Source organism: Paenibacillus sp. J2R1T-4 (assembly GCF_059692235.1).
On record NZ_JCAUBA010000005.1, the window covers coordinates 57,672 to 115,342 of the forward strand.

Annotated in this window: 41 protein-coding genes and 1 pseudogene (1 of these 42 only partly in view); 9 read left to right on the forward strand and 33 right to left on the reverse strand. The window is 46.7% G+C overall.

What is annotated here, in order from left to right:
- Positions 1-172: 172 nt before the first annotated feature.
- On the forward strand, positions 173-1,363 hold the full coding sequence (locus AC58QD_RS10850) for an ROK family protein (RefSeq protein ID WP_497332970.1): 1,191 nt from the start codon (positions 173-175) through the stop codon (positions 1,361-1,363).
- A gap of 217 nt (positions 1,364-1,580) precedes the next feature.
- Here AC58QD_RS10850 and AC58QD_RS10855 read toward each other — a convergent pair whose 3' ends face one another.
- A complete protein-coding gene (locus AC58QD_RS10855; protein ID WP_497332971.1) occupies positions 1,581-2,402 on the reverse strand; it encodes a phytanoyl-CoA dioxygenase family protein in 822 nt (273 codons plus the stop codon).
- A gap of 13 nt (positions 2,403-2,415) precedes the next feature.
- The gene (locus tag AC58QD_RS10860; protein ID WP_497332973.1) at positions 2,416-3,333 is read right to left on the reverse strand and encodes a phytanoyl-CoA dioxygenase family protein; all 918 of its coding nucleotides are present in this window, start codon (positions 3,331-3,333) and stop codon (positions 2,416-2,418) included.
- Positions 3,334-3,488: 155 nt separating this feature from the next.
- On the opposite strand from AC58QD_RS10860, the gene AC58QD_RS10865 reads away from it, so the two are divergent.
- Complete coding sequence (locus AC58QD_RS10865; protein WP_497332975.1) at positions 3,489-4,346, forward strand: helix-turn-helix domain-containing protein; 858 nt, start codon at positions 3,489-3,491, stop codon at positions 4,344-4,346.
- Between the two features lie 136 nt (positions 4,347-4,482).
- Here AC58QD_RS10865 and AC58QD_RS10870 read toward each other — a convergent pair whose 3' ends face one another.
- The 4 genes from AC58QD_RS10870 to AC58QD_RS10885 form a co-directional block, all read right to left on the reverse strand.
- Positions 4,483-5,277, reverse strand: coding sequence for a glycerophosphodiester phosphodiesterase family protein (locus tag AC58QD_RS10870; RefSeq protein ID WP_497332977.1), 795 nt, complete (start codon positions 5,275-5,277; stop codon positions 4,483-4,485).
- Between the two features lie 31 nt (positions 5,278-5,308).
- Positions 5,309-6,070 carry a DeoR/GlpR family DNA-binding transcription regulator gene (locus AC58QD_RS10875; RefSeq protein ID WP_497332979.1) on the reverse strand — a complete coding sequence of 254 codons (762 nt, stop codon included), beginning with the start codon at positions 6,068-6,070 and terminating at the stop codon, positions 5,309-5,311.
- 299 nt (positions 6,071-6,369) lie between these two features.
- The gene (locus tag AC58QD_RS10880; protein WP_497332981.1) at positions 6,370-6,837 is read right to left on the reverse strand and encodes a RidA family protein; all 468 of its coding nucleotides are present in this window, start codon (positions 6,835-6,837) and stop codon (positions 6,370-6,372) included.
- Between the two features lie 100 nt (positions 6,838-6,937).
- Positions 6,938-8,008 carry a LacI family DNA-binding transcriptional regulator gene (locus AC58QD_RS10885; protein ID WP_497332983.1) on the reverse strand — a complete coding sequence of 357 codons (1,071 nt, stop codon included), beginning with the start codon at positions 8,006-8,008 and terminating at the stop codon, positions 6,938-6,940.
- A gap of 132 nt (positions 8,009-8,140) precedes the next feature.
- Here AC58QD_RS10885 and AC58QD_RS10890 point away from each other — a divergent pair, with 132 nt between their 5' ends.
- From AC58QD_RS10890 to AC58QD_RS10900, 3 genes are all read left to right on the forward strand, one after another.
- A complete protein-coding gene (locus tag AC58QD_RS10890; protein ID WP_497332985.1) occupies positions 8,141-9,700 on the forward strand; it encodes an FAD-dependent oxidoreductase in 1,560 nt (519 codons plus the stop codon).
- A gap of 205 nt (positions 9,701-9,905) precedes the next feature.
- Entirely contained in the window at positions 9,906-10,676 is a 771-nt protein-coding gene (locus tag AC58QD_RS10895; RefSeq protein ID WP_497332987.1) for an IclR family transcriptional regulator, read from the forward strand.
- A gap of 575 nt (positions 10,677-11,251) precedes the next feature.
- Positions 11,252-11,683 carry a DUF6326 family protein gene (locus AC58QD_RS10900; protein ID WP_171688075.1) on the forward strand — a complete coding sequence of 144 codons (432 nt, stop codon included), beginning with the start codon at positions 11,252-11,254 and terminating at the stop codon, positions 11,681-11,683.
- A 456-nt stretch (positions 11,684-12,139) separates the two neighbouring features.
- On the opposite strand, the pseudogene tnpC reads toward AC58QD_RS10900, so the two are convergent.
- The 11 genes and pseudogenes from tnpC to AC58QD_RS10955 form a co-directional block, all read right to left on the reverse strand.
- Positions 12,140-12,778 (reverse strand): annotated as a pseudogene (gene tnpC, locus AC58QD_RS10905) (IS66 family transposase); the annotation flags it as partial.
- A gap of 121 nt (positions 12,779-12,899) precedes the next feature.
- Positions 12,900-13,367, reverse strand: a complete 468-nt coding sequence (locus tag AC58QD_RS10910; protein WP_497332989.1) for a transposase domain-containing protein — start codon at positions 13,365-13,367, stop codon at positions 12,900-12,902.
- Between the two features lie 64 nt (positions 13,368-13,431).
- The gene (locus tag AC58QD_RS10915; RefSeq protein WP_497332991.1) at positions 13,432-14,721 is read right to left on the reverse strand and encodes an extracellular solute-binding protein; all 1,290 of its coding nucleotides are present in this window, start codon (positions 14,719-14,721) and stop codon (positions 13,432-13,434) included.
- Between the two features lie 148 nt (positions 14,722-14,869).
- Positions 14,870-15,853: a carbohydrate ABC transporter permease gene (locus tag AC58QD_RS10920; RefSeq protein WP_497332993.1), complete on the reverse strand. Its 984-nt coding sequence runs from the start codon at positions 15,851-15,853 to the stop codon at positions 14,870-14,872.
- Positions 15,850-16,749: a carbohydrate ABC transporter permease gene (locus tag AC58QD_RS10925; protein ID WP_497332995.1), complete on the reverse strand. Its 900-nt coding sequence runs from the start codon at positions 16,747-16,749 to the stop codon at positions 15,850-15,852. Before AC58QD_RS10925 ends, AC58QD_RS10920 begins: the two co-directional genes overlap by 4 nt.
- Entirely contained in the window at positions 16,746-18,977 is a 2,232-nt protein-coding gene (locus tag AC58QD_RS10930; RefSeq protein WP_497332997.1) for a DUF5696 domain-containing protein, read from the reverse strand. The genes AC58QD_RS10925 and AC58QD_RS10930 overlap by 4 nt, the downstream gene beginning before the upstream one ends.
- Positions 18,970-21,027 carry a YIP1 family protein gene (locus AC58QD_RS10935; RefSeq protein WP_497332999.1) on the reverse strand — a complete coding sequence of 686 codons (2,058 nt, stop codon included), beginning with the start codon at positions 21,025-21,027 and terminating at the stop codon, positions 18,970-18,972. The genes AC58QD_RS10930 and AC58QD_RS10935 overlap by 8 nt, the downstream gene beginning before the upstream one ends.
- A 24-nt stretch (positions 21,028-21,051) precedes the next feature.
- A complete protein-coding gene (locus tag AC58QD_RS10940) occupies positions 21,052-21,909 on the reverse strand; it encodes a carbohydrate ABC transporter permease (RefSeq protein WP_497333001.1) in 858 nt (285 codons plus the stop codon).
- Positions 21,910-21,912: 3 nt separating this feature from the next.
- A complete protein-coding gene (locus AC58QD_RS10945; RefSeq protein WP_497333003.1) occupies positions 21,913-22,890 on the reverse strand; it encodes a carbohydrate ABC transporter permease in 978 nt (325 codons plus the stop codon).
- Positions 22,891-22,893: 3 nt separating this feature from the next.
- Positions 22,894-25,899 carry an extracellular solute-binding protein gene (locus AC58QD_RS10950; protein ID WP_497333005.1) on the reverse strand — a complete coding sequence of 1,002 codons (3,006 nt, stop codon included), beginning with the start codon at positions 25,897-25,899 and terminating at the stop codon, positions 22,894-22,896.
- Entirely contained in the window at positions 25,896-27,029 is a 1,134-nt protein-coding gene (locus tag AC58QD_RS10955) for an ABC transporter ATP-binding protein (RefSeq protein WP_497333007.1), read from the reverse strand. Before AC58QD_RS10955 ends, AC58QD_RS10950 begins: the two co-directional genes overlap by 4 nt.
- Before the next feature lie 422 nt (positions 27,030-27,451).
- Here AC58QD_RS10955 and AC58QD_RS10960 point away from each other — a divergent pair, with 422 nt between their 5' ends.
- Positions 27,452-28,825, forward strand: coding sequence for an ABC transporter substrate-binding protein (locus AC58QD_RS10960; protein WP_497333009.1), 1,374 nt, complete (start codon positions 27,452-27,454; stop codon positions 28,823-28,825).
- Positions 28,826-28,942: 117 nt separating this feature from the next.
- Positions 28,943-29,317 (forward strand): RidA family protein, encoded by a 375-nt coding sequence (locus AC58QD_RS10965; protein WP_497333011.1) that lies wholly within the window; start codon positions 28,943-28,945, stop codon positions 29,315-29,317.
- Positions 29,318-29,575: 258 nt separating this feature from the next.
- Here AC58QD_RS10965 and AC58QD_RS10970 read toward each other — a convergent pair whose 3' ends face one another.
- The 11 genes from AC58QD_RS10970 to AC58QD_RS11020 all read right to left on the reverse strand — a co-directional run bounded on the left by AC58QD_RS10970 (position 29,576) and on the right by AC58QD_RS11020 (position 44,615).
- Positions 29,576-30,367: a creatininase family protein gene (locus tag AC58QD_RS10970; protein WP_497333013.1), complete on the reverse strand. Its 792-nt coding sequence runs from the start codon at positions 30,365-30,367 to the stop codon at positions 29,576-29,578.
- Positions 30,368-30,420: 53 nt separating this feature from the next.
- Positions 30,421-31,023: a carbohydrate-binding family 9-like protein gene (locus AC58QD_RS10975; protein ID WP_497333015.1), complete on the reverse strand. Its 603-nt coding sequence runs from the start codon at positions 31,021-31,023 to the stop codon at positions 30,421-30,423.
- Positions 31,024-31,059: 36 nt separating this feature from the next.
- The gene (locus AC58QD_RS10980; protein ID WP_497333017.1) at positions 31,060-32,160 is read right to left on the reverse strand and encodes a M14 family metallopeptidase; all 1,101 of its coding nucleotides are present in this window, start codon (positions 32,158-32,160) and stop codon (positions 31,060-31,062) included.
- Positions 32,161-32,207: 47 nt separating this feature from the next.
- The gene (locus tag AC58QD_RS10985) at positions 32,208-32,957 is read right to left on the reverse strand and encodes an SDR family NAD(P)-dependent oxidoreductase (protein WP_497333019.1); all 750 of its coding nucleotides are present in this window, start codon (positions 32,955-32,957) and stop codon (positions 32,208-32,210) included.
- A gap of 55 nt (positions 32,958-33,012) precedes the next feature.
- Positions 33,013-35,316: an FAD-dependent oxidoreductase gene (locus AC58QD_RS10990; RefSeq protein ID WP_497333021.1), complete on the reverse strand. Its 2,304-nt coding sequence runs from the start codon at positions 35,314-35,316 to the stop codon at positions 33,013-33,015.
- Positions 35,317-35,329: 13 nt separating this feature from the next.
- Entirely contained in the window at positions 35,330-36,055 is a 726-nt protein-coding gene (locus tag AC58QD_RS10995; RefSeq protein ID WP_497333023.1) for a glycerophosphodiester phosphodiesterase, read from the reverse strand.
- A 22-nt stretch (positions 36,056-36,077) separates the two neighbouring features.
- Entirely contained in the window at positions 36,078-38,327 is a 2,250-nt protein-coding gene (locus AC58QD_RS11000) for a hypothetical protein (protein WP_497333025.1), read from the reverse strand.
- 21 nt (positions 38,328-38,348) lie between these two features.
- Positions 38,349-39,452, reverse strand: a complete 1,104-nt coding sequence (locus AC58QD_RS11005; protein WP_497333027.1) for a hypothetical protein — start codon at positions 39,450-39,452, stop codon at positions 38,349-38,351.
- 122 nt (positions 39,453-39,574) lie between these two features.
- On the reverse strand, positions 39,575-40,621 hold the full coding sequence (locus AC58QD_RS11010) for an efflux RND transporter periplasmic adaptor subunit (protein WP_497333029.1): 1,047 nt from the start codon (positions 40,619-40,621) through the stop codon (positions 39,575-39,577).
- A gap of 4 nt (positions 40,622-40,625) precedes the next feature.
- Positions 40,626-43,544: an ABC transporter permease gene (locus AC58QD_RS11015; RefSeq protein WP_497333030.1), complete on the reverse strand. Its 2,919-nt coding sequence runs from the start codon at positions 43,542-43,544 to the stop codon at positions 40,626-40,628.
- A gap of 39 nt (positions 43,545-43,583) precedes the next feature.
- Positions 43,584-44,615: an efflux RND transporter periplasmic adaptor subunit gene (locus tag AC58QD_RS11020; protein ID WP_497333032.1), complete on the reverse strand. Its 1,032-nt coding sequence runs from the start codon at positions 44,613-44,615 to the stop codon at positions 43,584-43,586.
- Positions 44,616-45,150: 535 nt separating this feature from the next.
- On the opposite strand from AC58QD_RS11020, the gene AC58QD_RS11025 reads away from it, so the two are divergent.
- Together AC58QD_RS11025 and AC58QD_RS11030 are read left to right on the forward strand one after the other, a co-directional pair.
- A complete protein-coding gene (locus tag AC58QD_RS11025) occupies positions 45,151-47,256 on the forward strand; it encodes a hypothetical protein (RefSeq protein WP_497333034.1) in 2,106 nt (701 codons plus the stop codon).
- Between the two features lie 13 nt (positions 47,257-47,269).
- Entirely contained in the window at positions 47,270-49,090 is a 1,821-nt protein-coding gene (locus tag AC58QD_RS11030) for an FIMAH domain-containing protein (protein WP_497333036.1), read from the forward strand.
- Between the two features lie 111 nt (positions 49,091-49,201).
- On the opposite strand, the gene AC58QD_RS11035 is transcribed toward AC58QD_RS11030, so the two are convergent.
- From AC58QD_RS11035 to nagA, 5 genes are all read right to left on the reverse strand, one after another.
- Positions 49,202-51,913 carry a cadherin-like beta sandwich domain-containing protein gene (locus AC58QD_RS11035; RefSeq protein ID WP_497333038.1) on the reverse strand — a complete coding sequence of 904 codons (2,712 nt, stop codon included), beginning with the start codon at positions 51,911-51,913 and terminating at the stop codon, positions 49,202-49,204.
- A gap of 409 nt (positions 51,914-52,322) precedes the next feature.
- On the reverse strand, positions 52,323-53,381 hold the full coding sequence (locus AC58QD_RS11040) for an FAD-dependent oxidoreductase (protein WP_497333040.1): 1,059 nt from the start codon (positions 53,379-53,381) through the stop codon (positions 52,323-52,325).
- Positions 53,374-55,284, reverse strand: coding sequence for an FAD-dependent oxidoreductase (locus AC58QD_RS11045; RefSeq protein ID WP_497333042.1), 1,911 nt, complete (start codon positions 55,282-55,284; stop codon positions 53,374-53,376). The genes AC58QD_RS11040 and AC58QD_RS11045 overlap by 8 nt, the downstream gene beginning before the upstream one ends.
- Positions 55,285-56,165: 881 nt before the next feature.
- Complete coding sequence (locus tag AC58QD_RS11050; RefSeq protein ID WP_497333044.1) at positions 56,166-56,942, reverse strand: SDR family oxidoreductase; 777 nt, start codon at positions 56,940-56,942, stop codon at positions 56,166-56,168.
- A gap of 26 nt (positions 56,943-56,968) precedes the next feature.
- Positions 56,969-57,671, reverse strand: partial view of an N-acetylglucosamine-6-phosphate deacetylase gene (gene nagA, locus AC58QD_RS11055; RefSeq protein ID WP_497333046.1) — the 3' portion only. The gene runs 464 nt beyond the window's last position; only the last 703 of its 1,167 coding nucleotides appear in the window; its start codon lies off the right edge, out of view; its stop codon occupies positions 56,969-56,971.

Consider the following 57,671-nt stretch of genomic DNA (forward strand, 5'->3'; position numbering starts at 1 on the left):
CCCCTTGCAGATTAGAATACTTTGTTGTATTAATGAATTAAGTGTAATGGAAATATTCCCGGAATTCAATAGTCTTTTCTCATCACGTTATATAAGTAACGCTTGAAATCGTTGAACTAAATTGATTTAATAAATAATAAACTTCCTTCTCTATTAAGGAGCTTCTCTTTCCATGAAAACATACTCAGGCAACCATTCCTTTCTGAAAGAATTGAATATCATTACCACTTTACGGCTCATTCAAGAAAAAAACTTGATCTCAAGAGCCGCTCTTGCCGATACTCTCGGGCTTAACCGAAGTACCATTACCGCGATCATTAACGAACTGCTCCAGCAGCAGCTTGTAAAAGAAGTCGGGATCGGCGCTTCCAAAGGAGGCCGGCCCCCGACATTGCTTCAATTCAATTCAGACGCTGCCTACACAGCTTGTGTAGATTGGTCTTATGATTGTGTAAAGTTGTTTATTACGAATTTGGGCGGTGGCATTTACTTTAATCGCCAATTGGATACGAAGGACTATCCGAATCCCAATGATCAAATCAGACAGGTCGTCGAGATTATTCATGAAGGTTATCTTCAGCTTCCCGACAAACCTCTTGGTTTGCTCGGAATCGGAATTGTCGTGCCAGGAATTGTGGAGCAGGGCGTTGTTAATTCCTACTCACTGGGCTGGAGCTCTGTTCCTCTCGTCAGTTATTTCTCTGAGAAGTTCAGCTGTCCCATCGTGGTGAATAATGATGCTAACGCAGGGCTAATTGCTGAAGCATATTTTGGCATTGCTAAAGGGGAACACAATGTTTCCTATATCCGTATCGGCAGCAGCTTGAGCGCAGCACTCATTATTAATGGACAAATCGTTCAAGGAAGCGAAGGTTTTGCTGGGCGAATTGGCCACAGTACGATTGACTGGAACGGAAGAAAATGTGTGTGCGGTAATCGCGGCTGCTGGGAGGCATACTGTTCGGAGCGCGCACTCCTTCAACGCTATATTGAAATCTCTGACAGAAAACGTGATGCTGCGAGCATCAGTCTCGATTCGATTCGTGAAGCAGCACACCGATCTGATCCTTCTGCTGTCAGAGCGATTCATGAGCTGTCGGAGTATTTGGGACTCGGTGCGGCCAACATGGTCAACCTTTTGAACCCTGGACTGATCGTGGTCGGCAGCTCGCTTGGCAGTATCGATACCCTAATCCAGCCTGTCTTCGATTCTACTCTCAAGCAGAAGGTGCTTCCCTATTTGAAAAGAAACATTCGCATTCAGTTCTCGCCCATCAACGAGCGCTTTATTACGTTTGGAGCCGCGGCTCTTGTGCTGGACGCCATTTTTACGACGCCTATTATCAAATCACGTGATACTTAGGGGGGCAGAAAAATGGGCTCCAATCGCTCTTGAAATCGTATTCTTTGAATTTATTTTTAGTTGTGAGAATACGATGTTCAAATGCGACCGCTGACGCTTTTCCGCTCCATCTTCCTGCCCTTTCAGAAATGTTGAAAAAGCTGCCCCACCCAGGTCACATAAGACCTCTCGGGACAGCTATCGCGATTACTCGGTTGAAATTAGAACGCATATCGTTTCAATGCGGCCGTCCCTCGAAAGCTGTGCCGCATGGCCCTGCATTGTCGTTCTTCGAACGAAAGACATTCTCGCCATTGTAGTTATAAAGGTCCTCGCTTATATGATGGCCGATCCGCGCAGTGCTTTCACCCACATAATGACAGATGAATGAACGCCGGAATCGATCAACTGAGCGATTCGGATAAGACCCGTGGATGACGCTGCCATTAAAGAAAAGCACATCACCGGAATCCAGATTTACCGGTACGATCACCTTCCCCTCCGGCACTGTAACTTCATCACGGAAGTATGATTGCTCTTGGTCAGCTTCATGAGGACATTCAATGTCCAAATGCTGCGTCTGTGGAATGACGACTAACCCGCCGTTCTCCCGGTCTGCCGGATCGATAGCAATCCATGCTGCGATACAAGTCCCAGGCTCGACACGCAAGTAATAGTTATCTTGATGAAGCGCTTGCCCTCTTGCGCCTGGCGGTTTGAAATACACCATACTTTGCGCGGCTAGTGGTTCCTCGTCGAATAAATCAGCCAGCATAGACAATAGGGTTGGTTTCAGCATGAACTGACGAGCGGTTTCGCTCACCCTATGCGGGTACAGCATTCTAGGGAACATCTTCAATGGCTCTCCGTTTGCTTCCTCTGCGGATATCGGCGGTGTCTCAAAGCATTCCGATCGCCCTGCATGCATATCCATGAATTCGCTGAGAAGAAGTTGAATCTCCTTCGGCCTCAACAAGCCTCGAACAATCAGATAACCTTCCGCTGCGAATTGATCTATCTGCTCTGCGGACAGGATGCCTCTTTGCAACCCAGCAGACATACCTATCAGCTCCTTATGATTGTCTCCAATACTGATCGTGGGGATATCGATACGTTGCAGGAGGCACCGTTTCCTTTATGGCCAGTGCTCCGCTTGGAGCATACTGAAACGAAGATTCACCCTCTGCATATGGCATTTGCTTGCGCTGCCCGATGCAATCCAGCAGCAGCTGCTGCTTCAAGCCCAAATATTCAGGTGTATGCGGACCGAACTCCAGCTCAATCTCGCCAGGTCGGAACTCGTAGTATACCGTCCGGCGCAGCGGATTACCATCCCCATCCGGGGAGCCGTGAAGAACCATAATATTATGGAGTATTACATCACCAGGATTCATTGGAACAGGGATTGCATCCGACATGTCAAAGCCAGGCTGCTTACATCGAGTCTGGGCCTGCTCCTGTGCCCATAAATGACTGCCTGGTATAACCCACAGGCAAGTGGCCAGATCTGCAGCGTCCAGATAAAAGTCCACATTGAAGATCGGCCGCGGATCCGCACACCCGTCCGGTAACTTCGCGTCACGATGCCATGGTACGACAATCCCTTCATTCGGCGCCTTCATAACCATAGAATCCCATGTTGGAATAAAGTTATTGCCCTGCACTTTTTCGACTGTACGAAGAATGAACGGATGTCCGAGCAGTGCTTTCATAACATCGCTTTTATCCATTACATACTCGATTCTGCGAAGAATTTTTCCTCCCGTCTTAGCCCCTTTTCCATACATGAAGTCCGGGTCATTCTCAACTCCTGCCACTCCTTTTTCATACAGCCCCATCATAGCCTCTTGAATTCGACTTAGCTCTTCCCCGACCAGCACATTCCGAATAACCAGAAATCCATTATCCAGGAAAAACCTCACCTGCTCGTCTGTAATGACAGGTTGCTGCTGAGCATCGACATCGGGTAATTGCACATTTATCCCACTCATCTGTGTCTCATCTCCCTTTCGGTTATGAATGTATTTACTTCAAGTATAAAACGGAATAAACAGGATGTATTTAGTGGAAATCAATAATTACGTTGCTTAAATCACACTCTTCGATATAATAATTTGCATAAGGGACGGATAACAGGAGGACTCGTATGAAGCAACCGCTCTATGCCATGCATCCTATGGAAACGTTGGATAGTCTGAAGGATTATTTCTTCCCTCCCTACATTACGCTAGCACACATCTTCAATGCTCCAAAGGGTTGGGAGATCAAGCCAAGGATGTTAAACCAGTACCAATTTCAATATGTAGTTGAAGGAGCGGTCACCTATGAGATCGAAGGAAGGACGATCCTGACTCGCAAAGGAGACTTGATCTACCACTCCCCCAATCAACTCCATTCGGTAAAAACGCTCGAGAATGAACCCTATGTTTGTTTGTCGCTCGTATTTCACTTTGGCATGAGCTCCTTCCCGATCGAACAACTGCTTGGTGAAGATCGTTACTTGGGCAATATTGAGAATCAACCGATTGAACACAAGCTCTCTCTGCTCATCTCACATTACCAGCAGCCAGGACTGCCCCATCAAGTCATCTGCCAAGGCTTGCTTATGGAAATATGCGGGGAGCTTGCAACACGGAGAAGCAGCAGCGCCAATTCTGCGTCTGTTCACGAGAAGACCATGGCCAAGCTCGTCCTCATCCGCAACTATATATTCGAGAACTATAGCAAGGACATCAAGCTGCAGCATTTGGAGTCCATCTCAGGACTAAGCAAGAATTATATTATTATCAAATATCGCAGAGCATTTGGTCTGACCCCTTTCGAGTATTTAACTCGAGTTCGAATTGAACGGGCGAGAGAGCTGGTCCTGCAGTCGGATTTGTCCATTGGAGAAATTGCGCAGAGGGTCGGTTATGCGGATGTGCATACATTCGGAAGAATGTTCAAGAACAAGACAGGGACTAGTGTAAGTCAGTTCATCTCGACCCTGGTGGCTGAGAAATGAATACTGTCCAGCGTGAAATGCCAGAAATGCAGAAGAGCAAAGGCCACTCCCATGCAGGAGAGGACTTTGCTCTTAATCTTACAGATGCAGCCAGGTCATAATCGAGGACTCGCGGTTTTCGTTCCCTTATCTGCTATTAATAGTTGCTGGCTAGGTTGGATGTTGAATGTTCCTTAGCAATGGATCGGCAGACCCTCATAGCAGGCAACGGATTGTTGACGGTCATGAGCGTAGCGCCGCAGCCAAGCGCATAATAAACTTGCTTGTCTGTGTCAGGGCAATAACACCAGGCTAACAGCCCTTTGCTCTTGACCTCCTCAACGAGTTGAGGCGTCAGGAGCTTCATACTAATCCCAACGGCCCACATCTTGGACAACGTTCCATCATCGCCAGGAACGTAGTTATACATTGCTTCTTCAGGGAACCCTTGCGTCTTCAATTGATATGTATCATAAATATAAGCAATAATTGCTGCATCAAAGCATGTGAACACACACCGCTCAAGATAACCGAATTCCTTAAGCATGGCGATTGCCTTATCAACCGCAACTCTGGCATCGGCGCATTTCTTGATCTCTACATTTAATAGGACATCCGGGAAAGCGCTCAACAGCTCACAAAGCTCCTCGAAGGTTGGAATCTTCAGACCCTCATACACTTTGCCGAACCAGCCTCCTGCATCAAGCTGCTTAAGCTCAGCAAGGCTATGGTCACTCACATTACCGGATCCGTTCGTCGTTCGATCCACGGTTTCGTCATGGATCACCACTACAACATGGTCCTTGGACAGCCGCAGGTCGAACTCCAACATATCCGCGCCTAGCTCCAGTGCCTTCTGGAAAGCAAGAAGTGTGTTCTCGGGATAATCGGACTTATATCCTCGATGTGCCGCCACTACGATAGAATCATTGTACTTAAGTCGATCGATCATTCAAGGTTCCATTCCCTTCTATATTCAAAGTTTAAACGGTTGTCACATTAACGCCCGCATCCAGAAATTTCCTGACTTCGAAATCCGGAGTTTCTTTCCCTGTTATTAACCTGTGAATCGCGCTGTTCGGAGCTACCGTATGCAAAGAAAGCTTGCCAATCTTCGTATCGTCTGCCACGACAATTACTTCCTGAGCAGCGTTGATCATCCCTTGCTTGGCCAGTACAAGCTGAGCCTCAGGATGCATCAAGCCATGCTTCGGGTGAATGGCTGGGGTACCAATAAAAGCTTTGGACACATGAACCAAACGCAGTACATGATCGGTGAACATCCCGTTGAGCATATAGCTCGAAGGGTATAGCTCGCCTCCAGTTACTGTTACTTTGACACCCGGAGCATCGCGCAGCTCTGCAGCCACATTAATATCGTTCGTCACGACGGTCAGATTGGAACGGTGAACCAAATTTTTGGCGATATGAAGCGTAGTAGTTCCGGAATCAATAATGATATGATCCCCGTCTTCGACCAGACTCGCGGCCATTTTGCCAATCCGCATCTTCTGCTCGAGTTGAACGTTAGTCCTTTCATTAAAGGGCGGCTCATTTGGTGTTAGTTTCTCTACAATAACTCCGCCATGCGTTCTCTTGAGCAGACCTTCCTGCTCGGCTTCCGCCAAATCCCTGCGGATGGTCGCTTCATGAACATTGAATTCAAGCGCGAGCGCTGCCACTGATGCGATCCGATGCTGTCTGACATATTCCACGATTCTTAGTTTTCTTTCCGCAGCCAACACACTAGCTCTCCCCTTTGCAAACAGATTTGCCTATAATTATATGTTCAAATTTGCTCATTTTCTCTATAACTATCTCTTAGGTTAAATCCAGGACAGCCGACTGTCAATATTATTTTCGTTATTAAATGCATGGCATACTTGGTTCCACTGCTATTACGACAGGATTTTTCACTTTACTTTATTACTAACATACTTTGCAAATGTGCGCAAATTCATGCAATCTCTGAAAATGGGGCAAAGAAAACCACCTGAAATCTCAGGTGGTTAGGTGGTTTTCTCGTGATTATTCAAGAGTCGACTTATGCCTTCAGCAGTACTACCATGTCCACTTCGGTCGATGAGCCAAGCGGCAGCGTATGGATCCCAAGAGCCGCTCTTGCATGCTTGCCTGCTTCACCGAATACGTCGATCAGTACCTGGCTGCCTGCATTCATGATCACCGGGTGTTCTGTCACTTGCTCTGTACAGCTTAAGTATCCGGTTACTTTCAATATTTTGTCTACTCGCTCCAGCCCTACGGCTTTATCCAGCGACTCCAGACAGTTGATGACCGATAGTGCTGCAGACTGCTTGCCTTCTTCGATCGATACGTTGTCACCGATCCGTCCTTTGTAAGTCAGCTCTCCTCCAGAAAAGGGGACGTGACCGGACACGTAAGCGATGTTTCCATCAAGCTGCACCGACAAAATAACTCCAGGTGCTTTAACGGATAAATCCGGCTTCCAACCTAATGCTTGTTTCACTTCTTCGTATTTGCTCCGATTCATTCTTATATCCTCCTTGGAAGCTTTCCTTCATCACATGAGTGATGGGCTTTGTTTCAATTTCATTTTATTGGGTTCTTGTCCTGAGGGCAAGCTTAAACCTTTATTTATGTTGATCACGGGACTTCTTCGGGAGCGAACGGGGCAATACGGTATCTCCAGCAAAAAAAGGTCCCTGCAGCAGCGTGCTCTCGTAAGGCTGCAATGGATTGGCCAAGCGCCACAGCATGCGCTCGGCAGCACGGATTCCTGTTTCATAAACAAGCAGCACAGGCCGTGTCAAGTTCGGAAGCAGCTCGTTCCGGTCGTCCTGAAGCCCGATAAGGGAGCAATCCTCCGGAATGCGTCTGCCTTCCACACTGCATGCATAATAGATCCATGCCAAATCGAACGGAACCGCACCCAGAATAGCTGTCGGATTCGTCTTCTTCAGCTTGTCAATCACTTCAGCCGCCCACTTCTCTTTTCCGGTCATCTTGCCGATTACGTGCTGCTCCGGGTCCACATCAAGCCCCGCTTCAGCCATCGCTCCCTGGAACGCTTGCCATCGGATCCCGAAGCCGCGGTAGGTGACTGTATCCCCGATATATAAGATCGATCTGTGATTCATCGATAGCAAATAACGGACAGATTGAAATATAGCAGTCCCCACATCCCAGATGACACTATCCACCTTCTCGCTTGGCGGTGGAAAATTGATCATGATGCGGGGTACTTGGAGCGCGAGGAGTCGATGCTCGAGGCGCTCGTCAATGGCGGGCGGGATGAACACCCCGTCTGAATACGCTACATTATGCTCCTCGAGCCATTCTCCGAACGTCCGGGAATCGATAGTACCGGGCACGACCAAAGTTTTTACGCTGTGTCCGAACTCGCCCATCTTTTCCTGCAGCCCTTTCAGAATCAGTTGATGCAGCACGGAATATCGCATTCTCTCGATCACAATAAAGCAGAATGTTCGCGGTTTTGTAGTGAACTGTGGAATGTGCTCAGCGGCGAGACCGCGTTCTTGCTCTTTGGTCCGATAGCCTGAGTGTCGGGCCAGCTCGAATACTGCCCTTCTTGTTTCCTCCGACATACCTGGCAATCCCCTTAACGACTTGGATACCGTGTGAACAGACAAATTCAGCTTCGAAGCCAGATCCTGGAGCGTCACTTTCTTCTTGATGGGCATTCTCCACCCCCTCGCCTTCTTGCAGCAATCATCATTTGATAAATGAAACAAAAATGTAACTAAAAATAAAGCTTCATTTTAACTATACTTAACGTAAATGACGAACACAACTCCAAAAAAGAGGTGTAACGAATGATCGATTTCAGTAAAATCAAGTATTTCGAGAAGCCGACTCAAGCAGACCCCCATCCCGCTGTCACCCGTTCAGATCTGTGCATATACGGTGCAAGCTCGGCTGGAATAGCCGCAGCCGTTCAGGCGGCCCGTATGGGGCTAAAGGTGGTCGTAGCGGAGTTCGGACAACGCCTGGGCGGGCTTACTACAGGAGGACTTGGGGCCACAGATATCGGCAACAAGGCGGCAATCGGAGGCATCTCCCGCGAGTTTTATCGGGCGCTAGGCCAGCATTACGGCACGACCGAGGGGGACGGAACTCAGTGGACGTTCGAACCTCATGCTGCAGAAGCCGTTTATCTTGAGTGGATTCAGTTGAACGGCATCGAGGTACACTTCGGGCAGCAATTAGCGAGTGTACAGAAAGAGAAAGGAAAAATCTTGCGCCTCCTCATGGAGAACGGAAGAACGTACGAGGCGGGTGTGTTTATCGATGCAACGTATGAGGGAGATGTCCTAGCAGCAGCAGGAGTTTCATATCACGTAGGCCGGGAAGCGAATTCTGTCTATCAGGAAACATTGAACGGGATTCAATTCGGAAGCCCCAATCACCGTTTCAACGCCGCTGTCAGTCCATTCGTTATCCCAGGTAAATCAGACAGCGGTCTGATCTACGGGGTTTCCGATGCCGCGCCTGGTACGCAGGGTCAAGGTGATCGCTCCGTACAGGCTTACAACTTCAGGATTTGTCTGACCAATTTGCCGGACAATCGTATACCGTTTCCAGCTCCCCCGAACTATGACCCTGACAAATTCACCCTGTTGGCACGTTATATTCAAGCGGGCGTCTGGGATGCCCTCCGGCTGCACAAGCATATGCCTAAAGGGAAAACCGATTTGAACAATTACGGAGGAGTCTCTACCGATCATATCGGAATGAACTTTGATTGGGCAGAGGGAAGCTATGCGCGGCGTGAGGAGTTATTCCAGGATCACTTGCATTACAACCTGGGCATGCTTTATTTTCTTTGCAATGACGATCGTGTGCCTGCAGCGATTCGAGATGAGGCGCGTCAGTGGGGATTGCCTGCGGACGAATACGAGGCTTTCGGCCATTGGACTCCACAGCTGTACATCCGCGAAGCGCGGAGAATGGTTTCGGATATCGTCATGACCGAGAATCACTGCCGCGGTTACCAAACAATCCTCGACCCGGTCGGGCTCGCTGCCTATACGATGGATTCGCACAATTGTCGGCGAATCGTCTTGGAAGGGCAATGTGTGAACGAAGGGAATGTAGAAATCGCGCCTACTCGGCCATATCCGATTTCCTACCGATCCATCGTTCCTAAGGAAGAGGAATGCGTCAATCTTATAGTGCCCATCTGCCTCTCCTCCTCCCATATCGCGTATGGTTCGATTCGAATGGAGCCGGTGTTCATGATACTGGGTCAATCCGCAGCAACTGCCGCCGCCATTGCGTTAGAAGCTGGCGTGGCGGTGCAGAACATCGATTATAACCAACTACGTAAGAGGCTGCTTGAGGATAACCAGGTGCTGGAATGGACCATGGCCTGATGTGTGCATACGAATAAAATTTATACCTTGTATGGATAATAATAAGTCTGCCCAAGCTAGAAGATAAGCTTGAGCAGGCTTATTTCTTTGTCTGTTCACCTTATTTACAATGTGACCAAATATCATATCGACATTTAGGAGTAAATGCGGTAAAATCATTATTGATTTCATATTCATGAAATCTTTTCTGAGAAGGGTGGATTCAATGGACCAACAGACGCCAAAAGTAAAATCAGCTGATCGCGTGCTTGATATTTTCGAATTATTCACCGGCGAAAAAGATTCCTACAATTTGACTGAAATTTCCAAAGGCCTGAACATGCCATCAAGCAGTACGTATCTGATTCTGCAAAATATGTTGAACAGAGGGTATTTGGAAATGGATCGGTCAGGCAAACAATTTCGCATCGGTTATAAATTATTCAGCATTCGTTCCGGATATATGCGGAACGCTAGTTTAACCGGGGAATTCAATCAAATTGCCGAGAAGATCATAGATGATCTGAACGAGACCGTAAGTTTGTCCATACGAGCGGACAATCAACTTCTTTATATAGGAGAGAAAGTGAGTACGCATTCTCTTCGTTTTAATCCTAGCATGGGAAACACGCTGCCTTTGCACGCCACAGCATCAGGCAAGATCCTGCTTTCCGATTTAACGATGGATGAGCTCCGCGCTCTCTATCCGTCCGAACAGCTGGAGAAGGTGACGAGCAAGACGATCTCCACTTTTTCCGACTTGTTAAAGGAATTAGAAAAAGTTAAAAAACAAGGGTTCGGCTACAATATGGGCGAAACTGTCGATGGTGTCCACTGTGTCGGTGGAGCTGTTAAAGATTCGGAAGGCAAGGCTGTGGCATCTATAAGCATTTCGATCCCAGTGGTACGCATTACTGGAGAGGTTTGGGGGAATGTACATGACTGGATCAAACGTTCCTGTGAAGAATTGAGCAATAAAGTGTATCGGCAACAATGAACCGCTGCTGAAATTGCTCAAAAAAAGAGAATGGACAATGCTCTATCGTTTCAACAACGATGAAGCTTTGTCCATTTTTGTTTATTCAACCCTACCCGTGCGTTCAATTCCTTCTGTAAACCGACGTTGCATTTAAAATAAAGACACCTGCTTTCTCATTGAACAGCGATTGGATTAAGGCGTTGAACTTTTCAACTGTTGATCATTCAATATCTTCAGTCGATTCAACTCTTGATCGAATTTTAGTGCCAGCTTGTGGAGTTCTTCAGGTATGTCTTTGTCATTTACTGAAAGAAGCTGCTGAAACTGGGCCATTAAATCCTTATTCCATGCCTCTGTAAAGAACGGATTATTATTTGTTGAGGAAACAGCATAGTTCAACTCGCCTACATATATGTGAGTGGAAAACCACCAATGGATGTGGATGGACTTGTTGATGAGCGGCAAAACCCATGAACCCTCAAAATGTTATATTTTAGAAAATTTTTAGAATTGCTTTCGAAAATGTTTATACTTCTCCTTTAGACTAAGGTTGTAGGCAAGAGAAACCATATAACCTTAAAGGAGAGATTAATATGAATACACAAAATAAAGCACAAAATGCACTGGAAGACATCAAAGTCAGTTCGAAACTGAAGATTGCTACGCTGTGGGCGAGTTTTATGTTTCTCTATATTTATGTTGATTATTTCGCCTTATATATGCCGGGCAAAATAGAAGGTATTCTGGCAGGAAAAATATTTATATTTGACATTTCATATGTCTTTCTATTGATAGCACTGATTTCGGTAACAATTCCAGCTCTTATGATATTCCTTTCTGTTGCCCTGCCGGCAAAAGTAAGTCGCTGGGCAAATATCATTATTGCCGCGGTGTATATTCCCTATACATTGTTTAATTTGACAGGAGAGGCTTGGGTGCACATGGTGTTTGGCGCTGTTGTAGAAGTCGCTCTTCTTTGTCTAATTATCTGGTATGCATGGAAATGGCCTTCTTCGTTACGGTAATTACGTTACTAATTATCTTTACTGCATGGAAGTGGCCTAGGCAGGATAGCTAGCAACGCGGGTTTCGGGCATTACTAAGAAGAATGATGATGACATAGTCGCAACTTTTGCATATCGGTATTCATGGCGTCGAGGGGTATGCTCACTTTTGTACGGAAAATCATACAAAATGGTTGATTAATTGCGATGACCGCCCATTTCTGATGGGTGTCAAGCTCTCACTGACCTTTGTGAAGGAACAAGTGGAAGCCACTCGTAGTTCGATACGGCAGTGGACCAACTATAATGAGAGACACGAAGTGTTCGCTACCTCTATTCCGATCAAGTGGCAATATACCCAGGAACGTCCCTATAAAGGTGACACGATCAAATCGTATGCGAAAAACTGGCTATCAAGAAAAAAATGAATATCAAACAACCCCCACCTCGGGATGGGGGAGAAGAAATGTCTACTGTTTAAGAATTTAGCCGGCAATGCGTTGGCAGCGAAGCTGACCATGGCATGAATGGCTCCAGTGCCTTCGGATCGAGCTGACCTGTTAGTTGAGGTAGCTATTCAAAGAGAAACTTCAAGTAGTCGAATGGCTTGAGTCCATTTTCCTTGGCCGTTTCGACAACGCTGTAAATGTTAGCGCTGGCCTTTGCGCCTCGCGGCGTGTTGCTAAAAAGCCAATTTTTCCGACCAATTACAAAAGGTTTAATCGACCGCTCGCTTCTGTTGTTGTCGAGATCGAGTCGTCCGTCCGCAAGGAATGCCGTTAGTTTCTCCCATTGATTTAAGCTGTAGGTGATCGCTTGTCCTGTCAAACTCTTAGGTAACGTTCGGGATCGCTGTTGCTTCAGCCACGTATGGTACGCTTCGATCACAGGAAGGCTTCGTGCCTGCCGTGCGGCAAAGCGTTCTTCCGGCGTTGCTTCCTTCAGATCCCGCTCAATGGCAAAGAGTTGATTACAGTATTTCAGGCCTTGCTTTGCCACCGTTTCCGGATTGTTCCTTGCCTCTGGCGGCGCCGCCTTTAAAGCCTCGTCATATTTACGCCGTGCATGTGCCCAGCAGGCGACAAGTGTCACACCGACCACTTTGTGATAACCACTGGCAAACGTTCAAAATCCGCCTCACGCTTACCGTTCGTTTTCCGGCGCTCGTAGGTCACTTGCTCCATCGGCGGCTCTTGTCCTTCAGGCGACGCAAGCACCTCGGCTTCGTTAAACAGATTTAGTTCCAATTGGTCTTCTCGCTCGATGCACCAAAGCGTTTTTGTTTCGCAAGACGGTTTTGCTCCTCATACCATTTGTTTTGACCGTTCGCTTCTGCTACTGTTTTACTGGTCGTCAAAAAATGATCTGCAAATTTGATCGAATCTTCATTTTTAGTTAAGGTCAAATATTCAATAAATTTCCATGCGGCCTCAGCATGCTTGCTTTTCCGATGAATACCAAAACCTTGAAGAGATAACGGATTCCCTCTCTTGCTACTTGCGAAATGGGGTAATGGGGCAATGCCTAGTTGATCCTTGTTACCTCCCCTAAAATTCGAAAATTCTGCACCAGCACCAGTTATTAACATCCCTAATTGACGCGCGTCAAATTTTCCATAATTTTCTATTACATTAACGGAAATCTTTTTATCTAGTTCACGATAGTATGAATTTAACCATTGAAGCCCCCTTTTATTGATCTTCAATTTGTCTCATCCTCTTCTGTTTGAAGATATTTCTCACCCAAAATACGGGCCCCAATACATTCTATTATGGCGTTGGGCTTTTCATCTGCTGAACGGTTTCGAGCTTCAAGCGGTTCATCTCTTGATCAATCTTTAATGCCAGGTTATACAAACTGGTCTGGATGTCTTTATCATCTGTCGTAAGCAGCTTTTGAAACTCGGCAGTCAAAGCTTCATTCCATGCCCTGTAGAAGAAAGGGTTGTTACTGCCCGATGATTTTGTCGCAACGTTCATCTCGTCTACAGCGATGCTCATGAGTGGATCCCTGCTTTGGCCCGTCGCTTGCGAAATCGATTTGCTTGTTGATAAATTATATTTCGCCAATTGATTCGTCGTTTCGTGGTTTGTTAAGGCGAGATACTCAATAAACTTCCAAGCTTCCACGGGATGCTTGCTTTTCTGGGCAATCCCATATCCGTAAAACTGGACCGGATTCGCTCGCTTACCGCCTGCGAAATGAGGCAATGGGGCATAGCTTAGCTTATCGTTCAATCCATTCCTTGTACTGGAGTAGGACACATACATTGATGTTTTGGAACTCGAGAACTCGATAAATGCATTCGTATCTGTCAATGGGCCTGTTCTTATTTTCGCTTCCTGATAATACGCATTTAACCATTTAAGCGTACGAACCGACTCCGGGCTATCCAAATACCCTACAGAAGTATCTCCTTTGGGAGATAACAAACCTTTTCCGGTGCTTCCCATTAGTAAATCAAGAGTAGCGATATTGTAAGCTAGTAAAGGATTTTGCATCTGGTTCGTTTGTTTCGAAATGTCTCTGAATTGCTCCCAGGTCCAATCTCCTTTCGGATATGCGACTTGAGCTCTATCGAATAAATCTTTATTGTATAACACGACAAGCGGATCGGCCGCATACGGCAACGCATACAATTTGTTATTTACCTTCGCTATATCGAGAATTCGATCATTGATGTCATTGTTCTTCGATACTGACAATTGTCTTGTCAAATCCAGCAATAATCCCTCCTTCTCGGCTAATTGATAAGAGTTGATAAATAAGGAAACGATGTCCTGCGGCTCCTTACTTTTCAGTTTCTTTAAAGCATCATCAGGAGTTAGTGAATCTACAACGACCGTAATTTGTGGATTTATCTTCTTGAAATTTTCGGCTGTCTCTTTTAATAGTTTAAGATAGGCATCTAAGGAAATCTTATCGAGACTTAGAAATGGAGCCTGAAAATGAATCTCAACAGGTTCTTCCGGTTCTGTTTTTTTGCCCTCATTACACGCGGATGTCACTAAAACGACTCCAAGCAGCATAGTAATACATAATAACTTTTTTGCCATCATATCTCTTCTCTCCCAATCTCTTGATAACACCGTTGTGGTTTTTCATGCGGAACAGAAAACGAGTGAAGAGGCCACGAACATTTTGTCATCGTCGCCTTCTTCACTCGTTGTTATTATGTTTAGTTTTACTTCAGATTCCTCAGCAGCTTTACTCGACCAAGCCCGTACGTTCAATACCTTCCGTAAACCAGCGCTGTGCAATCAAATATATAAGCAGGGGTGGCAATATGATTAGAAATGCTGCAGCCATCTTGGGACCTTCCGAAACCGGATCTTTCCCTACCTGAATGCTCATGCTCTGCGCCGTGTCACCCAATAATACCGTTGGCAGATCATCTAGTCGTAAAGAAAGCGGAATAAATTCTTTATTTAAAAACATGGACGGTTCATAGTACATATTCCAGTACCAAACGAACGAAAACAAGAAAACGACGAGACATGCCCCGCTTGCCAATGGAAGCATAATCCGGAAGAATAAGCGGAATATGGAGGCTCCATCTATTTTGGCCGCTTCTTCCAATGCTTTTGGCTGCGCCAAGAAAAATTGCCGGAAAATGATGATAAATAAAGCTCCACGTACTCCTTGAGCGAGCAAAGCAGGCACCAGAAATACAAACGGTGTGTTTAGCCAGCCAAGCTTACTGAACAGCATATAAAGTGGAATACTCGTAATTTCCGGGGGTACGATGAAAGTAACCAGGATCATGATAAAAAATAGGGTTTTACCTGGAAATCTAAGTCGAGCCATAGCATAGCCGGTTAATGCACATGAGAAGACTTGGAACAAAGATCCAAAAAATGCAATTAAGAACGTATTCCCGAAGGCTTCCGGATATTGAAGCCCCTTCCAAGCGTCGATAAAATTTTTAAAATAGAAGTCTCTAGGTATTACTCCGACAGAAGGATCGATCAAGTCTTCCAAGCTTTTTAAGCTTGTGGAAATCATATCAATGATCGGTCTTACATACAAGAATGCTATAACGGTCAACAGGGCAATCATAATCGTCTTGGCGAGTAAACCGTCATTCATGTTCTGTCCGAGCAGAAATTTATTAACTCTTTGCGCACGCCGGGTTGATACCGTTCGCAGCACTTCCGTCTTCGCTTGTTGATACGTCTCTGCCAATTTCATCGCCGTTCTCCTCCTCTATTCTTCGTCGCCCTGTAGGTCAGTAATAGAGTCAAGCCAATCATCAATAAGATGATCAGGAAATACAACCACGCTTGCGCGCTTGCATAACCATACCCGGTAGTTGGAGAAAACATGTTGTTTCGCACAATGTCAAGCACCTTATTAAACGGAAATGTGAATAAATCAACGATGGTGTAAATGGCATTCAGTCCCATAAAAGGAATCATGCCGGGAAATGTAATTTTCCAGAAGCTTTCCCACGGAGATGCACCGTCTACACGGATCGCTTCATAGATAGACTTGGAAATCGTTTGAAAGCCTGCAATAAAAATTAATATCTGTACACCGGAGTACCATAAGATAATAACCATTCTACTTAAAACACTCATTATAGAAGTAGTTGTTCGATCACTAAAATATTGCCGGATAATAGGCTCCAGATTGTACTGTTCGATAAAGGGCAGTTCTCCTGCTCCTTGCGTGAACAATTCCAACAGTACTTGACCAGTTGCAAAAATAACGGGAAGAAAAAAGATGGCACGCATTAACCCTCTTCCCGGAAATTTCTGGTTAAGCACCAAAGCAACGAAAAATGAAAAAATAAGGATTAACGGAATGACCAGCAGCATTTCTTGGAAATGCGTATACAAGGCAATGGGATAAGCATTGTCCTGAACCAGCATCCTTTTATAATTGTCTAAACCGACCCAATTGTATTTAAACGATCCGCTAGAGGGGATAACCTTATTAAAGCTGTTGAATAGGGAAGAGCCCACTGGGAAAGCGACAAAAACCGCAAAGCCAATCATCCAAGGGAGCATAAACAGATAGCCAACTCCATAGTCCTTCAGGTGGAACAGGAGGAATCCTTTGCGTCGTTCTTGTTTGCTGATCATCTTGCTCCCCCCTTCGTTACATCGAATCGTTTCAAGTTGTAATTCACTGTAACACTGGTACCATCCTCGTATGTTGTTCTGTAGATTCCTTGAGCTAGTTTCTCATGATTGATCATTTGCTGATTGTACACCGCAGCTAATTGATTGAACTTCTGGTACTCATCGACGATTCGGTCTTTCCAAACGGAATATTCGCCACTATAAACGAATCCATAATCGGTTTCATTTAAGACTCGGCTTTCTGAATAAGTCAATCTGAAAAACGGAATAGCGCCATATTCGATCGCTTTAAGCATTTGCACATCATATACATCACGTAAATTACCAGCCAAAGAAGTATACTCAACAGCACCATGGATAACCATTTGATAAAATGGCACCGTTTCATCGATCATAAAATCGTAGCTGGAAGAAAAAGGAATCGCCTCGATAAAATCGACGTGACGGAGTGAATAATCATTTCCGCGGACGGCCCCGACTGTACCAAGTTGTTCTCGTGCATATTCCAGCAGCGAGTCGAAGTAGTGAGCCGTATCCTTACGTGAAAGTGGTTCGCTTTGATTATAATCGCTATACAGTTGATTTCCCGGTCCGTCGAAATAATGGATCCCATCAACTCCAATTTCCTTTAATTGATCGATTACTTCCTTCTGCCCGCGTACTGCTTTGATGGGATTGACGATGAAACGTTCACCTGGATCCAGCAAAACAGCCTTATCAATGCCGCGAATGCCATCACTCTTTGCATAGAAGAACGTATGTTCCGGGTTCTTCCATGCCATGTATTCCTCGAATAATACTTTGATGCCCTTCTCGTGCATCGCCTCGATAAATTGCTTGGCCCCTTTAGTTCCTCCTATTTGTTGAACAACAGGGAAACGATAGTCCGTTTGTGCGTAACCGCTGTTTTGCCAGCCTTGATACGTAACTCTAATATTAGAGATACTATGCTTCTGCAAATCATCTACCATTAGTTCTGCTTGGGAGAACGTTGTCGCACTCTCATAGCCCTTACCTCCAAATTTACGCTTGGCGGCCCCACCAATAATAGACAACATTAGGGGTATTTGTTCCGTTGCTTTCAACTTTGTTGTAAGTATTCCGTTCTCCTGAAGGTATGATCGATAAGCATGAGCCATCCCTGTATAGTTGGCCTCATCGCCTGAGAGTAAACGGTATTCAATCCGACGGTCTTCATGAACCCGATCCTTCTGGATCGTACTTATGACTTCAAACGTAATGCCGCTTACTCTACGTCCATACTCTTGTCGGTAATTGAAATTGGCGCTCACCGTATTGTAGCTTGAAATGTTACCAGGTAATACGGCTTTAACAGAAGTGGTGTATTGTCCTTCCCTAACAATGGCTGCAAAAGCCTGATTACCTCGTTTTAATCCGAATACGGGATAAGTGATTGGCTCTCTTGGAATCACCCTTGTATAGAAATTCTTTAGGTTTGCAGGATCATCACCGTACATAGGAAAATCATAAACCGTTCCAATGCTCGGACGTTTCCGGTCATAATAGACCAAGCCGCCAGGACCATCCGGAACGAATAGATAGCCTTGCTCCTCTGACTTAGATACAGCTCCAAAAAAAGGAAGAACGTTAAGCGAGAATATTTTTATATCACCTGTTTCGATTACCCCTACGTCAGGTACCATTACCTCTAATCCATGGTCGGTTAACATATATTGAATGACAAATGAGAATTTCAACTCCGCATATGTATAAGTGGCTTGAATGCCACTATTGCCCATAGCCGTATATTGGATCGTCACTTTCGGGTCCTTCGTATTGGTAACCGAACGCTTCGTTTCCGTACCCGCCGTATATTCCAAAATATAAGGGGACTGCAGGTTATCAAGCAAAGTAGCCTTAACGGTTTCTTGGGCCAGTTTACTGTTTTCCGGATTGCTTCGCCATAAGTAGCCATTCTGTTTATTCAGTACGGTGATTTGGCTCGTCTTTGGATCTAGATGCAAAGAAAATTTTCCATTTTCTGCAACTTTAGCAAAGCCCTCGGCATTAACAGCCTGAGGTTTCCACTCATCCCCTTGTACTACGGGTAATGTAACGAATTGGGGTGCTCCGATATTCATCGCAATCAGCTTCGGCAATGTATCACGATTCGAAATCCATAAGACCACAGCGAGCAGGACGATTACGGCACCGACTATTGCTTGTATCCATAGCTTTTTCTTTAACGGCCATAATCGGCTAACCATTGAAGGTCACCTCCCGGTAAATCTGTTCCAGGAAATCGTACAGGTTGATACTTAGCCCGGAAATAATGATCACAAACACCCATATTACTCCGATTGTAAACACTGTGATCCCTGCATTTTTTAACGCCTCTACAAAATCAAAATTATGAATCACTTGCGTCATCACGAAGAGATTTACAATGATCCAAATCCACATGATTTGTTGAATAATATCAATAATGATCCATTCCTCAGCGACCAAAATGTGCGAAAGAAGAATGGTAGGGATCGTCATGACGATGTAGGGTACGATGGCAAAGGTGCTCGCTTGCAATACTTCCCGGAAACGTCCTTCTCCTCCCTTTACGGTGCTTACCAAATAGTTGGCGATGACCCATGTTATCCATGGCAATGTCAGCAAACCAATGGACATTTTGACATTATACCTGCCCAAGTCATAAGGATAGGCAATAAACCCTGAACCAAATATAGAGACTACATGAACAGCAGCGGCAAGTAGAAGAATAAAAATCAGGACGAAGAAAGAGATTTTCCGATCCTTTAAACGATAAAATCCTTCGTACGGATGTATCATTAGATAGAACGTATCCTTAAGCTCCTTTACATACTGCTGCAGCAGTGGCGGCCATGTTCTTCGTCGAGCAGCTGCTGCCCCTTTTCTCCACAGGAACACAAGCCCCCATATCACAGCAACCAGAATAACAAAAGAAAGGAAGAGATACTTTTGAATCCAATCGTACCGAATGTTCCAGAAGGCGTCGGAATAACCTTGTGCATCACTGGATTGTTTAAAATAGTCCAATGCTTCTTCATACCGTTTTTCATGCAGAGCGATCTTCCCTAATCCATTAAATGAAATGTTGATCATCCCATTCTCTTTGGCGACTTCTGCCCAAAACGATTTACTTGCCTCATAGTCACCTTCAAAATAGTGATGAGCAGCCGTCATAAATGCATTCCCAAAGCTTGTGCGTACAAACACATGGATCAGATTCGAACGGCTGTCCGCTACCCACAGCTCGTTTTTCCCATTAATGGCAATACTGCTCGCGTAGCTCGTAACCCCCAGCTGTCTTGCATTTTTATTGCCTTGTGTGAAATAGAACAGTACATTACCCATTGGATCATAAATCGAAATTTCCCCAAATTCCCGATTCATCCCGTACAAGAAACCATTCTTGTCTACGGTCATATCGACCAATTGAAATTCGCGGAAAGATTTGTTTTTGAAAGAGTCTACTCCTCCAGCGTTCAGCTTTTTTATTTGACCGTCACTAACGTTGCCCATGCTAGTCGTAAAAAGAAAACCATCATCGGAAAGGGTTATATTCTGGATGGCATTTGGTCGTTTCGCTACTTCCTGGGCTAGCTGAACTTTAGTATATGTGGCTCGCTTTAATCGATCCAACCAGGTGAGCGTCGCTTTATTGGCCCCGAAAAAGCCGGTAAACTTCCCTTCAGCATTCAACCTCAGCAAACCTTGATACGAATCCTTTACAACAACATAGATGAACCCTCTATTGTCAACTACCAGCTTAGTCGGTACAAAGAAATAGTCCTCTCCAAGCAAATTTGACTCTGGTTTTGCAAACACTTTATCAAATCGGCCGTTCGCGTCAAATTTAACAATCGTTTTACTACCCGTATTCGCCACATAGATCGTTCCGTCATCGGCAACAAATACTCCTTCTGGCGAGCTTAGCTTGCCTGGACCTTCTTCAGTACCAATACTTCGGATGAACTCTCCCCCTGCATTCAACTCTACAATGCGATCGTTATTTGAATCGGCTATATAAACATGGTCATTGCTGGCAATAAATAAATCACTTGGTGCCTTTAGGGGCACCTTCATATTGTTGCCGTCAATAATTCTGTCCGGAATGTAGATCGGTTGAGTTCTAGTGAAATTATAGGTCAATGGATCTAAATAAAAGGTTGCATAAGGTAATTCGGCTAAAGCAATCGACGGCATGAGTAAGCAAAGTAAGCACAGCATAGCAACTATTTTTGCTCTTAAGTTCAACATACCGGGTGCGGTACGGCTAATCATTGGCAAGCCCCCTCGTTATCCATTTTATTTCACACCCGAGTGCAGCATCGTCTGGATCATTTTTCGCTGGAATAGCAAGAACAATATTAGGTTCGGTAAGAACATCAGTAGACCGGCTGCTGCTCGTATACTGGCCGCCGCAACACCAGGGACGCTTGCTGTTAAGCTGGACACATAAAAAGCTAATGTTTTCATTGTCTCCTTCGTCATATAGAGTGTAGAAGTTTCTATATCAAAAAATACGGCCTGGAAAGTAATAATCGTAACAGTAGCAACCGCTGGTGCTGTTAATGGAATGATGATCCGGGTGAAAATGTACATTTCGCCCGCACCATCCAGCTTGGCCGCTTCAATAAATGCATCCGGGATCTGCTCGATAAACTGCTTCATTAAAAATACAGCTATCGGTGAAGCGATAAATGGCAACACATGGGCTAAATATGTATCCTTCATCCCTAGGCCGCTAATAATTAGATAACGCGGGATAGCTACGGTTTCTGGAGTGAACATCAGACCAAGCATAATCATGGCCATAATGAATGTTTTAAAATGAAAGCGATGCTTCGATAGAACATACCCCGCCATCGTACTAACAAGAATGACAGTAACTGTAGAAATCGCTGTTACAATAACGCTATTAAACAAATACCGTGTAGCCGGGACAAGTCCTGCTGACGTATGGAGCAACAGTTGCTCAAAATTGCGCCATGTTGGGTGTTGAACAAAGATCGTTGGCGGATATAAAAACAGCTCGTTTAAGGGCTTAAATGCATTGTTAAACAAAAAGATGATAGGAATTAGCATAAAGATGCCCAAGGCGCTCATGAATGTAATTAGAAACACCCGGGGGAGAGTAACATGCTTGCGAATAGTACGAATCACTTCTTATTCCCCCTTCGATCCAAACAGTTTATAACTCAGCTTCATGAGCCCCAAGCTCATGATCAGCAATACGACAGACAATGCAGACGCATATCCCCACTCATATCGTAAATAAGCGTAATCATCGATATGATTCGCCATCAGATGACCGGCGTACTGGGGCGTGATGGTTAGCCCTGTGAGCTGGGTAGATATGGTCCCAGCCCTTAGCGTTGCGACAATGGCCATGACCGCACTGAAAAGCATTTGCGGTTTCATGGACGGGATCGTAATATAATACACTTCCTGCAGGCTGTTCTTGATCCCATCAAGTCTCCCTGCTTCATACAGCTCCGTATTCACGGTCTGTAAACCACCTAGCATGGCCAAGAATCCGACCCCCATGCTGGTCCATAATGTAACAAGAATCATAACGTTCATCAAATATTTGGGATCCTGCAGCCATAGTTGCGGAGCATCAATGAATCCAAAGCGCATTAACACTGTGTTTAAATATCCAACTCTGTCTCCGCTGAAAGTGGCCGCCCATATTACCGATAAAGCGACACCCCCAACCATAGACGGCGCGTACATGGCAAGAGTAACGTAATCGCGTATGCTTCTTGGCAATTGATGAATAAGCCATGCGAACACGAACGATAATATATAACCTCCCGGACCGACGATGATGGCGAATTTCAACATATTCGGTATCGTATACTTCATGAATACGATATCCTGTGTAAGCATGTATATAAAGTTGCTGAAACCAATGAATCTAGGAAATTCAATTCCATTAAAGGAAGTAACGCTGAGTAAAGCCGCCATTAAGACAGGAACGATAATAAAACCAGCAAAGCAAAGCAAGAAGGGTGCTAGAAACAAATACGACATCCTTGACTGCCAACATTCTCGCAAAAATTTCTTCAATCGTCGTATAGCCCTGGGGGAAGTCGATCCCGGCTGTATTGTAACAACCTTGGTCAAATGTACGGGTTCCATAGTTTACTCCCTTCTGTAAGGTGTATTATACGGTGTAATATGCAAATCATCATTCGATGTAATCCCAAATTCCACTTGCTTGCGCATCATTTCGCGCTGCAAGGACATTTCGGATTTGTCCAAAGCTTCTCTAGGCGGTTCTCCACCTAACACAGAGTTGGTCCAGGCAAAATCCATTTCCCGTGTCAAGAAATAATGACCGGGAACATACGGCACATTTTTCGCCCATTGATCTTGCTCATTCAGCGCCTTTAAGTCATCCTCCGACCAAGGCAACGTTTGCATCGCTTCTATGTTGGCCGTATACCAGCGGAATGTAGTGCCAACAAAAGATTCGATATCGTTTCCAAACCGACTTTGGATTGCATTAGACGTCCACCAGTCCAAAAACTTCCAAGCTTCTTCCTTACGCTCGCTTTTCTTCATCATAAAAGCCGAGGTAGTCTCTTGTGGCGCCCAACGTGCAACCGTACCGTCTGGTCGCTTAATGCCCGGCAGTGGGACCATCTTCCAACGTCCATCAAGCTCCGGAGCTGCTGCCATTAATTGAATGTTTAACATAAAATCACTTATACCGATCGGCATGTCCCCGGATCGGAAATGGTTAATGAATGCTGGAACATCTTGGGGCAAGCTATATTTGGTGAACAATTCTGTGTATTGTTTAAATGCGGCCAGTCCTTCATTGCTCGTAAGCTGAGATTGTAAACCATTTGTTGTAAAAAACTCCGCTTCATGCTGATAATACGGCAAAGCATAATGGAAGGTATATGCGGCCGAGACAGTGAGATTAGAATGAATCGTTTTATCCATCGTTCTTGGGTATTTGAATGTCATGCCGTTTTCTTGCAGTGTCGGCAATAATCGCATCACATCATCCCACGTATCCGGCGGCTCAATACCAAGTTGATCAAATATGTCTGTTCGATAAAACATCATATTATAAGTTTGGGTCTCAGGCAGGCCGTATATTTTATCCACATATTGATAGGAACGCATAATACCAGGATTGAACCGCTTCATTACTTCTTCGAAGCCTTCAAAATGTGTCAAGTCCTCTGCTGCTCCGCGCATCGCAAAGTCAACCGGTGTCTCCATATCAATCCCCAGAGCCAAATCCGGTTGGTCACCAGCAGCATTTCCCATCAACAGTAGGTTCTGATTGCCCTGAGCCTGAATAAGGTTGACATTTACTCTAATTCCCGTTTTCGGTGTAAAGTCTTCTTCGATCAAAGTTTTCAACAAGTCGACATAATCCCGACCTCGCTGCACCCAGATTGTCAGAGCATTATCGTCACCCTTCTCATTGGAGTCATATTTCTCGAAGAAAGAACGGACGAAATTAACCGATGCGTATTGGATCTTATCCCATGTGTTCGGCAGCTTTAGCTCGGGTTGCGTTTGGGGGGTGCGCACAACGATATAATCAAGCTGCAAAGGTTGGGCTTCAATAGGTGTAATCCACGTAGTTAGACCCGAGGTAATATCCGAGAAAGAGGTAACACGATTTGGAATGTCATTTATATCTTCCTGCAGCTCTTTGATTACATTAATGAGCGTCATCAGGGCTGTAATCGGGTCAGTAACCTCCTGATTTAATCCCAGCAGGTAGCTTCGTACGAGCTCCATATCATCCACAAGTGATTGCAGCTTTGTTTCTATATCCGGATCAAACTTCTTAACATCCCAAGTTCGCGCTGTATCGAGATTTTGTTCTCCTCCGATTCCATAATTGCCTGACAATGTGCGAATATTTTGCTCGATTGCCTTAACCCGAACACTCAATTCGTTCAATGCGATGATCGCCGGACGAATGAGGGAGTTATCTGCGATCAGCTTAAGTTGATGTTTCCCTTCGGATAAATAGAACAAATACGGATTTCCATTATCATCAGCAATTGATTTGATCTCCAATGAGCTGTTTGGAGCAATACGATAATGAAGCATTTCCTGGAAAGGCACCTTGCCGTCAATCATAACGGTGCGATAGGAGTATGCGTTTCCGTAATAGCCTTGAAAATATTTCATATCTATCGCATAATAACCGGTTTCGGGGACGGCAATTTCCCATTCCACCGATTGGCCTGGCTTCTCCCAAGTACTACCGCCCATTGTGTTATACACTAGTCTGCCATTCGCGGCCGGTGATACGAAAGGCTCGGAAACTGCCACCGATCTTGTACTGACGGCCGACTTCTGGTTGAATTGTTCCGCTTCTACCAGCTGATACCAATTGCTTAATAAGCTTGCCCCTTTATTTTTACTTACATATTCGTCATAAGATGGGATCTTATCGGGCGAAGTAAATGTAAGCGAATACAAGGAGACTGGTTCCTTAATGCCTACAAACCGGATTGTATGAGTTCCTTTCGTCAACGCCCAGCGAAATGGCACTGAGGACTGGGCATAATTGGATAACTTCACTGTATTCCAGCCTTTTACCTCTTGCTGTAACGGTCGGACTTCATTGTTGATGGAATTGCGATCATAAGGGTATTTGCTATCTTTCCATTGCCGGTCAAGCACAATACGCTCTGCCTCTTCGAACAAATACTTGCCGTCGATTTGTATTCCTCTGACGATTTCTGAGAAGCTTCCCTCAATAGGCAAATAATCGATTGCCAGCTCGTACAGCCCTTCCTGTGGAACCTCAACCTTCCACTCAACCCAACCCTTCCCGTTCTTCCAATCGACTACGGTCGATTTCTTCGTTTCATCTTGTCGCTTCACAATACTTGCGTCCGCAGATGCATCGCTGTATTGAGCCGCAAGCACCGTCACTGAGGCATTCTCCGACGGCTTGAACTTCTTGTATTCGTCGCTACGAATCCATTGCACATACGACAGGGGCTTGAAGCCGGACGCTTGTGTTGATAATCGCAACTCAGACTGGTCAAGCACCGGAAAAGTTTCCTGTTTACTTGATAAAGCACGCCAGGTAAAAATCAGTACAACTCCTAATAGAAGGATGCTGATTATGACGATCCCGTTATTCCAACGCCGCTTCATGATGTGATGACCCCCTGAGCGGTCAAGGATAATCCGCTGTCTTTGTCAAAAAAGTGCGCATAATCCATACGAAGCACCAGTTTAATGTTATCTCCTGGTATAATAGGTGTATGCGCTTCCGTTCGCGAGATTATGGTTTCTTCACCTGATTTTGCATATAAAAACGTATTTGAACCCATTGGCTCCCTTGCATCTACTGCGGCTGCTATTTGCCAATCAGGATATTTTTCCAGTGCCCAGGAATCGCAAACCACGTACTCCGGCCGAATTCCCATAACCACTTGACGCAGATTTGTACGTGCCGCTCGAATAAAAGGATAGAAGCTCTCCGGAATGACAATTCTAAATCGTTTGTTATCAAAAAAGAATTCACTACCTTGGGATAAAATCGAACCATTAATGAAATTCATCTGTGGGGATCCAATAAAACCAGCAACAAACATGTTGGTAGGATGATCATATAATTGCTGCGGCGGAGCCACCTGCTGAATTCTCCCTTTATCCATTACTACTATTCGGGTTCCCATCGTCATCGCTTCCGTCTGATCATGAGTTACATAAACCATTGTCGTTTTTAATTCGCTGTGCAGCTTGCTGATTTCCATCCGTGTCTGCGTCCGCAGTTTGGCATCCAGATTGGATAGAGGCTCATCCATAAGAAAAACTTGCGGCTCCCTTACAAGGGCACGTCCTAATGCTACACGCTGCTTCTGTCCCCCTGACAATTGACTGGGCTTTTTCGTTAAGAAATGGGAAATCTCAAGCATTTTGGCCGCACGATTGACACGCAGCTCAATATCATGCTTGGCAACCTTGTGAAGCTGTAGTCCTAATGCCATATTCTCATATACGGAAAGATTCGGATAAAGGGCATAGTTCTGAAATACCATAGCGATATCGCGATTCTTCGGAGAAACATAATTAATGAACTTGTCATCTATGTATATATCACCCTTGGAAACGTCCTCCAACCCAGCCAGCATTCTAAGCGTTGTTGACTTGCCGCAACCAGAAGGCCCAACCATGACCAAAAACTCACCGTCGGATACGTCTAGATGGAAATCATTAACCGATGGATTGGGCTCCCCTTTGTAATACTTATATACATGGTTGAAAGCTACACTTCCCATAAATTCTCTACCCCCTTGATATTAAACATGAAAACTTTTCGGATATATGAATAAATGATATCAAATAATCAAAATAACGTAAATATAAATATTATTTCATAATAGACTTATGCAAACTGATCCAATATCTGTATATAATTCGTCATTTATCGTATATATGAAATTTATTTCTTGACATGAAATGTAGCCGTGATAAAATCGAATCAGAAAGATCCAACATGAATGCGCTTACCTACGGAGTTGTAGAGAATGATTACATAACAAGGAGGGGTATCAAAACTATTAAACCATGTGAATCGAGAATTCTTCAAATTTGATCACATGGTAAGATGCGACATTCCATGTCGCCGATGTCAGGTAAGGATCAGGGTGTCTGGTTTTTAGTTCTTATTATACTTGAATTATTATTTGGAGGCGATCAAATGAATTTCAGAAAAAACAAAAGTTCCCGGAAATTTACAATTATCAGCACGATTATATTCCTTCTTGCATTTCTGCCTATCCTGGCAGCTTGTTCAAGCGGTAAAGGGGGATCCAGTCCGACAGTAGCACCAACTGTCGCGGCCTCGGCAACAGCGAGTGCAGCTCCAACTCCGACTCCGAAGAAAGACCCTGTTACATTAAAATTATTGACTTGGAATCCAGCACCCTTCAAACCGTTGTTTGATGAATTCACTAAAATGTACCCATGGATCACAATAGATGCCAGCACCAAAATTAACGGCGGTATCGTGAAACACGTAATTGCTGGCGAAGCTGCTGACCTTGTATTCCTTGACAATGGGTTAACAGAATGGATGTCAGGCGAGCTGTTGGAAGACTTGACACCCTATGTTAAGAAGGATCAAAGAATCCAAAGCGCTAAGAAGCTTGACGGTCTATTGGAATCGTTTGCTACCGGCGGCAAACAATGGGTCGTACCATTCTCCGACATTCCAATGTGGATAATCGTCAACAAAGACTTGATGAAAAAATACGGAATGACTATGCCGAAGAATGACTGGACTTACAACGATTTCCTAGAAATGGCTAAGAAAGCAACCAATACCGCTTCCAACGATTGGGGAATGGTCGGTATGGGCCATGAATTTACGAGCATTATGACAATGGCCAATGGAACAGCCGATAACTTCCGTTACATGAACAAAGATTCTTCCAAGAGCGTAGCGAATACGCCAGCGATACAGGAAGACTTCAAGTGGGCTTCTGAATTGACAACTAAATGGCACGTACAACCAACCGCACAAGAACAAAAAGATTTGGGTATGACTGGCGATGCAGAGGCCATTTTCATTAAAGGTAATGTTCTTTTTATGCTTGGTGCTGACTGGATGCTACCAACGATCCAAAAAGCAAGCTTTGAGTGGGACGTTCTGCCAATGCCTAAGGGCAAAAAGGTACAAGCAACGATTCACCAAGCAGGACCGATCGGTATTCCGAAGGCGTCTAAGCATAAAGAAGAAGCATTCCTGTACATCAGCTTTTTGTTTGATATAGCAGCACAAAAGAAAATGATCGAAACTGGCTCCAGCGCCTTCGTTCAAGATCCTGCCTTGGATAAATATTTCGGAGAAGTGCCTCTCTGGAAAGGCAAAAACGTATCCGCACTTCAATTGTCTGCAAAAATGTGCTGTTTCTCCAGCGATCCGCGCGTAGCTGATCTTGGCACAGTAGCTGGGGTTAATGCAGCCATTGACAAGGCCATTCGTGAGGGTACAAGTATAAGCGACATCTTCCCTAAAGTTGAAGCCTACAATACGAAAGCAGAGGCAACTCGTAAAACGTTAGGCTGGTAAGCCAATTGTAGGTTAGTTAGGTAGAGGCTGCTGAGAGTAGCTCAGTAGCCTCCCCTTTCCTAATAACGAATTCGTTGACCCATCAGGTGAAATTTTCTGCAGAAAGGAACATGAGTGTTGGATACGAAGATAGAAAAATACGGAATGGAAGAAGTTCCTTTCTCATCTGCTACACAAACAGAATCGCTGCTGTTCGTATCCGGTCAAGGGGGAATCGATCCGCATACCGGTGAAGTGGCGGCCGACGACCTGGAAATCCAGACTAAGTTAACGCTCCAGAACATTGAATGCATTTTGTCCGAATCGGGTTTAACGTTAAGGGATGTTGTGAAAGTGAATGTCTTTTTAACGAACCGCAACCATTACGAACAATTTAACATGATTTACTCCCGACTATTCCCATGTCCATACCCGGCACGAACGCTTATTTACTGCGAACTGAATTTTGACTTGCTAGTAGAAATTGATGTAATTGCCAAGTTGAGAAAATAGTCAATGGATATATTGATGACAATGGTAACGATAACATCCGATACCCACTTTTTGGGGAGTCACGAGTTGCTTTAATCGTTCTCCCCAAAAATAATTAGTAAATTTTCCTTCACAGTACTTCCCCGCTGAAAGCATGTCTCCTTCTCCGGTTATCCCAAAAATAGTTTTTAACAATAGGTAACAACCCATCATGTAAACCCGCTTCGCAGAGGCTTAGAATGATGAGTTGTTGTTTTTTTCTTGTCCAACCTTCAAATTTCAGACTGTGCCGATGCTCTTTTCTCCCTGTTCCATCGATTGATACACTTGCACGAGCCATTCCGCAACACTTTGACTGATCACATCTAAATACAAATGGCCTTTGTCCTTAGTTGCTTTATGAGGCGAATCCGTATATCCGTCAACCCCGGTCAGCTCTTTATGCCGGCCAATGAATGTCCCTGGAGGACCAGAATTGATCCAATCACGCTGTTCATGCTCAACCGATACCCGATCAGCATGAACCAACTCTTCTCGCAATGCCAGAACAGCTGCCGTTTCGAATCCTCCTGCATGTCCTGGCACCATCCCGACTTCATCGGCATTCACCTTCTGTAACGCTTCACGTGAGATGCTCCAGTAAGAAGCCGAAGCTGTCCAAACCGGATGCTTGACTGCAAGATCGTTAGCTGTTTGGTGCATGATCGGATCATTTCCGCCGTGCCCATTCACGAAGACGATTTTACGAAACCCGTTCGAAACGAGACTTTCGCCAATGTCACGTAGCATCTGCAAATAAGTGGCAGAAGAAAAGGACAAAGTTCCCCCGAAGGCAAGGTGATGATTCGAGCAGCCTACCGTAAGCAGCGGACAAAGCAGCACCGGGATTGATTGCGCCGCTTTTTGAGCCGCTTCCCTTGTAATATGACCGCCTATCAAACTATCGGTAAAGACAGGGAGATGGGGACCATGCTGCTCTGTAGCGGCTAATGGGACAACGGCCATATATCCTTCTTGGGCCTTCGCAGTAATTTCTTCCCTTGTATGATCCTGATATAAAAAGGATTTCATATGTAATCTCCTCTCAATGCGATGCGATTCGATGTAATATGTGTCGGGTAAAGTCATCTCTTAAACAAAAGAGTTCCAAATCGTGATGAGATATGATAATCCACGGCTCCTGTCGGTGACCACGCCTGAAAATGCCGCTTCCCGTTACGATCTTCATCAATCCGATAAAAGTTGATCCGCCACTCCGTTCCCTCTTCAGGTGTCTTTTCAAAGTTGCTGAACGGCAATTTAATCAGATAGATGCGCTTATTACCTTCCGTAAAGACATCCGTCACAAGACCATCCGCGTCCCAATCCGTATTTACAATTACTTTTCCATCTTTATTCTCAACTTTGGCATCGAACACAACGTTCAGAGGGCTGAACTCCAGCTCCAAATACCGCTTACCCATGCCCTCTTCATCAATGAACACTTCCACTACGTCTTGATCATAGAGAGGGTCATCCCGCTTAGTTAAGTCAGCTACCACATAGTCATCGCTGCATTCGAATTGAATATACAGCGCCTCTTCATTCCAAAATGTTCTCACTTGAGTCGGTTCTTCGACCTTTTCTCCGTTAACGACATCAACAAGAGATTCCGGATGCAGACTTTCCCAACTATGATCTTCAATCTTGACATACTTACATATTGTCGTCATTTTTTTCTCGTTCATCTTCCCAATCTCCTTCTGGTTAAAAGTGGTGATCGGTCATACCTTCTCCATATACACTTCTAATGCCTGCGCCATACGCCCGCCGAACGAACGAAGCGAGTCCACTGTAACCCGCATATCGGCATTGCCGAAATACGGAATCTCCATTGAGAACGCCATCTGCACATCCCGGTTGATCATGAACGAGGAACAGGTTGGATTCGGCAGGTTCCAGTCCTCCCCTTTTTCAATATCGTGAACAGGATCGTAACTCATCCCGCAATCATGCATTCCCGACGTGAGCTCCTTCAATAGTTGTCCGAATCGTTCAATTCTGCGGTCCGCTTCCGTGCCTGTCTTGACGATGAATACATGGTCATTTCGTTCCCCCCATTTGTAAGGGCAGTGGAAATCGATGCCAATCACGGGTTGGAGATCGCTTACATATCGAATTATCCCACGAGTCACTTCATAAATGGGCTGATCCGTATAATCCCGATTATGATCGTGTGGCGCCCTCCCTTTACCTTGGTCCCCGTTCTCCACCCCGTCAATGTCTACGAATGGAATATAGTGGATGCAAATTTGATCGAGAATTCCTGATGAGGGATGCTTCAATATTAATTGCTCCAATAACCCTTCTATTAAGTAATTCACCGTCGATTCACATGCATGGTGACGGCTGCAGAAGAAGATTCTCCACTGCGCATCAACGTTGCCCAATATCAGGATAGGCACTTCTCTCTTTTGCTCGGACGTACAGAGAGTTTCCCTCCGCACATGAGGACTGTCCTTGTACAGATGATAAAAGCTCTCGAAATGTTGCAGCTGGTAGGGCAGCGAAAATGCAAAATAGACTTCAGGGTGGTCCGCTGTAAACTGGAATACAAAGGACTCTCGGTTCCGTAAGCTCGGTTCCCCTAGCCATGCCCAGTTAATACCGTCATAACTATATGCTGGCCCCCAAGGTCCAAGCACCTCTCCATTCGTGAATTCAAAGACTATTTCTCGTTCTTCTTCACAGCGCGCACAAAAATTCCAATAAAACCACCAATTGACGGAGTCGCGGATATCCTGCTCCAGCTTAATGACAAACCGATGATCACTGGAAACAGTCTTAATGTTAGCACCTGCATAATCCGAACGAATATGTATCATTTTCGATCCCTCCCACGAAGACCAGTTGTTAGCGGCAATGGCCTACATTAATGGAACCCTCCATCGGCGGTATAAAGCGAGCCGGTTACATAAGAGGAAGCGTCAGACAGCAAAAAGGCAGCCACCTCGTTGATTTCATCTGCACTTCCGCTGCGGCCGAGCCAAGCTTTATTGCGAATCGCTTCTTTTTCTTTATCGGATTGCCGCAGAAGGTCTTCATCTGATCTAAAATCACCGGGCACAAGAACATTGGCGCGTATCCCATATTCAGCATAATCGGCTGCAAGTACCCTAGTAAAATGATTGATCGCTGCTTTGCCTGCGCCGTAGGCAAGACAGCCCTTCAATACAGTTTGTCCGAGGACGGAGGATGTGTTGACTATAGAACCGCCGCCTGATTGGATCATTAATGGAAGCGCATACTTGTTAACCAGAAAGGTACTCGTCAGCGTACCTCTTATAGAATCCTCCCATTCCGACAAGGAAAGCTCAAGGGCCGGCTTCTCGACATTCGTGTATACGTTATGATACGTGCCGTCCAGTCTGCCGAAGCAGCGTTCAATCTCTGCTATCACCGACATTACCTGATCTTCCAGGCATAGATCGGACTGCATGTAAGCAAACCGCTGCTCCCCGTACTGTGCCCGTAAGGCTTCGATATCCGGGAACTTCTCGAGAGGATGGCGGTCGCATGCGAACACTACCGCTCCCCTAGCCAGGAACATTCGGACCGCAGAACGTCCTAAAGCCCCCAAACCCCCGGTAATCAACACCACTTTATTTGACAACATGTTCATAGGATTCACCTTTTCTATATATATTTCGGGTTACAATGAGCCAGACGAGCTAACCTTAGCTCTGATAGCACCGGATTTCATAAATTCCCGCAGATGGATCGCCGTTCGTTGCGTGGACCGTAATGCGCAGCCGCTCCGTCTGAACGGGGTGCTCCGGCACAATCATGCGGCTGCGCTGGTAGTTGCCAAGCAGCTTCCCAACCTCTAACCAGCAGCCGTCCACATACACTTCCGCCGTAATATCCTTCGGACATTCTGGATCGCGATAAAGGCCTGGATAATTCCGATAGTCACGAAGCAGCTGGCAAGGAAAGGTCAACTCGATTCGCCCGATCTCAACTGGTTCCGCCCATGTCAGCTCCAACCATTGCGGAAGAGGATCGGATGGGCCGGATCGCCAAAGGTTCGTGCTTCGGTACGGGCGAGTAACACCGCTCAGAACGTTACTTGCCTCGTAACATGCTTGTGGAGGAGAGACAAGAAAGCTCATCATCGAACCGTTCCCGACTCGGCGCATAATTCCATTCCCAATCTCATAGGCGCTTACATGGCCGGGTTCAATAATATCTGCGGCATGCCAGCAAACTTGAGCATTCGCGAGCAGATCCAATCGGACGTAGCTGCCGCGCAGTGCCGACACATCGATCCCGACCGGCCATTCCACCCATTGCTCCGGTCCCGGCTGTACAGTCAGGGTGACTGTAGCGAGCGGCTGTCCCGGCTCGACGCGATAATCCCATATATGATCGACCGCATACAATCGCGCCTCGACCGATTGCATGACATCCGATTCGTTTGCCAGGCAAACGGACAACTTCTCTATTCGATCCGCGCCGATTGCGATCCACTGTCCCCGCCTGCGCTCGAGCGCTTGAGCAACAGGCCTCCTGTCCGCCTCTTGGGATGGCGGCGCTCCAACAAGCACTGCTTCGCTAGCCGCACGGACTGTAGCCCGCTTAGCCAAATCAAGCGGGTCCTCATTCACAACGTTCGGCAGAAAACATCCGTCCCGCAGCAGCATCTGTTGGACATCACTTATCGCTTGCTCCGGAACGTCCCGGACTGGTATGCCGGTGCGGACAGCCAGTGCCGCCGCCGTACCGGCGGCCTGACCCATAACGGCAGTCGTACCCATGACGCGCACCGTACCGAGCGCAGCATGTGTAACGCTGACGTTGCGGCCAGCCATCATCAGATTGTTCATATTCTTCGCAATCAAGATTCGTAACGGAATCCCATAAGGGCCTACATAGCTTTTCGCCATGTAGGAGCCGCCCGAGCTGCCTTCTATAGCAGAATGTTCGCTGAAGGGAGCTAACAATCCTCCTGGCTCATGCAAATCTATGAACCAGCCGCCGTATGCAACTTCATCTGCAAACACCGTTTTCTGCAAAGGGTCGTGCTCGGTCATGAGATATTCTCCGACAATTCGCCTGCTTTCCCGCTTACCGGGCACTTGCCCGATCCAGTCGAGTGCGTAGGTTTGCGCTTCTTCTTTCAGCCGCGGGTCCCGATTCTTAATCCAATCCCAGATTCCCAATACGTGCCGGGTCAATTCGTGCCTCAGCGTCTCGTTATCATAAATGGTATGCCAAGGTACAGATAATTCAATCCACCAGAACCCGCTCCGCACATCGCTCGGCCATCTGCCCTGTTTGTAGAAAAAGTCGGGGTTATCGTAGTGCACGGCCCAATCTGGAGCGGTAAACGGTACGGGAAAGCCAACATCTTTCGCCTTGAAATGAATGGAATTGCCCATGACCGCATCGCTTGCCTTCTCAGGTGCGTGCGGTTCGCCGAATTCGTCCCGACCCTCCGTTCCCAGTCGCCACTCACATCCGGCTAACGCGGCAACGATGCCGTCACCAGTGCAATCGATGAACGTATCTGCACGCAGTGTCAGTTCCGTCTCCGCATGGCTGACCCGGGCAATAACAGCCTCTACCGTACGTTCATCCCGCATCATCACTTCGGTGACGGTGGAATTCAGTCGGAAGGTCAGACCCGGAGTATGCATAGCCATATCGTACATGACCAAGTCCCACACGCTGTTAATATACCCGTTGTCCCATGTCGGGTTCTCATGGTTTCGCGCCCGCTCTTCGATAAGCAGCTCAGAGATGATGCCTGTTTCCCGCGCGTAAGCGTGGAAGCTGGCCGATCCTTGTGGCGGAACGCGAATTTCAGAGGAGCTGGTGCCTCCGAATACAGGGCGATCCTGCACGAGACATACTTTCACCCCGTGGCGTGCCGCAGCGACGGCGGCGGAGAATCCAGCCAGTCCTCCGCCGCACACGACCACATCATACTTCTCCTCGACCATCCGTAAACCAGCCTTGTTCAATTGCTGTGCTTTCATCTCGACTTCAACCTCATTTCCTAGTAATGGCCTCTACCATCTTGCCTGCATGATTCCCGAGCACAATGTCTACCCCTAAATCTAGTAAACGTCTTGTCTCAGCTTCATAATCCGAGGATAAGAAGGAGCAATGAACTTGTTTATCGGAGCTCTTGATATGATCCACCATGTCCTTGGTTATTGAATATGGGCTAACACTAACTGCATTATGCTGGTGCTTGATCGCATTCTCCAGTGTCGCTTTATAGTCATCCGGGCCTGGTGCCCCGTCATTTTGGGTGAATGCGTCTTTTTCATTCTCTTTTATATGATTGATTACAGCCTGACTTCCAAAAAAAATGACTTGCTTGAGCATGCTTCGCTTCTTCACTATATTCAATACTTCGACGGAGTTATCTTTTATATGTAAAATAATGTCTACATCGCTATCACGAAACGTATCGAGTACCTGCTCCAATGTCGGGATTCTTGTATCTTCCCTATTAGCGAACGAGGCGCTTTTCCAAGCGCCTGCATCCAAATATTGCAGATATCCCTCATATTCCAATTGCTCTATATATCCGGTTCCATCCGTAGTTCTGTCTACAGAGTAGTCATGCATCATGACGAATACGTGGTCGGCTGTTTGGCGTACATCCATTTCGATGCCGTCCGCTCCCTCCCTGACCGCTTCCATATAAGCAAGCATAGTATTTTCCGGATACACATCGGAGGAGCCTCTGTGAGCTTGTATTTTCATTATGCCGTTTCAACTCCCCCTGTCAGGATTGCTTGCCCGGAAACGCAATACCCTTATACTGGATGACACACCCGTATTCCTCAGCCGAAGCCACGCACAGACTATCTTCCATTGAATCATACGAGAGACACGATATGCGATGAATATTGGCCCATTCCGATTCGACTTCTCTGACCTCGTTGTTGTCCTTGAGCACCCTTGGTCTCCCCAAATCGACAAACCCGGTGTCCCGCGAAAAATGGAACACATGCCCTGCATCCCTGCTGCCTCCATAAATTCCTACAACCTCTTCGTTGTTCAGCTTTATGAAATTCCGCAGCATTCCGCTGGAATACAGCCTGCCGTATGTAGTTTTGCGAAGATCGGGCGCCAGGCTGAACAACATGCCGTCAAGTGTTCCGGCCACGACTGTTCCGTCTCCGAGGACGGCCCCTCCCGTAATGGTCGCCTTAAACGCTCTTCCCCTGATAGTGGCAGCCTTCACATCCAGCTTCTCGGAGCGCATTTCAGCTATATTATATTTCACAATTTCATCGTTCTTGCCGGACAGCAGCAACCAGTTGTTATCCAGCTTGATGATAGATCCATCGTTTGAATCTACAAGGATATTGTCCAGCTTGCGGAGGACTCCGCTGACGTAATCGTACAAATATACGGTACCTTCGATATCGCTTGTAAGCAGTCTGTTCTGATCGAGTTCGCCATGAAACTTGGCTAATTCAATCCCGGCCGGTACATCCATGCTCGTCTCGCAGTTCCCTGATACCAGATCAACAAGTACGATTATATTATCCGTGGTCAGCACGGCAACCGTGCCATCTCCGACTTCCTCACAACACACTGAAGCTCCGCCATCATACACGGCTGCAATCCGCAAAGGCTTGCCAGAGGTGAAATCAGACTCCGTCAAGTACACGCGTTCTTTTCCGCTAATTGTATATACACGGCCGTTTATCTCGCGCACATACCTAACCGTCGTATTCTTCCAATCCATATGCTGATGAAGCGGTACCGTATGAGTCGAGTTGGACACGATATGCATGAATGCAGGGGCACCTACACCATTATAATCCGATTCCCAGTAGGGCTTCAGCTGCGCATTCGGTGCATCCGGCCCCGGCGGCTGAAGCTTCTTAACATCAACCGCTAATATATAGGGAGAAAACTCACCGCATACGTCTACCATTTGCAGCCATCCGTCACGGTCGAATATCATTTCGCAAATATATTGGGAGTCCTTGCCGCCCGGACTAATCAGTCCCAAATTCTCCGGCTTGCCTCCATTTAAAATGTCCCATCTGACCAACCGGATCGGACAGTAGCCGTCGTTCGTCTTCAAACCGTAGTACAGGACGAAGTTCTCGTCTGCAGCCAGACCACCTATTCCGTACGGGGTGATCGGCAATTGTTGAGGAAGATGGATATGGCCGTGCCGAATGACTTCCAGCGTTTCCGGGAATAGCTCTATCATTTCTGAGTCCACGTTGTCCACAAGGAATAAACTGTTCCTGGGAGAATGAACAGCGAATATAAACTGTCTCCGATGCTTCGTACCATTCGGAGAAAGAAAACTCACCTTCAAATCCTGAATCTCGTCTAATTCGGGATCGTATCTCCACATACCACCGGTATAGGAACTGCCGTAAAAGCGGCCCTTGGCATCCTTCACCAGCCTGCAGGAGGAAAATTCGGACACTTTCCCATAATCTTTAACTTCATTCGTTTCCAAGTCAATTCTATAAAAATGACCTCTCATATAACCAAGAAAATAATAGTAACGCGGATCATTGCCTAACATACCTCCATACATACTTTCCCTCGGCACAGGAATCCCCTTGATCTCGACCTTATTCGTATCGGGATCTACGATCATCAGAATCGAGCCTGGATATCCTTCCCATGGATGTTCGTAATGCTGCTCATACATCCACTGCTTGTGACCGGGGGCCGGGGCCGTATTATGAGTTGCCATGATGAGCCTTCCATCCGGCAAAAAATCGATGCTTGTATGAATTTTACTTGGCGGCATCTGCTCCGAATCGACGATCCAGATCTTGGCTACGTCGAAAATAAGCCTCAGTTCACCCGTTCTCGGGTAATACTCATAGAGTAATGCCGTCAGAGGCTTCTCGTTTTCACCGCATACACTAATAAAAAAACGGTCATCGGGTGAACGCACAAAATCCCAGACCGCATTATGTCCCTTCTCGTTAGGCAGCTGCACGAATCGTGTATGCTCCTGTGGAATACCCGCCAACAAATTATGTTCCATTGTAGTCCCTCCATATACAGCCTATTGGTATGTAATGCCAAGCTCTGGGGTATCCAGCCTTTTTCCGTAAAATAACGAGTCCATCGCAAAGCAGATCATCCCGGTGCTGAGTAGCGTTCGTTCCGCAGGAAACGGCGGCTGCCCGGTTAGAATGAGCTTTTCGATCATACGGGTCAACCGTTCAAAATGGGCGAAGGGCCGATCCATGTCGCTGTTGCACAGGGACGCCGTCGATTGATCCTGCCCGTAATGGAACGCAAAGCTCCAATACTCTGTCAGCCGCTTGAACTGGATAATGTAGCCTTTCGTGCCGTCTATGTATTCAATCACAAACAACGCCGGGTTGGGCTCAATTTCTCTAGGATGAACCGAAGGCAGACCAGGGATTACACTCAAAGCCTGCAGAAGGAGATCTTCTGGCCACTCGCCGCGATCCATGGCCGCCCAGGCTTCACCATCGGTGCCCTCAAGCAGTTGGATCGATTGAACGCCGGTTTCGCCGCCGGCCCTCTGCTCAGCCAAAGACTGAAGCACGTCCATCGCGTGATACCCGTATGATTCAAGCCCACCTGAGCTGACCACCAGGATGTCCCGAACAGAAAGCAGATTGTGCGGGTCGAAGGGAGGAACGTGATCGGTATGCGGGATCGAAGACCCTCCTAGAAACGGAATACCCCTATCTTTCATCCGGTTATACATCCATAAGGCATCGGTGTAATTGTAAGCCAAATGCTTGTCGGAGAAGATGGGGACCACTAGACCAAGTTCGTCAAGAGCTGCAATCGCCTCCTCGAGAAACCGCCTCCTCGGATACATATTCTGTTTCTTCTCATTTATCGGATAGTCTCCATGCTCACCGATTATGATGATTCCATCGATAGGGTATGGGCAATGCTCAGCCCTGACGGTCTCTCGGATTGTCGGGTATATGGGAATGCCATGGCGCGCTGCTGCTTCTTTGCTCATGTCCCCTTCCGGCACCTGATCCGTGTAGATCGAAACGACTTCAACTAGCGGTTGATAGTCAAAATCACCCAATAGCCGCCCCAGGATAACGTCCGCATGGGAATTGTATTTGTATTCGGTTACAATAGCCGCCACTTTCTTCAATTGAGTGCTACTCATCCGTCAACCCCCTCATATTCATCGGCTAAGAAAATATTATCTCTGATAGAAAGTACAGTCAATGTATTTTTTCAAGTATGTGCATTTATTTTTTATGTGTGATAAAACCCTGTGATAACTTTCTAATGATTAACAATAATTTGCTGACCCTCTTTAAGGCCACTAACGATTTCAACCTCCGTCGGTGTCATGATTCCCACCTGCACATCCACTTCCCTGCGGGTTTCCCCTTCGAGGATCTGTACAAATTGCCTGCCCTGATAATTGCGAAGAGCTCCGCGCGGAATGATCAAGACATTGTCCTTCCGGGTTAGTAACAGCTTAAATTCGATATTATCCCCGATGGATAGGCCGGAGGGAATCGCATCCACGAAATCGAAAACAAGCGTCTTGCCAAGTATTTCGGCACGCCTTGGATCAGAATCAACCAGTGGTGCAGGTGCTGTTAGCGGTGTAACCGCCACTCGGGCCTGAATCGGGGCTCCTTGATACCGAAGCCCTACAGGCATCCCGATTTCGATATCGCTCAAGTATACTGACAGGTCTCCGACATAATGAATCTGCAGTTGATCCGTTTGGGCGATGCCTACCACGTCCTTGTAAGCCACAATCGGGCTGCCTGACCTGAGCTCCGTGGGCGTATAGAACCCTGGACGTTCTACGCCATCCAAGAAAGTCACGATCCCGTCTGTCGGTGAGACAAGTACTGATTTTCTTTGTCTGTCAAGTAATCGGTTCAGCTTCATCTGCTCGATCTCAAGGTTCATCTGGTTGATCCGGATATCGTCCACATTGCCAGCGTTGATAGATTGAGCCATCTCTGCATGCATATTCTCAACAGCAAGCTGCTGCTGTGTTCGTTGCAGTTCGAAATTGCTAGAATCCAGCCTTAACAACACATCCCCCTTCTTGACTCGATCTCCCCGTTTTAAAGCGGCTTCCTCTAATTTCCCGTCAATCTCGAAGGACATGTATTCCGTACTGGCCGGCACGACAACACCGGCTCCATTCATTTCGACAGTAAGCGTTCCCAGCCTCACCGTCAATAAATCCACCTTAACTCTGACATTCTCAATAAGCTCAGGCTTGGCAGCTCCCCGGTCAGGAATGATCGAACATCCCGTAAGGGTAATCACCATAATTATGGTTAATATCAATCGTTGGATCATGGATTTAATCCTCCCCCAACTTGATCGCTTGATGAATTTTGATGCGCGATAGCAGCCACCCAAGTATGAACAGGCCTATCATAATCATGAACATCACGATCAGATAGAGTTGGACCGAATCGTTCGGATCGAACGTGACCTGGAACGGCGGCATCTGCGTCGCCGGATTGAACGAAATTTGGAACAGTTGAACGAACAACTTGCTCGTCAAGCTGCCTACAAGTCCGCCGATCAAAACTGCTGCACCCGAAGTAAGCACCTGCTCAGCGGTCAGCATTCCGATTAGCTGCGCGAAGGAAATACCCATTGCACGGATTATTCCGAATTGCAATACCCTTCCAGAAAGCGAAAGCACCCAATACAACAAAAATCCAAAAAAACTGATGATCGCTGCAATGAGAAATCCAAGCGTCATGACTCCGTTAATCGCCAACTGAAAAGGATCGTTTTTGGCATTCTTCAGCTCTTCTTTCGTATCTGTTATGGAATGAAGTTTCATGTTGTTAGCCGCTACTGCATCATAGAATGGCTGTCTATCCTCGCCTTCCTTCAAATTAATCCACACTTCGTACGGTTCAAGCCCCAGTGCCATTTGCATATACTCGAGATGCCCTACGGCTAGTAACGGCGCTTGCGATTTCTCATTGTTCGCAGGGTCGGTCCCCGGATTCGGATTGAAGGTCGGCCAGTAATCGATAATGCCATAAACGGTGAATGGCTTGGAATCCACTCCGTCCCAGCCGATATGGATGACATCCCCGGGATGGACGCCCTTATCTGCAACGGAACGCGAGACAAGGACAGCCTTCGGATCCAATGCGATCAAATTCAAATATTCATAAAAATGATGATCGAGTAAGTTGTCCCGTAACCATGCGGTGCGCCCGAACTCGGCGGTATTGATACCCATCAGTTTTATTTTACTGCTTTCTTTACCGATACTGAGACTCGCGTCGTTCTTAACGAAAACTTTAGCTGCTTGCGCTACTCCTGGAAGAGCGGTGAATGGTTCAAACGGGGGCTCGAGATACTGGATCCGTTTGGGTGCCCCCCCCGATGTCCCGCCTCCTAGAATTGGGCCACTGTCGGGACTACCTAGAGACTGACCTAGAGGACCACCGGCAAAAGGAAGAGGAGCATCGCTAATCCATTCCTGTTTCATTACGATGTCCGCACCATTTTTATAAAAAATTTTTTCTTCCGTATTACTGTTTAAAGTCCGAGCGGCGCTTGCGCTGTATAGCCCTGTAGCAATTGTCATAATTAGAAACACCATCACAAATAAGTACTGCGTTCCGGACCTTCCTACCTGAATCAGGGTTGAGTAGAGAACCGGCGACCAATGCTTCCTTCCAAGCCAATAAATAAGTCGTATAAGGACTGGATATATGCGTAAGACGAGCAGCCCAGCACCTAGGATGAATAGCGCAGGAACCAGGAAAAGCAGCGGATCAACTGAAAAATCAGCAGCATTAACTCCTAATTTCAATAAATCCCCGCGCTGCCTGTCGAACATCCGAAGGCCGAATAAGGCTATGGCAACCAGCGCGACGTCCAGGAAGAATCGGTGCCAGAATGATTGGTCTCGGCGGCGGGCCTTCTGCTGCTTATGGCCGACAATCGTGATCCGGGTTGCAAGAAATACAGGGATAAGCGTCATTAACAAGGAACTGACGACCGCATAGAGGGCATATTGGTACGAGTCTTTACTGACCTTGACCGGAAGGGTCGAGCGATCCACGAATTCGAGAAAGCCATTCGAGGCACCGAGTATCTTCGTAAGCAGCATCCCGATTGTAGGACCTACGGCAAAAGCGATCGTGCCGAGCAGTATACCTTCGATGACGTAGCCGAACATCACCTGGAGTCGGCTTGCTCCGCGGCTGCGTAGAACTGCAATCTCCGTTTTTTGCTGTTCCGTGATCAAGTTAGAGACCATATACAGGTAAAACGCAAGCATAATGATTATGGGGACGTACAAGGACCAAAGCATTTTCCTCAAGCTGGCTTCACGCACAAAATAGTCCGAGAGCGTTGTTAAAGCAGGTGCATCTATGTTGTACGTTTTGAAACGATCAAATAAAAAGGTATCGATGTTCTCACTCGTCTGGATGAAGCGGTGGATCGTGTTCAAATCCATGCTTGAATAATCGAGCACGAACAGCCAGCTAGCGCTTGATGGAGGGAGCACCTTCCCTGTAGAAAAATCCTTTACGAACAGATCGAAATCGAAAAAAAACGTTTTTCTGTAATCCGCGAGATTGTTGTACCAATAAGGATCGGCATCATCTTTCTTGGCGATGACACCTACCGGTTTGATCTTGATTGGCGTCTTGGCTTCTTCGTCCTCAATGATAAAGACGTTCCCGAGCACCATATTAAATTCTTTGAGCGATTGCTCGACGACCAAGGCTTCATAAACTCCATCCACAGGTTGATTGGCCGGGAGCCGCCCGTCAGCCAAACGGATATGATTGTAAAGGTCGGACCTTGCCGCAAATTCAGCCTGACGATTTGTTTCCGATTCGATTAAGGTTTTATCCGCAGGAGCAATCGAATACAGCTGTGTCGCTCTTTCCATCACAAGCAGGCTTATCGGAAGATCGAAACCTGGCGCGGCCTCGTTCTGCATGAAATCGTCCATATTTCTCAGCAGCTGCGGTCTGTCCTCAGGCTTGTAATCCCCGGCATCCCAGAAAGAAGTGGCGCCCATAACCGCTTTTGAATAATGGATTCCGGGGTATTGGCCGGTGGATTTCTGCAAATTTTCTAAATCTTTTACAAGCATACGTTGCAATATGGCTTCGGTATAAATCGGAATGCTGCTGACGAGAGCAACAGACAGGATGAGTCCGCTGAGCAGGCTGAGCATGAGCCATCTATTCTTAATCATCTTGCGTATAATCATGAGGAAAAGAGCCATCCATAAACACCTCCTTGCCAATCGGAATGCATAGAACATCTATTGCACAATTAGTTTTTGCCCCTCTTCCAAACCCTTGACGATCTCGATTTCCGTTTCCGACTCCATGCCTGTCTCGATATCGATCTCCTTAATACTTTCTCCTTCCAGCACTTTTACGAAATTTCTTCCCAAAAAAGAGGACAAGCCGAATCTCGGGATAACGATCACATTCTCCTTCTTCTGAAGAACGATAGTAATATCAGCACTCGTATTCAAAGTCGGCTTAACAGCCGAATCAGCAAGCTTAAAATAGATCGTCTTCGCATACCTGTCGCTTAGCTGCTTGTTATCCGTTGGCGGGGCGGATGATGGACTCTGTGTAACGGTTCCCTCCAGTTGTTGGTTCTTATATGTAATGACCGCCTTCATCCCAACTTGTACTTGCTGCAGATTGCTGGACGCGGCAGAAGTATATGACAATTGTATACTTCCAGGATCTGCTATCGTCACGTAGACTTTACCGAGCTGTACCGTGTCGCCGAGTTTTACCCGCTCTATGGAGACGATGACTCCGTCAATCTCCGCTTTCATTACTTTTCCGTCCAGCTGCTTGCGGGCTTCGTTCAGCTTGTTTTGCGCGATATCGAGCTCTAGCATGCGGATTTTTATAACCTGTTCGTTGCGGCTTTCTTTGGCCTGATCCAAATTGAGCTTGGCCCTCTCAAAGTCTCGCACTCTTTCCTTGACAACAATATCCATTCCTTCATTATCCAGTTCCAGCAAGGGAGCACCTTTTCGGACAATATCGCCGACCTTAATGGAAATTGTTGATATCTTGCCCGTGCCCTTGAACTCCTGGTATACGACTTGGGACGATTCGAAAGTCCCTGTTCCCTTAATTTGCTTGGTAATGGTCCCCCGCTTCACTTCATATAGGTTGTAACTTTCCTTCTGCGGTGACACGAGTGGCGGTTTGAGTACATCTTCTTCCTTGGGCAGCAATGAGCATCCGGAGGATAATATCAAGCCCATTAGGCACACAACTGTTGCCTTACTCCATTTATATTTCTTCGGCATTTGATCAACCAACCTCCAACCTCCAACATGTAGACATGATCAACCCTATTCAACCTCGTCCAATACGCCAGTTTGCTAGTTATACATATTTCCAGTTAATAGGATCTTAACATTTTTATAAATATAAATAAATTACTAATATGAAAAAACAATACGAAAAAAGCATCATTACTTGCTATTTCCATTATTATTTCACCTATTATTACGTAGATGAAAAATACATTTACATATATAAATTTTGATGTATAATATGAGACGTAGGAAGGAGGAAGGAACTGGGAAGTTTAGGTTAAATCACACCAAGATGGTAGACGCTCGTTCTACTCACAATTTCATTATGTTTGGAGGAGAAATAATACATCAGGTAGTTGAAGAAAACAGTCACACGAAATGGGACACAAGAGAACAAGCGGAATCCGGGCTATTTCCTGCTTTGTGGTAGCTGTATTTGGGATGGCCACTCAAATGTTATCACACTGGAGTGAAATATAGGGCTGCAGTATGCGCAAACTGCAACCGACTACAATTTAATAAAGGAGTGATTATTTTGTTAAAGCGTCTGATGCTTGTTGTCACCATGCTCTGCACCTTGCTGATGGTAGTTTCACCAGTTATGGCAAATCCATCAGATCCTGCTTTCGATGACTCTTGGTCGAGAGAAGGGCTGACAGCACAAGTCAGTCAACTCAATACGTTGATTGATACTACTAGCCGGCTCCAGCTAAAACAGTTCCTTGAAAGCGTTCGCAATAATGCGAATACGGTGTTGGGTTCATCTGAGATTCTATCCGATGTTGGCTTGGCCACCCACAAAGCATTGAGATATGCTCTGAAGCTGGTAACTGATGTTAATAAGGAGGGTAATGCTGCTCTTTGGACTAACTCCCCGTTTATCGTGTACGATACACCAGCGATTAGTCCTGATAAACGCTTACCTAACAATCTTCCGCAAGACGGTACAATCAGTGATCAGCTTTCGATCATTTCGGCCCAAGGCGAATTCGAGGCTGCTTCATTCGTACTTGCCCCGCTTAGCGATGCGAGCTCAGTCACCTTTGCCGTGAATGAGTTGACAGGTGAGGGCGGCACGATTCCTGCCAGCGCTGTAGACCTGCGGGTCGTAAAAACCTGGTATCAGGGTGGTACGGCATGGCAAAGCTACTTCGCTGACTCCTCCAAACAGGTGCTGGTACCAGAACTTCTGCTGCATGATGAAAACCTTATTATGGTCGATCATAACCGGAAGGGAAATTCTTTGCGTGTTGACTACCCTGCTGGGTCGCAATATAAGGATATTTCCAATATTCCGGCAACTAAGTTTAACACCTATGACGAACCGGTAGAGGACAGTCCAACACTCCTTCCGATCGCGCTTAAACAAGGTGAATCCAAGCAGATGTGGTTGACTCTGAAGGTGCCAAACCAGACACCTGCCGGTTTCTACACTGGAACGATTAACATTACAGCAAATGGCGTTTCGGCTGGAAGTATTACATTGAATGTTCGCGTACTGCCTTTCGAGCTTCCTCAACCTAAGACGTACTATGATGTGAACAAAGACTTTTACGTCATGCTCTTCCACCAGAGCCGCGTGAAGGAACACTTGGTGCAAGCCAAAGGGAATACTGCATTAGTAGAAACCAAGCTTTTGAACGATTATCGCAACCTGGCTGAGCATAACGTCCTCAATCTTCCGGGTCCTTTATATTCAGTCAATGATAAAGCTACCTTCACCCGACAGCTGGAGCTTATGCAGCAGGCTGGACTCAGCTTGAATCCACTCTTTGGCGTTAAACAAACATTTCCTCCCTACGATATTTTCAATAAATATACCGGTTATCTGAATGCTAAGACGGTTTACGAAGCGAATCCGACTCCGGCGAACAAGCTCACAATGGATAACTTCTACACCGCATGGCGTAACGGAGTTAATGCTCAAAAAGCGGCACTGGACGAAGCTTTTGATTATGTTTCCAACTTAGTCGGACACACGAATCTGTATTTTGACGGTTGGGATGAGCCAGGTTGGTCCATGCTTCAGTTTCAGCAGGAGATGTGGCAGTTTGTACAGGATAACGGATTTAAAGTATTTTCTACTGGTACTGTGAAGCATCTTGAGTTGAACGTGAAAGAAAATTTCCTGAACACAGTCGGTGAGCCAACACGTGAGAAAGCGGATGCGTGGCATGCCTATGGCAGTGATAAAATGATTACCAACTATGCCTACCCGCATACCGGTCCAGAGAATCCGGACTTGATGCGCCAACGTCACGGGATGTGGACGTACAAAGCCAACTATGATGCTACATACAACTACATCTTTTACGAGGGTCCTCCGAATATCTGGAACGATAACTCGATCCAGGATGAATTCCGCAATTTCAACCTGGTCTATCCGACCAGAACGAAACTGATCGACACCATTGCCTGGGAAGGGTATCGCGAGGGGATCGACGATATCCGTTATGCGACTAAGCTCAAGCAGCTTGCAGCAAATGCAATCGCCTCCGGTCAACAAGCACGGGTAACTGCCGCAAACAATGCCTTGTTCTGGTTGGAAGAAGTCGATGAGCGCTCGATTAATCAAGATTTACTAAGGTTAGAAATGATTCGTCATATTCAGCTCATGCTTGACTTGGAAAATACCCAATAAGGAGGCGGTATACATGTTAAAAAAATCCGGACGATTCGTGGTGCTGCTGCTTGCGCTGGTATTTGCCGCTTCGGGTCTGACACAAGCACAAGCACAAGCTGCGGGTCCTGTTAAAAAAGTGTACGAAGTCAATTGGGCAACAGAAGATTTATCTACTCCGGCGAATTGGGTGCAGAGTCAATATTTCAACAATCCGCTTTATAAGGAAACACGGTTTGGAGTATATTGGCCTGGTACCCCGATTCCTCCTGGCGGCCCACGCGAGACATCCTTTTACATGGCCTACCGTGAGGATGGCTTGTATATGTTCTTCCAGGCAAATGAGTGGGAAAACGATGCAACCGGCCATTTGAAAGGCAGTGACTTTGAGTTCTTTGTTGTACCAGGTGAGGGTGACCTCGCTTACCATCAAATGATTGTGCCAACTGCCGGCGGAGAGATTCAATATTATGAATGGCAAACCGAAAATCGGAATAACCGTCCGCTCAAAGGAAGCGTAAGAGTTAATTCTGCGCAAATACCGACCGGATGGGGAACCGTAGTTGTCATCCCTTGGGAGAACGTGTACGACAACCTGCCTCTAAGCGGCGGTAATTGGCAGTTTAACCTGATCCGCTGGTCTCCCTCCGATGGTCAAACCTGGGGAGGACATGTGCACCAACCAGGAAAGTTCAACCTGCTCCACTTCCAGGCTCCTACAGCGGAACAGCGTACAGCCATTCAAAAGTATACGCTAGCCCGTGCATGGAATGAATTTCAGACAAAGTCTGCGGAATTGACGGCAACATGGCTCAATAACCCGGCTACGCAGGATAAGGCTTTCTATAACAAAGTGGTCTTGCCTTTGATAGTTGCAGGCTCTGTGAACGGTCCTCTGATGGACAGATTGGGCAGTTTAAATGCGATTGAGACAGAAGAACTGTTCTCAAATGTTCCGGATTGGATGGAGCTCCGCTACAATGTGGACGATCAACGTATGACCTATTTGAAAAAGTCGTTGATGAATTCGAACCCGGATAACACCGCACCGGTGACGGAAGCCGTTGTGAGCGGAACTAAAGGGTCTGGCGATTGGTATGTATCCAATGCATCGGTTGCACTGAGCGCAGAGGATGACAATTCAGGCATAGCGGTGACCGAGTATGCGTTGACCGTTGTTCAAAGTACGTATGGTGTGCAGTCCACCCCTGGATTCGTGCCATATACCGCTCCGATCGTGCTAAGCGATGGTGTTTATGGGCTGCAATACCGTTCCGCAGACAACGCAGACAACATCGAAGATGTAAAGTCACTCGCCTTGCAAATCGATGCAACAGCTCCGACATTCGCTGTATCAGCGAATGGCAGCCCATTGGCAAACGGTGCGGAATTCCAAGACAGTCAGGCGATCAGTTTCACTGTGCAGGCGGCAGATAACCTGTCCGGCGTAGCTCAGCAAGCGATCACAGTGGATGGAACGGAGTATGTACCAGGAACAGCATTGGATTGGGCAGGTAAATTGGGGACCCACGTGATCCAAGTCATCGTGAAGGATCAAGCTGGTAACACTTCCCAGTCCGTGATCAGTGTGAACGTCAAGACTAGCTATGCCTCGATCGAGCAACTATTGGAACGCTATATCGCGTCTGGAGATATAAGCGGACCGCTTCAGAATCAGCTTACCAATAAATTTGAACAGGCAATGGATCAATTGAGCAATGGCCACCATGATCAGGCAATCAAGCACCTGGAGGACTTCCTGAAGCTTATCGGTAACCCGCCTCAGCAAGATAACATTTCAGCAGAAGCTAAAGCCATCTTGGTTGCAGATGTGAACGCATTAATCCAGTCCTGATCTGCAAAGGCAATTAACAGCTAGAGGAATATCAATGAAAAAGTCCCTGATTCGTTGCTTGATACAACGAATCAGGGACTTTCTTTCTACTACGTTATGATGAGAACTATGTTAACGGGAGAGAGGTTGGATTTGAAACAGGAGCATTCTAATGTCTGAGCGATCGAAAGTCCCGTCTCCATTCGCATCGACATCGAAATGACGCCTGTTCAAAAAAGCGACGATGTTATTGATATGAATGTCATTGGGATCTGGAAAATCAGGACTATAGACGGTAATTTTGTTCTGTACATCCATAGCGGCAGTGGCGGTAAGCTGAGAACCGAGTACGCTTTGGATGACCCCCCCTTGCATGTCGACCGTTATCCGGTCCCATTTATACAGTGGTTCATTCACGAAAAGGTCTACCGTTGTACCGTCGGAGGAGCTGTAAACGACTTGCTCCACTATAATCGGAATGCTGCCGACATGTACTAAAAACGCACCGGCAACTATGGATTCTGGGGCAAGCGGCTGGTTAAACGTTAATTTGATCATTTGACCCGACGCGTCTGTTTGCGCGGTTAGCACGGATAAATCGGTCCTGAACTGAATCGAGTACGTTTTCGTGGTCACCTGGTCTTCCGCGATAACGTTGATCCTTATCGTGGCCGTCCCGTCATCATGGATCATTACAGGAAAGTTGATCGATTTCTGCCCATTTGCCGCTTCGTTCTCCGTGATGCCGATGGGGTTGTTCGCCCCATACGTTGCATCCCTCACCGTAATCATGGAGCTACCCGGAACCATGGCGGTTACGAACACCTGGTAAACATCATTCGTCACCGTGACGGTATAGGATACTACATTGGAAGCAAAGTCCGGTGATAATACCCCCGTCGAAACCTCTAACGCGCTTAAATCCGCATCGGACGATGCTGCGCGCTTCACTATCAACGTGAACGTCTGCGTCGTTGTTCCATCTAACGCTGTTGCCACCACAGTGATCGGATTGTCTCCCACGTTCAGGCTTATCGCGCCCGACGCTTGCCCGTTCGCCACAACCACGCCGTTCACCATTACGGTTGCCGAACTATCCGACACCGTCGGCGTTATCGTAATGCTGTTCACGCTGCTCGCCACGCTCGCCGTATAGTTGGTCGTGGCTGAATCAAACGACGGGCTCAAGGTACCGCTTGACAGCGTTAAACCTGTCAATCGCGGCGCCCGCATCACCGTTATCGTGTAGGTTCTCGTTGTTCCATCCATTGACATGGCAAACACAGTGATTGGGGTGCTGCCCACGTTCAGGCTTATCGCGCCTGACGCTTGCCCACTCGCCACAACCGTACCGTTCACGGTTACGCTTGCCGTAATGTCCGATATAATCGGCGTCACCGTGATACTATACACACTGTTCGCCACACTCGACGTGTAGCTGGTCTTGGCCGAGTCGAACACCGGGCTTAGTGTCCCGCTCGACAACATCAACCCGCTCATAATTATATCTGAGAAATAGCACGCTTTACCAACCCCTGGTACAGGGTCACCAAAGATCGAATTGCTGCAATCTGTTCCGTTAGTAAAATTTCTATAGGCGTAGATACCATTTGCTCCATAACGCACTTCTTTTAACCCCGAAAATGAACAATATCCATTTTCTCCTGCACAATATGTCCAAACGAGCGCTTCAGCACGCGTCGTCGTTACCGAGTACGTCTTCGTCGTTCCATCCTGAGCCTTCACTTGCACATCGATTGTATTCGCGCCTACGTTCAGGTTAAGCATGCCGCTCGCGCTGCCACTTGCCACCGTCGTATACGAACCTCCGTTGACCCGTACCTGCATCGTCGCCGTGCTATCTGCCGCTATCGCTGTCATGGTGAGCGATGATACACTATTGGCTACGCTTATTGTGTAGTTTGTCGTGCCGGCGGCAAACACCGGACTGAGCGTTCCACTCAAAAGAGTTAAGGTGCTCAGGTCTGCATTAGAGCTTTGAGTCCACTTCGCGTACAAAGTCGTGTCCTGTGTGATCGGAGTAGAGAAATCGAAAGCACTATTTAACCCCGTATCCGAGTACCAGCCTCCGAATGTATATCCCTCCCTCATCGGTGAGACGGGCACCGCAGCCGGGTAGTTGTAGCTCACCGTCTCGCTGTCCACCCCCGTACCGCCAGTGCTGTTGAAATTCACTACGATCCCATTGTCTAACATAACTTCCATTTCAACTACTCCAACTTTGGCACTACCATTTGTAAATACGGTTCTTACTTGATCGGAAGTGACCGTATCAAAATATACCGTATTCAACGCTTCCCTGGGATCTAAATTTGCCACACTTTTTAAAGCTGCCGAAGGTGTCACTGGGCTATATGTTGCATTGGTTACAGTTGCCCAACCACTGCCATTCCAATATTGAACAACATAACTAGCCGGTGGCTGTACTCCGCCGCCATCATTAAAAATGTATAAATTGACCCTGTTAAAAGTTGTCACTGTGCCAAAATTAATGGCCAACCAATCCGAACTATTCGGGGAGCTGTAATTGGTCCATCGATCACGCGGATTCTCATTGAAAGAGTAAATGCCATTGACTGCACTCCAGGTACTATCACCGCAGTTACACGTGTATGACGCCGTAACTTGCGGGTAACCCGTCTGAGTTTGATAGTTTGGATTATAAGCAAGATTAACTACATTTGATGCATGAACCTTGTTTGAAATAGAAATAAGAACTAGAATACAGGCAATCGAGAAAAGTAAAAATATCACGCTTGTTTTTATCCGTTTTTTCAATGTCATTCCACGCCCATCCCTTTTAAAATACAGAATACCCCGCATTTACCCAATTTCATATCCAGACATGGCGCCCGGATCAGTTACCGTTTTATGAAGATCAAAGCTGAAATAAAAAGTAACGGCATCTACTCCCATTATAGGTATCCCTTTGATTCTATTCTAGATGAAGATGTGCACTAGCGGAAGCCGAAATCCAATATTTTTCGGCATAATAATCCAAATTTTATGACTTAAGTCACATTTTTGATACGGTTCACCGTATCACTCTAACACTGAAATTGAAAAGGGCATCCTATCGGATGCCCCTGAGTGAGATGCCTAACAGGCGTTAACACAAAATTGACAGAACTGTGCACACCCTAATCTTGAAATCTAATCAAGAACTAGCCAAAAATTTCTTCATTGCTATGCACACTTTTAACTATTTTTTACTACGAGACGAGCTTGAAATTCAGATCTTCCGAAGTGCAGCCAGGCCTACCAAATCACCAAGTAGGAAAGCGTTGACTACAGAGGTCTCTTCACATCGTGGATCGTACGGAAATCCCTCTAACCAAGGGCCTGCCATGAACAAACCATCTACAACGGCGGGATTGCAGAACATTTCTTGAAAGATCGGAACCGTGCGAGACGGTATGGATTTGTCCGCTTCAACATGTGGGTCGATAACATGACCGGCGGTCCAACCAACAAATGATTCAGAGGATATACGAAGCTCGGGATCACCGCTGACATCATCGCTAAGATGCGCTAATACCCCTGTCCGCAGCGCAGGAATGCTTGCACGCAGCATGATCAGCAGCTCTTCCAACAGAAGCAGCCATTCGGCTCTGGACCGTCGTTGATTCGAGATGAGCGTCACACGCCACTCATTCATCCAGAATGTAGGACGACACACCACCCGCATTTCCCCTGCTATCGGCGATGTCAGCACGGTTTCTTCCGGACATTTGTCGGTTACGCCGTTGTATATTAAATGCACCATGGATATTTGTTTGTCTGCATGTTCTGCATGGAACCACATCCTGCTGATTTTGCCGTGTGCCGAGGCATCGATCACCTTCGGCGCATCCAGTCGGGCACGGCCTGATTTGCAGGCTACCTCCAATCCATACACTTGCCGCCCCTTCGTCAACAACCGGGATGGCCAAACATGGAACAACACGTTCACTGTATATCTGGAAAGCAGCTCATCGAACGCAACAGCAGCCGCTGTCGGGTCTACCTGATCTTCAAACCATCCTTTGCTATCCCGCAAACGGTCGTAGTATTCACGCACAGAGGAAGAATGGTTAGCATGTTCATGCAGCTTAACGAAAGTGTTATAGCCGCGCGTTATTTCCCGCCCTAATATTCCTGTCGGTTCAATCAGCGCAACATTAAGACCTTCTGCTGCCATTGTCCGCGCAACGGATATACCCGATACTCCTCCACCGATTACGATTGCATCATATGTTCCCAAGAAGGCTACCTGTTCGCCATTCATGTCCTTGCGTATTACTTCACTCATGAGAAGGTATCTCTCCCTTCGCTTCAGACAAACGGGTAATAAGCTTGTCGGCCGCTGTTCTTGCATATGCCCGATGATCATGACGGTATTGCTCAAGTATTCCTTGACCCGGCCCCCCTATCAACTCTAGTAAGTAGCTAGCTGTAAGCTCCAGCCCCCATCTCATTGAGCGTGTGTCTTCACTTACATCAATCGCGGGACCGGCACCGTGCAGCATATAATCATTTCCTAGTCCCTTGTCGGATAACATCTCATTAACAGCCGTAATGGTCTCCTCTTTCAAACTGTCATCCAGCTGGTCTGCCACCGCTATCATATAATGAAGCAAAAAAAGAAGAGTCGCACTTCTTCGCTCCTTAATAAGCAGTTCAGGCACATCGACCGCCACGGATACATCCTTCATAAGCTTCAAGAGGATAAGGGCTGCGAGCCACCTCTCTTCTGTGCGCGTCAGCTCATTCGGTCGGTCAGTGTCCCTGCTGCGAAAAGTCCCCACAAGGAATGGGACACTTGCAGGATGCCGCAAGAGCCCGAGTGCGAATGCTGCGCCTCTCTGCCGCCTGCCTTCCGTAAGACTCAACACTTCCAATAAAGGCTCTACGCTCACGTCACCGAACTGCCACAGCCACCATAAAGCAATCGATTCTTCAGCGCCGCCCAGATGCCGAATCAGCGCGTCAACATCAGCAGTCTGAATCCCTTCTTCCAATGGACGCTGTCGATCATCAGCAGATTCCCCTTTGAACTTCAACCATGGCGCGCTCGGTCGGTGTAATATATCCTGCGCATTTAATACTCCGCGCGCAATCAGCCTTTCCTGCAGATGGCTCACATTGACTTGCTTCGGGGATACTGCTTCCTGCACACTCCATGCAGCCGCCGTACCGGCAACCTCGCCAATCTTATGCAGATCGCGTTGCATCCGCAGCATTACCGCATTGTCATGGTCTTGTGAGAACGCTCGGCTGCCGATCAACAAACCCTCAATACCGCGGGGGATTAGGCAGCGGTAAGGAACGTCACCCCCGAACCCGAAGCGCCACATCCCCAGTACGGCCACCCAGATCTGCGACCATTCACTTTCATTCGCGTAATCGAAGGCGTGGTTCTCATGGTGAGCGAAACATCGCATCACAACATCGTCGAAGCGTCGGTCAAACAATAAATCATCTTGCTTCATAATATATTCACCCTGCACTAGACGGCCTTCCCGCACACCTAATTGCGGACCAATTACAGTGTAGTGTGTGTTGGATGGAACCTCTTCCCCTCGCCAAGCATGACGCCGCCCTGTTCGATAAGCGCGTGAAACATCACCGATATCGGTAATATCGGCCCAACCAATATCGAAGTTTTTGCATCGCAGCTGGTTCTTCTCATCCACATAACGGGGAACGAGAGAATAATTGTGCAGCCCGCCGTCCCATTCTCGACCAAGCGTATATTCGGCTCCCGCCAAATACGCGATGTCCCCATCTCCGGTTGCATCAACGGTCACTGCGGCTTCGATTCTCAGCGAGTCACGTTCACTCTCGATGATCACGCCCCGGACCTTCACTCCGTCCATGATCACCTCTGAGACAACTGCCTCGTACACCGTGCGTATGCCTAGCTCGGTGAACCTTTTCTCAATCGCGAGCGCCTTGGACTCTGGAAGGAATGTCTTGGATGTGCTGCCCATTTGTGCATTGAGGTGCTGGGCCGTCTCATCCAGCGAATCCTGTATGCCGCCTGTCGTACCAAGATAATAATAGTGCACGCCAGCACGAACGCCGACTCCGCCCAATCCGCTGTCGCGTTCAACTAATACAACATCTGCACCTTCTTCGGCTGCTGCAATCGCCGCAGTCACACCTGCTGTCCCTCCTCCTACAACCAGTACATCTGCCCGCCAACAATTCAACTCATCATCCCCTTGAGATTGAACTACCGTCACAAACACAAATTAACGGAGTTCTTTCGTTTTCATTATAGTGAAATATTTTCTTGTATGTATTTTTATTATAAATCATATTCCAGTATTTTGTAATCGCTTTTATTTGAGGATACCTTGTTGGGGCTCACATAAAATAAGAAAAACCGCTAGAGAAGATCACTCTAGCGGTCCTTGGCGATTGAGTTCAGTTGTGCCCGAGGGAGGGCAGGAAGGTGGGCTACGATTGCTATTGTGCTTGGGTTCCCTTGATTATGATGTTAGAGGTAGGAACCCAGCCACAAAGGCAACTACTTCGTTTCTCCGCTCCACCTTCCTGCCCTTCTATTCGACTATGGATTAGGGAGGCAATAAATTTCTTAAATAGTGTGATAGGCAACTGCAAAACCTGCAGTTAATTTCACTCAAACGCACCATATTTGAATAATAACTGTAAAACCTGCAGCTAATGATTAGACTTTTATCGAGATGAGCCAGATCCCATAAATTTAACTGTACGAAATGCAGGTAATTGAGTAAAAGGCCCGACTCTCAGCAAATTAACTGCAGCTTATGCAGGTAAAGGAAAGTCGCGAACTCGAACACACTTTTTTCGAGCAAGGAGAGCATACGACTTTTATGAAGTAATACCTAAGTAACAACACCTATCTTCACTTAGTCCAGAATAATACTAACTAGTAGTAAATTGAGTTCATTATTTCCCTGGTCCTCACCTTTTAACCTTGGAGTTAAGTTTGGTTTAAAATTTTCTTTAAGCACAAAAAACTTGGCCGATGGCCAGGAAACTTGCGACCTGAGTTAAGTTAGGTGTGAGGAGGAGTGTCTACTTTTCGTATGAGATATATTGCAAATTACCAAGCGGTCCAACCGCCGTCCACTACGATATTCGAGCCCGTCATAAAACTCGAAGCCTGTGAAGCGAGCAAAAGCACAGGTCCGACTAACTCCTCCGGTCGTCCGGTTCGCCCGAGCATCGTTTTATTGTTCAACTCCCTGAGAAAGGCTTCGTCAGGCTGGGTTGCCGAATTAGGGAACGGACCGGGGGAAATACTGTTAACTCGGATATTTTTACCGCTCAGATGCCCCGCGCAGTATTTGGTCAGTTGGATTACAGCTGCCTTGCCAGCACCGTAATTGACAGGGTTGTTGGCACCGCTATCCCCATATATTCGCGGATCCGGCGATACCATCCCGTACATCGAGGCGAAGTTCACGATACTGCCGCCTCCATTCTCCTCGAAATACGGGATTACCTCGCGAATGCAGCGAAAAACTGTGCCCGCAGCGCCATCGACGCCCTTGAACCAGTCTTCATCCGACATGGCGGCGATTGTTCCCTCTTTACCATACCCAGCTCCATAAGTCGCCGCATTAATGAGCACGTCGATACGGCCATACCGCTCCTTGACTGTACGAAACGTCTTACGAATGGATTCCGTGTTTGATACGTCGCAGGATTGGAAAAAGACACGCTCCGGGTGAGCAGCATGTCCCTGGAACTCCGCTCGATCGGCAACAACCACGGTACCCCCGTATTCAACCAATGCTTCCGTCAATACTGTACCGAGAAACCCGCTTCCACCAGTGATGATAACAACTTTTCCGTGCAACGAAAATATATGCTCCATCTCACAAACTCCTTCTATATATAGCTTTAGAGGATTTCGCCTTCAAATATAACTCGGCTAACCTCGAACTCCTCCGAGACCAACACCAGATTGGCTCGTTTGCCCGGTTCTACACTGCCATATGTATGATCTAAATTCAGTACGCGAGCGGGGTTAAGAGACGCCATTCGGAACGATTCCACCATACCGACCCCTGTATATCTCTTCATATTGCGGACCGCTCGATTCATCGTCAGCAAGCTTCCTGAAAGAACACCGTTTTGATTAAAATTCACATCTAGCGGCTCGGCTCCAACCCTCTTCCCAGGATCATCACTCGTCCTGTTAACTGATAAACCCGCTGCATCCATCGCGTCTGTAATAATGATGACCCGGTCGATACCCTTTGTCTTGAGTATTAATTTGCACATTAGCGGTCTTACATGGGCCCCCGATGAATCCGGGATAATCTCGGCATAAATCTCGTCGTGTACGAGAACCGCTTCATCTACCCCAACCTCTCTTGTACCTGCATACCGAGATGGGGACGGCGTAGCGCCAGTGGCATTGGTGCAGTGACAGCCTACACGCAGGCCCTTTTCAACAAAGGAGAATATCGTCTCTGCAGTCGCCTCCGAGTGACCTACTGATAGCACAATTCCATGAGCGGCTGCTGCTGCAGCGAACTGTTCTTGTCCTTCAAGCTCCGGAGCCAGTGTCCATAGCTTAATTCGGTCGCCGGCCAACTCC

Coding starts and splice junctions, on each gene's coding strand:
- AC58QD_RS10850 (WP_497332970.1), top strand. CDS start 173: ATGAAAACATACTCAGGCAACCATTCCTTTCTGAAAGAATTGAATATC.
- AC58QD_RS10855 (WP_497332971.1), bottom strand. CDS start 2,402: ATGTCTGCTGGGTTGCAAAGAGGCATCCTGTCCGCAGAGCAGATAGAT.
- AC58QD_RS10860 (WP_497332973.1), bottom strand. CDS start 3,333: ATGAGTGGGATAAATGTGCAATTACCCGATGTCGATGCTCAGCAGCAA.
- AC58QD_RS10865 (WP_497332975.1), top strand. CDS start 3,489: ATGAAGCAACCGCTCTATGCCATGCATCCTATGGAAACGTTGGATAGT.
- AC58QD_RS10870 (WP_497332977.1), bottom strand. CDS start 5,277: ATGATCGATCGACTTAAGTACAATGATTCTATCGTAGTGGCGGCACAT.
- AC58QD_RS10880 (WP_497332981.1), bottom strand. CDS start 6,837: ATGAATCGGAGCAAATACGAAGAAGTGAAACAAGCATTAGGTTGGAAG.
- AC58QD_RS10885 (WP_497332983.1), bottom strand. CDS start 8,008: ATGCCCATCAAGAAGAAAGTGACGCTCCAGGATCTGGCTTCGAAGCTG.
- AC58QD_RS10890 (WP_497332985.1), top strand. CDS start 8,141: ATGATCGATTTCAGTAAAATCAAGTATTTCGAGAAGCCGACTCAAGCA.
- AC58QD_RS10895 (WP_497332987.1), top strand. CDS start 9,906: ATGGACCAACAGACGCCAAAAGTAAAATCAGCTGATCGCGTGCTTGAT.
- AC58QD_RS10900 (WP_171688075.1), top strand. CDS start 11,252: ATGAATACACAAAATAAAGCACAAAATGCACTGGAAGACATCAAAGTC.
- AC58QD_RS10915 (WP_497332991.1), bottom strand. CDS start 14,721: ATGATGGCAAAAAAGTTATTATGTATTACTATGCTGCTTGGAGTCGTT.
- AC58QD_RS10920 (WP_497332993.1), bottom strand. CDS start 15,853: ATGAAATTGGCAGAGACGTATCAACAAGCGAAGACGGAAGTGCTGCGA.
- AC58QD_RS10925 (WP_497332995.1), bottom strand. CDS start 16,749: ATGATCAGCAAACAAGAACGACGCAAAGGATTCCTCCTGTTCCACCTG.
- AC58QD_RS10930 (WP_497332997.1), bottom strand. CDS start 18,977: ATGGTTAGCCGATTATGGCCGTTAAAGAAAAAGCTATGGATACAAGCA.
- AC58QD_RS10935 (WP_497332999.1), bottom strand. CDS start 21,027: ATGATTAGCCGTACCGCACCCGGTATGTTGAACTTAAGAGCAAAAATA.
- AC58QD_RS10945 (WP_497333003.1), bottom strand. CDS start 22,890: ATGGAACCCGTACATTTGACCAAGGTTGTTACAATACAGCCGGGATCG.
- AC58QD_RS10950 (WP_497333005.1), bottom strand. CDS start 25,899: ATGAAGCGGCGTTGGAATAACGGGATCGTCATAATCAGCATCCTTCTA.
- AC58QD_RS10955 (WP_497333007.1), bottom strand. CDS start 27,029: ATGGGAAGTGTAGCTTTCAACCATGTATATAAGTATTACAAAGGGGAG.
- AC58QD_RS10960 (WP_497333009.1), top strand. CDS start 27,452: ATGAATTTCAGAAAAAACAAAAGTTCCCGGAAATTTACAATTATCAGC.
- AC58QD_RS10970 (WP_497333013.1), bottom strand. CDS start 30,367: ATGAAATCCTTTTTATATCAGGATCATACAAGGGAAGAAATTACTGCG.
- AC58QD_RS10975 (WP_497333015.1), bottom strand. CDS start 31,023: ATGAACGAGAAAAAAATGACGACAATATGTAAGTATGTCAAGATTGAA.
- AC58QD_RS10980 (WP_497333017.1), bottom strand. CDS start 32,160: ATGATACATATTCGTTCGGATTATGCAGGTGCTAACATTAAGACTGTT.
- AC58QD_RS10985 (WP_497333019.1), bottom strand. CDS start 32,957: ATGAACATGTTGTCAAATAAAGTGGTGTTGATTACCGGGGGTTTGGGG.
- AC58QD_RS10990 (WP_497333021.1), bottom strand. CDS start 35,316: ATGAAAGCACAGCAATTGAACAAGGCTGGTTTACGGATGGTCGAGGAG.
- AC58QD_RS10995 (WP_497333023.1), bottom strand. CDS start 36,055: ATGAAAATACAAGCTCACAGAGGCTCCTCCGATGTGTATCCGGAAAAT.
- AC58QD_RS11000 (WP_497333025.1), bottom strand. CDS start 38,327: ATGGAACATAATTTGTTGGCGGGTATTCCACAGGAGCATACACGATTC.
- AC58QD_RS11005 (WP_497333027.1), bottom strand. CDS start 39,452: ATGAGTAGCACTCAATTGAAGAAAGTGGCGGCTATTGTAACCGAATAC.
- AC58QD_RS11010 (WP_497333029.1), bottom strand. CDS start 40,621: ATGATCCAACGATTGATATTAACCATAATTATGGTGATTACCCTTACG.
- AC58QD_RS11015 (WP_497333030.1), bottom strand. CDS start 43,544: ATGGCTCTTTTCCTCATGATTATACGCAAGATGATTAAGAATAGATGG.
- AC58QD_RS11030 (WP_497333036.1), top strand. CDS start 47,270: ATGTTAAAAAAATCCGGACGATTCGTGGTGCTGCTGCTTGCGCTGGTA.
- AC58QD_RS11035 (WP_497333038.1), bottom strand. CDS start 51,913: ATGCGGGGTATTCTGTATTTTAAAAGGGATGGGCGTGGAATGACATTG.
- AC58QD_RS11040 (WP_497333040.1), bottom strand. CDS start 53,381: ATGAGTGAAGTAATACGCAAGGACATGAATGGCGAACAGGTAGCCTTC.
- AC58QD_RS11050 (WP_497333044.1), bottom strand. CDS start 56,942: ATGGAGCATATATTTTCGTTGCACGGAAAAGTTGTTATCATCACTGGT.